Below are 56,937 nucleotides of genomic sequence, written 5' to 3'. Positions count from 1 at the left end.
TCTTCACACGCAGCGAGAGATCAAGCCCCATCGCAACAACGTCGCCAAACGTGTAGTACGAAACGAAGGTGTTGTTGAAATACGTCGGGAAGAGGTCGCTTGCGCCGTCAACGAATGGAGCCATACGGCTCATATCCATTGCAGACCGATACTGCGTCGACGGTGAATTGATTACGTTGCTGATGTCGCGTGCAAAGCCCATCATGCCGCGTGGCATGGGAGTAAGGCCGGTGCGGATCATTGCGAGGTTGCCGTAGTACTGCGTGAAGCCTTCTGCGACGAACATCAGGCCGCTCATGTTCACGTCGCGGAAGTTGAACGGCTCAAGACCTTCAGGGCGAATGCGTTCCACGTTCCAGTTGTGGAAGTACTCGTGCGCCACGACGCTGAGTCCAAGCTGGCGCGACGTCATCACAGTGCTGTTGCGATGCTCCATGCCATCGCTGTTGTCCCATGGCAACGCATCGGCGAGGAAGGTGTAATAGCCCGGCTCGTAATCCGGCAGTTCGCCGTAGACGGCCTGCTCTTCCTTCACAATCTTTTCCACGCCTGCGAAGTACTCGGCCAACTCAGCATCCGTGGCCTGCGAGTGCGCGACGACGCGGATGGTCTGTGCCTTGCCGCCGGGCTTCAGCGCTGGAACCTGGAAGGTGTGCAGAGCATAGTTGGCAAGCTCTGTGGGGCTGTCCATCAGGTATTGCAGGTTGGGCGAGGTGAACGTGTTCGCATCGGCCGTGGGATAAAGCTGCGTTGCGATCTTCCAGTTCAAGCCTTCGGGCAGAACAAAGGTCAGCTTCGATGGGCGATCATCAAAGCCGTGCGCCCACATGACCGTTGCAGGCCAGTTGAGGTGCGCGTGGGTTGTGTCGATCGCCATGAAGGTGCCGTCGACGCGGTTGCCGAACAATTTGTAAGTGACATGAACGGTGCCGTGATGTCCGCTGACTGTCCACGAGCGCGGATCGGGCTTGGTCACCGCCAGCGGCTTGCCGCTTTCGTCGGTGAACTTCTCTTCGAAGACGTTCGATGCGTATTCAAACGCGGCGTAGCGGCCCGGTGAAGAACGGCTCATCTGCACGGTGAGGGGCTGCTGCGGAACGTTGTGGAAGGTGGCCTCCACCTGCACGACGTGGTGCACGACGTCCGGAAAGGTAAAGCGGTATTCCGTAGCGTTGTTCTGTGCGAGGGCAGGCAGGGTGGCAGCGGCAATAGCAGCGGCACCCACAAGACGCAGGAAGCGAGCAGAAAAATTCTTCACAGTGAGGCGATGATAACGCCGCAAACCCCGCTGGTGAAGTGATCCTTTGGTCCGGCTGGTAGGAAGCGATTCCGATCAGGAGGAGTGCCGATAGAGAGACGAAAGATGAAACGGTGAAAAATGGCGCGGATTCGCGTGACGGCGAGGGAATTTGTGGACTAGATTGGTAGGCGCTTCGGCGAAGGTCTTATGGCGGTGGTCCAACCTCTGCAGGTCTTCGTCGGCAAAACTTCTAGCTCACTAAAGGGAACCCGCTCATGATCACTCGCAGAACCTTCCTTGGAACCATGGGAGCCGCGACCGCGCTGGCAGCCATGCCCACCGCGCGCGCGCTTGGCGCTAATGACCGCATTCGAATCGCGCTGGTGGGATGCGGCGATCGTGGCATGCAGGATCTGCGTGACGCTCTCAAGGAATCGAACATTGAAATCGTTGCCGCCGCTGACGCCTACACGCGTCGGCTGGAGATGATGAAGGAGAAGTATCCCAACATCAAGACCTATGACGATCCCCTGAAGTTGCTGGAAAACAAGGACGTAGATGCGGTGATCAATGCGACGCCGCTGCATCTGCATGCCAAATATTTTCTTGCCACGCTGCAGGCTGGGAAAGACCTGTACAGCGAAAAGACGATGGCCTACAACATTGCCGATGCCACAGCTTGCCGCGATGCCGCCAAGGCTTCAAAGCAGGTGGTGCAGATTGGTATGCAGCACGAGAGCGAAGGCGAGCTGCGTGACGTGCAGGACTGGGTCAAGAGCGGCAAGCTGGGCAAGTTGACCATGGTGGAAGCGTGGATGAGCCGCAACACGCCGCGTGGCAAAGGCCAGTGGGTACGGCCTATTCCTGAAGATTGCAACCCGGACCATGTGCGCTGGGATCTGTTCCTGGCCAACCGCCCCAAGAGCGCGTTTGATGCGAACAAGTTCATCAACTGGCGTCTGTTCTGGGAGTTCTCCGGCGGCAACATTACCGAAAACATGGTGCACCAGATCGCGTGGATTGCAACCGCACTGGATCTTGACGTTCCTGCCGCTGCGTATTGCGCGGGCGGCGTGTTCAGCGAGAAGGATGGACGGCAGGTGCCGGACACCATTGCCGTTACGCTGGAGTATCCGAACGATCTGACCGTGTTGTGGCAGTCCACTTTCTCCAATGCACGTTATGGATTGGGCGAGCACTACCTGGGATCGAACGGAACGATTGAGCATGTGTCCGGTTCGACAGGCATGGTGACGGGCAGCCAGAACTCGCGTGGAGGCACGAAGTTCATGCCGGAGAAGGCGAACGATCCCAGCGGTGTGGTCATTGAATCGACCACCAAGGGCGTGACGCACATGGGCAACTGGTTCGATGCGATTCGTTCGCGCAGCAAGGACAAGGTGAATGCCACGGTGGAGGTAGGCTATCGGTCTTCGGTGGCGTCGTTTATGTCGAACCTGGCGTACCGGCGCAAGGCACGCGTGACCTTTGAGGACGCGAAGGCGGCAGCTCCAGATGCGTTGTACAACGAAGCGGACCTGCACACGTCGCACCACAAGGCGTGAGATAGCGGTTGAAACGAGAAAACTCACGGTGGCAGAAGTGGTTTCGAGAGATACACTGCTGCCACCGTGAAGCGTTTTCACATCTTCGTGATCGCGTTGGTGATGCCGTTCGTTGCGCTGGCGCAGGACCACGTTCTGGGCTCTGCCTCCAAGTCGGTGATTCCCGAGTTACGAGGCGACCGGCACAACCTCGATCGCGATCTACAGATTGCTTTGAGGACATTCAGCGGGCAGAACTCTCTGGATATGCGCAACCGCTCCGTTGGCGTGGTGGATCGGCCGATTGCCGGCACCCTGCACACCAATGCATCCACTGACGTGATTGCTGAGGGTGTGGTGCTGCGTACCGATGCATACCTGGCACCGGACAAGAACAGCATGGTGACCATACTTACCGTGCTGCCCACAGTGATTCTGAAAGCGCCTGCTGGATTTCCAAATTCGCCCACGGGGTCCAATCGATCTTCAGTCCGCCACCGTGACGTGCTTCCTGCGGCTCCGCCCCCTCCGTCACAAGGTTCGACACTGCGCTTTGCCTTGGCGGGCGGTACGGTCTATTTCGATGACAACAACGGGGCCACTGTGCGGCAAACTGGCGTGCGATATCCCGGCCCCGGTGAGAATCTGGTTTTCTTTGGCCAGACCATTGTCGGCGGTCCGAGCGATCCGCCGTCGGCAGTGTTGCTGTTAAGAAGCGCTTGTTCACCGCAGGACCATACGTGCGCTTCGATTGACGGGAATGTGGCCAACTCCGATGCGCTGATGGCACGTTTGCCTTACGGCATAGCAACGGTTCAGGCATATAACGCAACGGGCGCTGCCATTGCGGATGCCTCGCGTGAGGGCATCCGAGGGTGGGCTGCATCACTAGAAGTTCACTACAACGTGGGGCAGGGGGACATTCGGAAGCTGTCTGGTCCAGAGATTGATATACCGCCATTTACTCCTTCCGCAATGGATGAGAGTTTTGTGCGGGCACACATTCTGCGAAGCGATGCCCATCTGACGACGGGTGGCCTTGGTGTTGTGACGAACTCAGTGGCTGCAGTGGACAAGGTGTATCAAGGCTTGCAGCCGCGCGAACGGACCATTGATGTTACGCAGCGCGGAGGATTGCTGTGGAAGGACAGCTCCGTTGTGATGGCTGCTCTGACGCCAACACAACAGCCACTTGTGGAAGGCGGCGATTACTTCCTGACGGTGGGACGCACCCTGGACAATCGATGGGAATTGCGGGCGGCATGGCGCGTTGTGGATGACCAGGTGTTTGCGCTGGATAGGCCGCGCAGCGTGGCGGTATCGCATGATGGTGGTTCGTACTGGAAGAGTACGGCGCTGTTTCTGAAGTCGCATGGGCTGCAATAGCCGTATAGCTTTCGCGCTGCAGGACAAACACCTCCTATTTTTATAGTTGACAACTTGATCGGAAGACCGTCACACTCCTATGTAAATAGGAGACGACCTATGATCGGCAGACGAAAAGGATCTTCTTCGCTTACCCAGATGGAACTGCAGTTCATGGATGTTCTCTGGAGACAAAAGAAAAAAAGCAGCAGCGTGCAACAGGTGCAGGACGCGCTTTTGGAAGATGGCGTAGAGCTTGCGTACACCACAGTGCAAACCGTGCTGAATACGCTTGAAAAGAAAGGCAAGGTGTCGCGCAAGCTGGATGGCCGCGCGTTTGTCTATCTGCCCGCGATTACGAAGGAATCGATTCTGAAACAGGCTGTGCGAGAGCTTGCGGATCGCATGTTTGGAGGCTCGTCAGAAGACCTGGTTATGAGTCTCATTACAGCCCGCGAGGTGGACGCAAAGCGCATCGCGAAACTTGCGCGAGCAGTCGCAGACAAGGACGGGGATAAATGATGAACCTGACCGCATCGCTTGCTTCGTACGTTGTATCCGCACTTTGGCAGGTACCGCTGCTCTATCTTGCAGGCTGCCTGATGGCGCGCATCATACGGCGCAACGGCCCCGCAGCAGAACATCGCGTCTGGGTGGCGGTGTTGCTTCTGTGTGTTGTTGTACCTGCGCTTCCCGCCCCCGGTATGCATGGGCAATCCGTGGCAGTCGCCATTACGGATGTTCATGTTCATAGCAGCACCTTGCAGACGAGCGGGCCAGCGCGTGGCTGGAACATCCCGCTGTGGATGCCTTTGCCCGTGATGCAGGGCATCGTTATCTTCTGGCTGCTTACCGTGATCTACGGCATGACGCGTTTGCTGGTGGGAGTACAGCGCACGCGCCGCATGGTGAATGCAGCCACGCCGTATTCGCTGCAGGCTGCAGAACAGCAGCTATGGCATCGGTGCGTTACATCGTACAGCCTCACACGAACTCGCGTGCTTGAAACAGATGCTATCCAAAGCCCCGTAACCGTTTCGCGTTCAGGGTGCCACATTCTTCTTCTGCCCACGCAGTTTTTCACTGCTGTTCCTGATCAGGAGCAACAGGCCGCGCTGGCCCATGAATGTGCACACATGCAGCGTGGTGATTACCGCCGCAACATCCTGTTGCAGTTGGCTGCGGTCGCTATCTTTTTCCATCCCTTCACGTTGCTGGTCCGCCGCCAGCTCTCATCGTCGCGAGAGATGGCATGTGATGCTGCGGCTTCTGCGCAACTGGGCAGCGCTGTTGCCTATCGCAGTGCGCTGGTGCATCTGGCCATGTGGATTGCGCATGGGAACCCGGCTCCGCGTACGGCAGCCATCGGCATCTTTGATTCGCACTCACTGGAAGACCGCCTCAATCGACTGGAGAAGGAAATGCTAAACACACGCAAGCCCGTTCGTTACGCACTCGCAACCGTCGCGTTTCTGGGTGTCACCGTCACGGCCAGCGCGCTGGCGCTGAATGGCATGAGGCTGCTGCCCACAGCATCAAAGAGCGCTGACCCTGTGGCGATCCCAGCGCCGTCGCCCGCTCCGGTGGAAACGCCCTTGCCTTCATCGACAGCACAGCCCAAGAGCAAACTCACCAAACCCGTTCTCATTCATCAGGTCGATCCCGAGTATCCGCAATCTGCACGCAGCCGTGGCGATCTCGGCGATCATGTCTGCCTGGTCAAACTTACCGTGGACATGCAGGGCATGCCCCAGAACGTTCACATTGCTCGCTCTGGTGGCGCGGACTTTGATGAGAACGCGCTCGTAAGCGTACGCCAGTATCGTTTCAAACCGGCCATGCAGGCTGGCGAGGCAGTCGCAGCCGACATCAGCATCGTTGTCGACTTCAGAATTTTTTGACCGCCCTACCAGCAATTCAAAAGAGCCCTTGCAGAAACAAGCGAGGGCTTCTTTGCATTGCAACAAACATTGCCCGAATGCGAGAGGTTCGGTTCTACGCAAATTTCGCCGAGGCGGTAGGCTGTTTCTGATGGCGATTGAGTTTCTTGCAACAGACGATGATGAGCTGATCCGTGGACGCGCTCGCGTGGGCGATGCCGAGATTGTGGTGTGTACCGATGGCACCTGCCTTTTCGATGGCGGAGCCATGTTTGGCGTGGTGCCGAAGACGCTGTGGTCGCGCAAGGTTCAAGCAGATGAGAAGAACCGCGTGATGCTTGGGCTGAACTGCGTGGTGGTGAAAATCGGCTTCAAGAATGTGCTGATCGAAACCGGCTTTGGTAACAAGATCGCGCCCAAGTTGAAAGAGATTTACGCGATACAGGAGCGGCTTCCCTCTTCACTGAATGCCGCGGGACTTTCACCGGACGACATCGACATTGTGATCAATTCGCATCTGCATTGGGACCACTGCGGATGGAACAGTGTGCTGGATGCAAATGGCAATGTGTTGCCTTATTTTTCGAACGCACAATACATTGCACATCGTGGCGAAGTGGAACACGGGCGGCGGCAATGGGAACGCGATCGGATCAGCTATGTGTCTGACAATTACGAACCGATGGTTGCCAGCGGTCAGATGCGGCTGGTGGACGGCACATATGCTGAGGTGATGCCCGGGATAACACTTGAGTGTTATCCCGGACACACGCAACAGTGCATGGCTGTTCATATTGAGAGCGGCGGCGAACACGCGTGTTTTGTGAGCGATCTGATCCCCACCAGTGCGCACCTTGATGTGGGATGGGTGATGGGGTTTGACCTGGATCCTCTGCGGACAATTGAAGAGCGCAAGCGGTTCTATTCGCGTGCCCTTCCCGAAGACTGGCTCATCCTTTTTCCACATGATCACCGCCGATGTATGACACGACTTCAAAAGGACTCGACGGGACGCGGGGTGGTCGTGAAAGATTATTGATATTGTGTGCGATGGAGAGGGCTTTCGTCTCCCATCGTTTCCGGAGGTAGACCCGAGTTGCCGATCCCCCAAACCGACATGACTCCGCTGCAAGCGGCCCGCAAGCGCGGCGAAATTCTCCGTCAGCTTGGGCTGATGGAGGAGGTAGACGAACAGGAGTTCGACGAACTGGTTGAACTTGCTGCGGCGCTGTGTGGCAAATCGCTGAGTGCGATGACGCTGCTGGATGAGGAGACACAACTCATCAAGGCGCGCATGGGATTTCAAGGAGCCCGCACAATGCATGTGCGCGAATCCATCTGCCAGTACACGGTGCAGAGTAATCAGCTTCTTGTGGTGGAAGACACCGTGGAAGATGAACGCTTCCGCGGGCCTGTGGGTGGCGGGATTCGGTTCTATGCCGGTACACCTCTCACCACGCTTGACGGCACTGCTGTTGGCGCGCTGTGCGTGATGGATACTGCACCTTCCGTGTTGTCAGAACAACAGCTTCGTGCGTTGCAGATTTTGGGGCGGCAACTTAGCAATCGTATTCAGTTGCGCGAACGTGCGCGGTCCATGGCCGACATGATGTCAGAACGTGAACGCGCGCGCGAAATGTTTGTGACCATCCTGAATAACGTTCCTGCTGAAATCTATTTGAAAGACGAGGACGGCAGGCTTCGTTTTTATAACCGCAAACTGGCCAATCGCTTTGCCATTAACGAAGCTGCATGGCTGGGCAAGACCAGCCGTGACTTGTGGGACGAAGAGACAGCTGCGCGCATTCTTCAAGAAGACCGGGAGGTATTCCTATCGGGAGAGCCGCAGGAAACGTTCCTGGATTTGAAAGAAGCAGACGGCAGGCACAGTTACTGGAGAACGACGAAGGCTCCCTGCCAGGACTCCAATGGCAATCCTGTGCTCGCCTGCTGCTCTGTCGATCTGACGGAACAACGGGAGCGCGAGCGCCATTTGCACCAGGTACAGGAAGAGCTGGAAGAGGCCAATCGTAAACTGAGTTCGCTGGCGCTTACCGATGCGCTGACAGGATTATGGAATCGCCGGGCTTTCGATTCGCGCCTGGAGACGGCTGTGATCGCAGCGCAACGCAGCAAAAAGCCGCTCGCACTGATGATGCTGGACGTGGATCACTTCAAGCGCATCAATGATCAATTTGGTCATCCCTGCGGCGATGACGTGCTGCGCCACGTGGCGACGATTCTGAATCGCACCAAGCGCGCGGATGAAGTGGCATGCCGGTTTGGCGGAGAAGAATTCACCATTCTGATGCCAGACACGGACGCCCGGGGAGCCATGGTTTTGGGAGAACGCATTCGCAAAGCGATGCACGCCTTCGAATGGGAGAAAGACCCCGTCACGATCAGTATGGGCATCGCTGTATGGACCGACGGTTGGTCGTCCGACGACCTGGTGGATAACGCCGATGCGGCACTCTATCGCGCAAAAGAAGGTGGACGCGACCGCTTCATTTGTTACAACTGCGAGCCGCAAACGACCTAAGATTAGCTCTTCGTCGAAGCCCAGGGATCGTAGTCGCCCACGCTCCAGATCTGACCTTCGGGATCGCGCACGCTGAAGCCGCTGCCGCCGTAGTCCTTTGTTTCAAGAGGCATCAGCACTGCGGTGCCGGCGGCATTCGCCCTTTCCCATGCGGCGGCGCAATCCTTCACGATGAGGTAGACCGACGAGGTCACGCGATTTCCTGTTTCGTCGGGCTGCACATACCAGCCTGCCGTCGCGGGATTTGCACCGACCGTTCCCAACATGATCATGCCGTTGCCGAGAGTGAGTTCGGCATGTTGCACCACGCCATCGTCACCGCGATAGACGGCGTGTTCCGTGAAATCGAATGCCTGCTTTAGCCACTCGATCATGCGGTTGCAATCGCGATAGCGGATGGCGGAAATGACGTTCACGGTGCTCATGGGGAAGACCTCCAATGCGCTGGTCATCTTACTGCAACAGCATGACGAGTATGCGGCCGTCAGAATGAAAACTTGCTCCCGTTGCGGTCGTTGCCTCGCGTATCGGGTGGGATGGTGTGACATAAGCAGCGGCGGCGACTGCCCCTGTAGAGGTAATGCTGTCTCGTAGAAAATCGCGTTCGGTGTCGATAGCAGGCGCGATGCTGTGGGTCACCTGGCCATTGCGACTGTCGCGGGCGAAGCCGTTGTCGTAGGTTGCGGAACCGATCCAGAGCGGTTGTCCGTTGACCGTTTGCGTGGTTTTCCAGATGCGCAGGTGGTGACGCTCCGCGGCTACGCGCAACGTGTCGCCGCGCGCGAAGCTCATGTCCTGCGGACGGCCGAAGAGATACAGCGTGCTCATGGGGACTTCGCGATAGGGCTCTTTGGACAGCGTGGCGAGCAGGCCGTGAAGGATGGCGGTGTTGCGGTCTGCGTCCACGGCGAACCAACCGCTGTGGAGGAAGGCATCCTGCACCTGCTGCTCTGAGCCGATGAGCGCGAAGTTCACGGCGTCGCCTGCGTTGCCCTGACCATCGTCATCGCGACGCGGGAAGGTGTCAAAGATGGCAGGCTGCAGGAGTTGCGACAGACTTAAAGCAGCCGACGTTGCAGTGCCCGGCGTCGCTGGAACGAGAGTGATGGAGACTTTGTAACTGCCGGTGGCGGTGAGATCGCCGCTGAGATTTGCCGCCAGGAACAGGTTGCCGTTGGAGCGGACCGGGATGGTTTCACCTGCGCCAATACTGAAGGGCCATGCGGCTTCGTTATCGCCGATGCGGCCGATCAATGCGCCGGTCTGCGCGGTGGGCAGAGGATACTGTCGCAGAAGATCGCGCCAGAAGTGCTCCTTGCCGTCGGGCGTGATGGTTTGCCCGTTCGCAAGTGTGAGTGTGCCGTCTGCCTTCAGGGTCAGCGTGTCGCCCGCCAGCAACGGGATACCCGTATCGATCCAGCCCTTTGTCGCGTTGACTGTTACCGTTGCGTGATTCTTGCGATTTGCGACGGCGGCTGGAGCGGTGGGCGCAATCGCCTCGATGCGTGCCGTCTGCGCCGAAAGCACAGGCGTGACTGCAAGCAAGACGAGGAAGACGAAGCGGCGCATGTATTTCAGACGTATTCCGTGGGATAAATGTCGCGTCGCCGCTCTGCGACCGTCTGATTTCCTTGAAAATCGCGCGCAATGCGACAATGAAGAGTCGGGCTTTTGTGCGTCTTTGCTGCATGCAAGCGCATCTGGAATAGGAACGGTATGGCAGAACAGACACGCGTCGTCGGCATCGATCTTGGCACCACCAACTCACTTGTCGCCTTTCTTGAGAATGGCGTTCCGGTTGTCATTCCCGGCGAAGACGGGTCAAAACTGGTGCCTTCGGTGGTGGCCATCGAAAACGGCTCTGTGACCGTTGGCAACGGCGCGCGCGGCACGCTGCTTTCGTCGCCTGGCAATGCCGTCTACAGCGCGAAGCGACTGATGGGCCGCGGCATTGATGATGTGCGCGATGAGTTGTCGCTGTTCCCCTTCCGCCTTGCCGATGACCAGAAGGCAGATGAGGTGCTTAAGCTGCACGTGGGCGACCGCGTGCTGACACCGCCGCAGATTTCCGCGCTGGTGCTGGAGCAGTTGAAAAAGAACGCAGAGCGATACTTCGGCACGGCAATCACCAAGGCTGTGATCACAGTTCCCGCCTACTTCAACGATGCGCAGCGCCAGGCAACGAAGGATGCTGGCCGCATTGCGGGACTGGATGTTCTGCGCCTCGTCAACGAGCCGACCGCGGCCGCGCTGGCATACGGTCTGGATCGCGCGAAGGAAGGCACCGTGGCCGTGTATGACTTTGGCGGCGGCACGTTTGATGTGTCGATTCTGAAGCTGCATGACGGCATCTTTGAGGTCATCTCCACGAACGGCGATACGCATCTGGGCGGCGACGACATTGACAATCTGCTGTTGCGCATTGCGCTGGATGAGATTCAACACGAGCTTGGCATTGCGCCCACACCGGAAGTGGTACAGAACGTTCGCAAGGCCGTGATTGATGTGAAGATTGCGCTGTCGGCGGTTGATTCCGCGAAGTTCGACATTGCGCTGAGTGGCGGCAAGAAGTATCAGCGCGAGATTACGCGCGAACAGTTTGAAGGCCTGATCCAGCCGGTGATTGCGCGTACCGCGGCGCCGTCACGGCAGGCGCTGAAGGATGCGGGCATGGAGCCTGCGCAGATTGACGAAGTTGTCCTTGTTGGTGGATCGACGCGCATTCCTGCGGTGCGTGCGCTGGTGGATGAGGTCTTCCAGCTTTCGGCTCGGGGCAAGACAGCCCACACTGAATTGAATCCGGATGAAGTTGTTGCGATGGGTGCGGCGGTGCAGGCGGATATTCTGGCTGGCGGCTCTGCGGCCACCAGTGAGCTTCTGCTGCTGGATGTGACGCCGCTTTCGCTGGGTATTGAAGCCTTGGGCGGCGTTGTGGCGAAGATCATTCAACGCAACAGCACCATCCCTGCGAGCGCCACGGAGCACTTCACCACGGGCGTGGATGGGCAGACGAATGTTGCTATCCACGTGGTGCAGGGCGAACGCGAACTGGCTAAGGATTGCCGCTCGCTGGCGCGGTTTGATCTGAAGGGGATTCCTCCGATGACCGCGGGGCTGCCGCGCATTGAGGTGAAGTTCCTAATCGACGCGAACGGCATTTTGCAGGTGAGCGCGAAGGAACAGCGCAGCGGCAAGGCTGCCGAAATTGAAGTGAAGCCGACCTACGGCCTGTCAGACGATCAGGTGGAAGAGATGATTCTGGCGTCGTTCGATCACGCCGAAGAGGACCTGGAGCAGCGGCAGTTGATTGAGGCCACGAACGAGGCGAATACGATTCGCGAGGCTGTGGCTAAGGGTCGTAAACATGCCGCGTGGCAGCAGCTCACACACGAAGAGATCGTTGAAGTGGACGCAGCGCAGGCAAACCTGGACGAGACCATCCAGAAGAAGGATTACAAGGACATCCGTGCTGCCATTGATCGGCTGGACAGAGCGACGCGTCGCTTTGCAGAACTGATGATGGACACCACGCTGCAGCAGGCCATGACCGGCAAGACGATGGAAGCCGCAGGCGAGAACATTGGCGATGGGCCGGCTGCTCCGCACCCGTTTGCGCCGGCGCAGATCGACGATTCGAAGAAGGAAAAAGAAGACTAAGTACGCGGTGGCTTTGGGGCGTGCTTGGCGCGCAGCTCGCGAATGCTGGGCTTTACCGAGCCTGGATCGCCGGATGCCATGGGAACGTCCTTGGGTGGACGTGACCGCAGTGCTGCCGCAACATTGCGAATGCGCGATGGACGTTCTTCCGCGCCGTTGGCCTCAGGCCGGGTGAATGCAGCGGCAGCAGCCTCGCGGATGCGCGACGGACGTTCGCCACGTGCGGCAGCCTGTTCCGCTGCGAGCTTCGCTTCTTTGCGCGCATTCATCGCAGCGGCAGCTTCACGAATACGGGAGGGGCTGTGACCGCGAGCGCGGGTGGGCTCCTTCGGGATTTCGTGCTCGCCTGTGTTGCCGGAGCGGCCTTCCTTGGAGGAGCTGAAGACGGCCACAAGGCATGGGATGAGGATAAGCAGGATGAAGCCGATGGCAACCATCAGGTTATGCACGATCAAAACCTCCGCAACGGGGCATTTGCGTCTTCGCAGGATACATCGCAGACGCGGCCACGGCTCCGGACAGGCACGTCACGGCGGTGCAACTTCCGGGGCATCGTGGATTCTATGAACATGTTTTTAAGTAGTCCAGCCCTCTGCTACGGAACCTCCTGAAGCAACTCTGCGTTAGTTAGCCAGGGTTTCCATGCTACGGGTGACACTCCATTCCGATCCAAACAGACTGACGCTGACACCGGTATCCACCGGTCTTCGGGTTGGATTCTGGTTATGCATCGTGGTGGCGATTGCTGCCGTGATGCGACGTCTGCTGGCCCTTTGGCAGGCTCCGTCTGCCGCGGAGCCCCCTGATCTGCAACGGCTAGATGCGTTTTTCCGTTCTCATGCGACGCTAACCTATGCGCACATCGGCGTGGCGCTGGTGTTTGTCTGCATTCTGCCGCTGGTCTATTGGAACCGGACGCGACTGTGGCAGCCGGTGCGAGCGCTGTATTACCTGCTGGGGTTGATGGTGGGGCTTACCGCTTTCGGCATGTCCGCGAATCCCGCGGGTGGGATCATTGAAGGTGCAGCGGTCGTCGTTTTCAACCTGCTGTTTCTGTTTTCACTGGCACAGAGTTTCCGGGCGTGGCGCATAGGGGATGCGATCGCGGATCGGCGGTGGACGCTACGGGCCACAGCCATTGTGCTGGGCATCGCGACGACGCGCCCCGTGATGGGCGTTTTCTTCGCCACGGCACGGCTTACCGGGTGGACGCCGCACCAATTCTTTGGCCCCGCCTTCTGGATTGGCTTCAGTATCAACACTGTCGTGATGGAGATTGCGCTGCGCAGACATGCACGTTCGATAGAATGAACATCAGAGCGAACATCATGTCAGAACATCACGTAGAACTGCCCGAAGTTGACCTTTCCAAGCCGCCCGCCGAGGGCATTGTCCGCGTGACGTTCCTTCCAGAGAACAAGACGGTGGAATTTCCCTTCGGCACGCTGCCTTACGACGGCCACGGCCAGCCGATGAGCTTTCTGGATGTTGCAGAAAACTATGGTATTTTCCTGGATCACGCGTGCGGCGGCGTATGCGCCTGCACCACCTGCCACCTGTATGTGAAGCAGGGCGACGCGGGGCTGAGCGATCCGGAAGATGACGAGCTGGATCGCGTGGACCTGGCAGCAGGACCGCAGACAAATTCGCGTCTGGGATGCCAGGCCGTCATTACCCAGCCCGGAACTTACGTGGTGGAGATTCCCGCGTGGAATCGCAACTACGTGCAGGAAGGCAAGCCCGCCGCCATTACGGCGCAGAAGGACTAATCGCAATGCCCTTTGAGTTTGGTTGGGAAGATGCCGAGGAGATCGGCATCCAGTTGCAGGAGAAGCATCCGGAGATCGAACCGCTTTCGGTCCGCTTCACGGACATGCACAAGTTGATCACCGAACTGCCTGGCTTCAACGGCGACCCGGCGAAGTCGAACGAAGGCATTCTGGAAGCTATCCAGATGGCCTGGCTGGAAGAGTACAACGACGCAAAGTAAGCGTTCGATGGAACCTTTTCCTGCGCATGGCGTATGTGATGCAAGGGGGATGAACCCATGTTGAAGCTGCTGCTGTTCTGTCTTCTTTTCGTTATGTGCTGGCCGCTGGCTCTGCTCGCGATCGTGCTGTATCCCATTGTCTGGCTGTTCCTGCTGCCGTTCCGGCTGGTGGGTATTGCCGTGGAGGGTGCGCTGGAGCTGGTCTCCGCCATCATCTTCCTGCCGGCGCGTGTGCTGCGCGCCATCTAGCTTTCCTGCGCTGATTCTGCCGGTGCATCGCGGTCGTCGCGCTATCATCAAATAAGTGATGCTGCGCGCCCAGTTCAATCCGGTACATGCTTCCCGACATGCCGCGGCACGCCTTGGCTTTGCCTAGCTGCGTTCGCCGCGGCTTTTCGCGTTTTCTCGCGACCCTTTCCCAATTCCCATCATGATGTGCCCTGCGTGCGCGCAGGAGGAGAAGATTGCCATGTTTGACCGGCTGGAACAGCTCGAAGAACGCTTTAAGGAGCTTGAAAAAGAGCTCGCAGACCCCTCGTTGGTGACCGATCAGCAGCGTTTTCAGAAGACCGCCAAGCAGCACCGCGATATGGAGCCGGTCATTGATCGCTTTCGCGACTACAAGCGTGTGCGTGACGGTATTGCCGAAGCGAAGCTGATGCTGACGGAAGACGACGCCGACATGAAAGCGATGGCCCAGGAAGAGCTCACCGGCCTGCAAGCGCGCCTGCCCGAAATTGAAGAAGAACTCAAGATCATGTTGCTGCCCAAGGACCCGAACGACGAAAAGAACGTCGTACTGGAAATTCGCGCAGCCACGGGCGGCGATGAAGCGTCGCTGTTCGCCTCAGAGGTCTTCCGGATGTATTTGCGCTATGCGGAACTGCATCGCTGGAAGGTGCAGGTACTGTCTGAAACGGAATCGACCGTAGGTGGTTTGAAAGACGTTACAGCACTGATTGAAGGCGACCGCGTGTACTCGTCGCTGAAGTATGAGAGCGGTGTGCACCGTGTGCAGCGTGTGCCTGCAACCGAAACACAGGGTCGCGTCCATACTTCTGCCATTACCGTTGCGGTTCTTCCTGAAGCGGAAGAAGTGGACGTGAAGGTTGAGCAAAAGGATCTTCGCATTGATACGTTCTGCTCCTCCGGCCCTGGCGGACAGAGCGTAAACACTACGTATTCCGCTATCCGCATTACGCATCTGCCCACGAACACGGTTGTGAGCTGCCAGGACGAAAAGTCGCAGATCAAGAACCGCGAAAAGGCGATGCGTGTTTTGCGTGCGCGCCTGTACGAAGTGGAGATGGAAAAGCAGCACCAGGCGCAGGCCAGCGCGCGTAAATCGCAGGTGGGCAGCGGCGATCGCAGCGAGAAGATTCGTACCTACAACTTCCCGCAGAACCGCCTGACGGATCACCGCATTGGACTGACGCTGCACCAGCTTGAGTACGTGATGGAAGGCAAGCTACAACCCATTGTTGATGCGTTGATTGCGCATGACACCAGCGAACGCCTGAAGGCGGAAGCCGAGGTTGCTGCTTAATGGCGCAGGAGTTGCAGCCGCACGAACCGTTGAAGATTAAAGGCTGCACAGTGGCTGACGCGTTGCGCTTCGGCACCATGCGCCTGTCCATGCGCGATGACCTACGCGAGAACGCCGCGCGCGATGCGCAGCAGATCCTCGAGATCGCGACAGGGCTGACGAGGGTGCAGATGATGGCGCAGCCGGATCGTCCGCTGAAGGAAGAGGAAGCCGGATCGTTTCAGGGCATGCTGGCACAACGTCGCCATGCCATGCCGATTCAGCATCTGCGCGGTTCGCAGGAGTTCTTTGGGCGTGAGTTTGCCGTGTCTCCTGATGTGCTGATTCCTCGGCCTGAGACCGAACACATTGTTGAAGAAGTTCTGCGTCTATTCCCGGATCGTAAGGCTCCGCTGAAGATTGCGGATGTGGGCACGGGCAGCGGCATTCTGGCTGTGACGCTAGCGCTGGAATTTCCGCAGAGCCTGGTGGCTGCTCTGGATATCTCGCCGGATGCGCTGGCAGTGGCGCAGGATAATGCAGCTCGACTGGACACACTGAGCCGCACGCGGATTCTGCAGTCGGACTTGCTGGCAGCGGTTACAGGCGAGACGTTCGACCTGATCGTGTCGAACCCGCCGTATGTTCCTCTTGCTGAGAAAGACACGCTGCATGCGCAGGTGCGCGAGTATGAACCGCATCTGGCGTTGTTCGGTGGTGAGGATGGTCATGATGTTCTGCGCCGGTTGATTCAGCAGGCGAAGGATGCACTGTCGCCCGGCGGATGGCTGCTGCTGGAGACGGCAGGCCGTAGCGAGATCTCAGATGAACTGCTGAGCGGCTGGCAGCAGGTGCACTGGGTGAGCGATCTACAAGGGATTGAACGCATCGCTGTAGCCCAGCGCTAAGGCTTCTTTTAGTCGTGAACGCCGAATAGCTTGCGGAAGAAGTGTCCGATGGCTCGGAAGGGGTTCGGACCTTGCTCTGGCGGCTTCGTGGATGCCACATGCACATTCGTCGCGGGCGCTGACGGTGGCACTGGCGCAGTTGTCGCAGCATTCGGAGCTGTGGTGGCAGGAACAACAGGCATAGCAGCTTCGGTTGCCGTTGTGCTCTCACCCGGAGGCCCGGTCACGGTGTTCGTGACGCCGTTGTAAGCGAGCGTGCTGTTGACGCGCGTGTGTGTTTCACCAACGGGCGCGGGTTGCGGAGGTTCGGGCTGCTGCAGGCCCTGGCTTACGGCTTCAGGGAATGGGTGCGCCTTCGCCTCGTCGGTGACTTTGCCATCGCCCATCTTGCCCTTGCCTGCCAGCACAAGATCGTCAGGACGCGGGCAGCCGCAGGACGAGCTTTCGTGGTCCACGACTTCGCGCAGACTGCCGTGCTCAAACAACACGCGCTGACCGGGGCGGACGAAGTATGTGCCGTCGCCGAATGTCTCTGTCACATGCAGGATTGGGGCGTTCTTGCCCGCGTTGTCCACGCACGTGTCGCCGTTGGGCACGATGCGGATTCGCAAGTCGAGTGGCGCAGCGTCGGAAAGTTCGAATCGCAGATCTGGCGTGAGGATGCTGTCGGTCTTTTCCGCTGAAGTTCTAATTTCGACCGCGCCACGATCGACTGCCATGATCATCGGCGGTTTCGCCACGGCGATCGTTGTCTGCGCCAGATGCGCCGCTGATCCTGAGCAGATCCTCACCGATCCGCCGCGGCTCAGAGTGACTTCAGCAGGCTGCACACCAGCAGCTACAGCAGCGCTGTTGCCAATGACGGCGTTGCCGTTGCTTACGCGAACCAGGCCGCTGACTTCGTTGCCCTGCGTTTTCACGGAGCCCAGCGGTTGCTGCGCATTTCCATGAATCGCACACACGAGAGCTGCAGAGAAAACGAAGGAACGGCGCATACGGTTACATCTTCAAGAAGTTTTCAATCAGGCGTTTGCCGTTTTGCGTGAGGACGCTCTCCGGGTGGAACTGCACGCCCTCAATGGGCAGTTCGCGATGGCGCAGCGCCATGATGACTTCACCCTCGGGGTCCTGCGTGCGCGCAGAGACTTCCAGCTCTTTCGGCAGACCTTCCGGGCTAACCACCAACGAGTGGTAGCGTGTGCAGGTCATGTCCTGATCGATGCCTTCAAAGAGCGTACGTCCATCGTGATGTACCTGGCTGGTCTTGCCGTGCATCAGGCGCGCTGCGCGGACCACGTTGCCACCAAAGGCTGCACCCAGTGCCTGATGACCAAGGCAGACGCCCAGAATCGGCGTGCGCTTACCCTTGCTTGCGTAGTGCTTGATCAGGTCGATGGAGACGCCTGCTTCCTGCGGCGTGCAGGGGCCGGGCGAGATGAGAATGTGGTCCGGATTCAGCGCTTCAATCTCTTCGGGCGTCAGCTCGTCGTTCCGGCGGATGACCATCTCCGCACCCAGCTCGCCCATGTACTGCACCAGGTTGTAGGTGAACGAATCGTAGTTGTCCAGAACGAAGACCATCAGCGAAACCCCTTATGAAAAGTGTACGCGTATTCGTGATGTCACCGCTGTTTCCAAGGCTTTAGCGCGGGTGGAATCCGTAACCGCGCGGTGATATGGTGGCTCCGTTGCGCTGCTGAGGCTTTCGTGGCGCGTTGTGAGGCGGTTTATGGCAATGTATGTTCTGGCGCTGGACCAGGGGACGACGAGTTCGCGCGCAATTCTGGTGGACCATACCGGTGCGATTGCGGGCACGGCGCAGCATGAGTTCACACAGATTTTCCCTGAAGGCAAAGCGGGTTGGGTGGAGCATGATCCGTTTGAGATTCTCACCAGCCAGTTAACCGCCGCCGTGGAAGTGCTGGGACGTGCCGGTGTGCGCCCGCGCGATGTGGCGTCGCTGGGCATTACGAATCAACGTGAGACCACGATTGTGTGGGATCGCGCGACGGGCAAGCCTGTTTATAACACCATCGTGTGGCAGGATCGGCGCACCGCAGCGATGTGCGAGCAGCTTCGCAATGAAGGCGTGGAAGAAGACGTTCGTCGTCGTACAGGATTGCGGCTGGACCCTTACTTCAGCGGCACGAAAGTCTCGTGGATTCTGGACAACGTTGCCGGTGCGCGAGAGAAGGCAGAGCGCGGTGAGCTGGCGTTTGGCACCGTGGATAGCTGGCTGGTTTGGAACCTGACCAGTGGCAAGAAGCACATCACCGATCGCACGAATGCGTCGCGCACGCTGCTCTACAACATTGTTGAAGACAAGTGGGATGACGAAATGCTGCGGATGTTGCGTGTGCCGCGCAGCATGATGCCAGATGTGGTCTGGTCCAGCGAAAAGCTTGGCCCTGTGAGCACTACTCTGGGCCTTGAGGGCACAGAGATAGCGGGTATTGCTGGTGATCAGCAATCGGCATTGTTTGGACAGATGTGCACGAAGCCTGGTGACGCGAAGAACACCTATGGCACCGGATGCTTTCTGCTGCAGCACATTGGCACCGAATTTCGTGAGAGCCAGAACCGTCTGCTGACGACGCTTGCCTGCTCCACGAATCGCAGGCCGGAGTATGCGCTGGAAGGCTCAGTGTTTATTGGCGGCGCGGTAGTGCAGTGGCTGCGCGACGGGCTTGGCATCATTGCATCGAGCAGCGAAGTGGAACAGCTTGCGCAGAGCGTGCCGGATAGCGGTGGCGTGTTGTTTGTGCCCGCGTTTACAGGGCTTGGCGCACCGCACTGGGATCCGTATGCCAGCGGGACCATCATTGGCATTGGGCGCGGAACAACAAAGGGGCACATTGCTCGCGCGGCGCTGGAGAGCATTGCGTTGCAGACGACGGACCTGATGCGCGCGATGAATGCAGACACAGGCGTTCCGTTGCGCGAATTGCGCGTGGATGGCGGCGCCACTGCAAACGACACGTTGATGCAGTTTCAGGCGGATTTGCTGGGTGTGCCGGTGCATCGTCCGGCATGTTTGGAAACGACGGCGCTTGGCGCGGCGTTTCTTGCGGGACTTGCCGTTGGCTTCTGGAACAGCACCGACGAGATTCAACGCGTGCAGGGCGAAGGCACTCTCTTCACACCGCAGCGGGATTACGATGCGTTATACGCGCGCTGGAAAGAAGCCGTGGAACGCGCGAAGGGATGGAACGGATGAATCGTACAGCAATGCTTGACGCCGTGAAGGCACACGGCGATGCCGAGTGGGATGTTGTCATCATCGGTGGCGGCGCTACGGGTGTGGGTGTGGCGGTGGATGCTGCCGTTCGTGGATACAAGACGCTGCTCGTTGAGCGTGAAGATTTTGGTAAAGGCACGTCAAGCCGTTCGACCAAGCTGGTTCATGGTGGCGTGCGTTATCTGGAGCAGGGCAATATCTCGCTGGTGATGGAAGCGTTGAAAGAGCGCGGATTACTGCGGCAAAATGCTCCCCACCTTGTTCATGATCTGCCATTCGTTGTGCCGAATTATGAGTGGTGGGAAGCCCCGTTTTACGGCATTGGCATGAAGATCTATGATCTGCTGGCGACGAAGTATTCGTTTGGCAAGTCGAAGATTCTTTCACGTGAAGAGACGTTGGAGCGTCTGCCAACGATCTCGCAGGAGGGTCTGCGAGGTGGCGTGGTGTATCACGATGGACAGTTCGATGACACGCGATTACTGACGCACTTGGTGATGACCGCGGCCGATCATGGCGCGACCGTTTTGAACTACTGCGGCGCGGTGGGTCTGTTGCGCGGTGAAGATGGATTTCTACAGGGTGTAACGCTGGAAGACAGCGTCAGTGGTGAACGTTTTAACGTTCAAGCAAAGGTTGTAGTGAATGCAACCGGCATCTTCACGGACGAAGTGCGGCGCATGGCCGAGCCCGATGTGCAGACGATGGTGTCGCCTTCACAGGGCATTCACCTGGTGTTTGAGAAGAGCTTTCTGCGTGCGGATACGGCAATCATGGTGCCGCGTACCAGCGATGGTCGCGTGCTGTTCGCAATTCCTTGGCATGAGCACACAGTTGTCGGCACAACCGATACCCCGATTGAGGCTCCCAGCTATGAGCCGAAGCCGCTGGAAGAAGAGATTGAGTTTGTGCTGGAGACGGCAGGGGAATATCTGTCGCGCAAGCCCACACGCGATGACATTCTGGCTATCTACGTTGGCATTCGTCCTCTGGTAAAAGCGGCTGGAAGTGATGGATCAAAGACGAGTGCGTTGTCGCGCGATCATACGATTCACATTGATGGCAGTGGATTGCTCACCATCGTTGGCGGCAAGTGGACGACGTATCGTCACATGGCCGAGGACACCGTGAACCATGCGGCAACACTTGGGCATCTGCCAGACGTGGCATGCACAACAGCCGATCTGCATGTGCATGGGTGGAGCGATGCGACCGACTTGGGCCATCTGCTGGTGTACGGCAGTGATGCAGCGAAGATTCGCGCGCTGGCTGCTTCGTCACCCGAACTCGCACAGCAACTAAATCCAGCGCTTCCCTATCTTGCCGCAGAAGTCGTCTGGGCGGCACGCGAGGAGATGGCCGTTACGGTGGAAGATGTGCTGTCGCGCAGAACGCGTGCGTTGCTGCTGAACGCGAAGGCTGCCATTGCAATGGCGCCGCGCGTTGCACAGTTGATGGCTGCGGAACTGGGCCACGACGAAGCATGGCAGCAATCGCAGGTGAGTGCGTTTACGGCATTGGCACAGCAGTACCTGCCGCAGTAGAGTGGTTGCGTTCCGAAGGAGATGTTTGTGATTGCACGCAGCCCGGTGCTGGGCGAGTTTATGGGTACGTTTGTGTTGCTGCTGCTGGGTAACGGTGTGTGCGCAGCAGTGACGCTGAAGAGCAGCAAGGCAAAGGACGCGGGCTGGATGGTCGTCGCCGCGGGATGGGCCTTCGCGGTGCTGTGCGGCATTTTCGTGTCGCAGCTATTTGGCTCGGCGGATGCGCATATGAACCCTGCATTCACGCTGGCTTTTGCGATCAAGGGTCATGCGTACGGCAATCTGATTCCCTATGTGCTGGCGCAGGTGGCGGGCGCGTTTTGCGGCGCTGCTGCGACATGGTTGTTCTATCTGCCACTGTGGGGCTTAACCGAAGCACAGGATGCGAAGCTGGGCGTATTCGCAACCAGCCCCGCTGTGCGGAACTACGGCTGGGCTCTGTTCTGCGAGGCGCTGGCTTCATTTGTGCTGGTGATTGTTGCGGGCGGCATGAGCAGCAAGCTGGTGCTTACTACCGGCGCAGCGGCCGGGCTCAGCCCTTTTTTAGTTAGCCTTCTCATTTGGTCGATCGGTCTGTCGTTGGGCGCAACCACCGGCTACGCCATTAATCCCGCGCGCGACTTCGGTCCTCGCCTGGCACACTTTGTATTGCCCATTGCGGGTAAGGGTACGAGCGACTGGGCCTATGCGTGGGTGCCGGTTGCTGGGCCGCTGTTGGGTGGCGCGCTGGCTGGTTGGGTTTTGTTGATGATCGGTGCCTGATGCAATCCCACGTCTCAGAAGAGAGACGTGGGGCACCCGTTCTTACTACTCGAGTGCTGCGTTCACATCACGCACAAGATTGCGCAGGTAGCTGCGGCGATTGAGCAGCGCTACCATCGCATCCTTCGACGAAGATTTTGCGGTGGCGTCGTCCGCGTCCACAGCGGCGTCCCACTTGGTCCAGAGCGCCTCTAACTGCTTCTGTGAGTCGTCGAGCATGGCGGTGAAGTTTGACTTTGCGGCTTCGAGATCTTTGCGAAGCTGAGGGTCGTCGTCGCCCATCTGCTTTGCCATCTTCATCTCTTCCAACTGCATGTTCAGTTCGAATGCTTCTTCCAGAAGATCAGGCGGGACGATCTGCTTCTTCTCTGTGCCTGAAGCGCGCGCGGATTCCGTGGCCTTTACCGACTGCTCCTCAAGCTCGATGCCTTCGAGTTCGAGCAGATATTCCGTGCGACGAATGGGATCGCGCAACGTGCGGTAGGCGTCGTTCAGCAACGAGGATTTCTCAGTGGCTTCCGCCTGCTCCTCTGCGGATTTGGAGGCGAAGCGATCCGGGTGAAACTCACGCGAAAGCTTGTAAAAGCTCTTCTCAAGCGATGCGGTGTCGAGCGCGAGTTTTGTGGGCAGGCTGAAGACTTCGAAGTAGGTCATGGCTTCTCTTCTGATGGTATCTGTGTCGCATCCGTTTCAGGCGAAGTGGCAAGCTGATAACGGCATTTGCGCGGATGGCCTGCGAGAAAAATGGCGTGGTTGTAGAGCACGTTCGCAGTCTCAACGTATTCCGCACCGGCCAGTTCAAGGGTTCGACGGGATGCGGTGTTTTCCGGATCGCAGGTGATCCAGAGCACGTCGATGTTGTGTTCTCGCGCAACGGGGATCAGCATGCGCACAGCTTGTGCAGCGTAGCGATGGCCGCGATGCTCCTGCAGTACTTCGTAACCGATGTGACCTGCGTAGCGCGTGATGGCTTCCGTGGTGTCCAGGCGGAGATTGATATCGCCGACGTGTTCGCCTGCCATGTTCACTATGCGGTAGTAGCGCGCAGGGACGCGGCAGACGGGATGCTCGGCGGTATGGAGGTAGTCGAGATGAATTTCCCTCAGAACAGCGGAAGCCTTTCTAAGCGTCATGTTTAGAATGCCACCATGTCTTATGTGCGAGAGGCTCTTGCAAAAGATCTTGCCGTCGCTATCGGAATAGGCATTTTTGCTGCGCCAGTCGGGTGCATATCATCCTGCTACGCCTCAGTATGGTATTTCGACCGGCTCTATCCAAATGATGGACAGAATGCGTTAGGCGCAGCTTTCGTTGGTATCGTCGCCGCAGTCTTTTTTGGGCTATTGACCGCGATTCTCACGTTTGTACGGCGATATCTCCGATTTCGGAAACGACAACAGACTTTGCTCATCCAGGACGAAGTTCTTTAAAACTTCAGAAGCGCCTCATCTACTAAATCTACGCGGTGAACGACGATCCGCAGCCGCAGCTCTTGGTGCTGTGCGGGTTGATGAAGTTGAAGCCCTGACGCATGAGCGTCTCTTCAAAGTCGAGCGTCATACCGCTCAGGTAGAGGAAGCTCTTGGGGTCGACGAAGATCTGCACCTTGTCGCCTTCTTGCTCGTAGACGTACACGCGATCACGCTCGCGGGCCTGCGAATCGAAACGGATGTTGTACGAGAGACCGCTGCAGCCACCACCCGTGATGCCCACACGCAGACCGCCTTGTTCGGCGGAGACGCCTTCCTTCTGCATGGCAGAGCGGATGCGCTTCAACGCCTTCTCCGTGACCTGAATATTCTGCGCCTTTGCATTCTCCGGAGGGGCGGAGACAGGCGGAACAATGGGGCTGGAGTACACAGGTGCTGCACCCGCAGTTGGGGCAGGTGCGCTCATTTCGTTGCTGGTCGTGCTGCTGATTCCTACTACGGACATATTGGCAATCCTTTCCTAGCGCAGGCTCTGTTGGCGCGCGTCGTAAATCTTCATCTGATGGCTGATGAGGTCATCGGCCTTCTTCAGCGCGGCCTGCGTGTTGGTGTCGAGCTGGTCCCAGGTGCGAAACACGTGGTCTTCCTGCAAGGTGGAGGGCTGAATGTTGCCGTTTTGATCGACCATGGCCGCCACCTCTAACGTAATGGACTTGGACACTGGATCAATCAACGCACGGCGCACCCGGTAGGCAATGTCGATGCAGGCATTCAGGTGTGCTGCATCGCCCAGGCCCCATGCAATCTGGTTTGCACGGCAAGCTGCCGGCGTGCGATAGAACGTGAACAGCGACAGGATGTACGTACCCTTGTTGAGATATCTGTCGTAGTTGCGCTGCAGCCACTGCGGTGTAGACGTGTCCGGCATATAGATGACGACGTCGTGATCTTCCGCGAGAGCAAGCGGCGTGGTCCACTGCTCCGTCTCGTCGAACACGGCACCGGGATGACCGAAGGTGCCCCGCTGAACCACTTGCTGCGCACCCATGGTGGACGCCAGAAACACGAGAACCAGGGCGATGACTCCGCTACGGCAGGTGTTGCGGTTCACGGGTTTTGGCGATGGAAGCTGCATTTTTGTTGCGACACCAATCAACGAGCGCTGCTATGTTGGCAGCGAGTGCTGAATGGAGTTTCGCATGCCGAAGTTTCTGATTGAAAGAACGTTGTCGGGCGCGGGCGACCTGACGGCGGAGCAGCTAAAAGCTATCTCACAGACATCCTGCTCGGTGCTGCGCAGTCTGGGGCCGGAGATTCAGTGGGTCGAGTCTTTCGTGACGCCGAACAAAATCTACTGCGTCTACGTTGCACCGAATGCTGAACTGATCCGCGAACACGCTCGATTGGGCGGCTTCCCTGCCGACTCCGTGGAGCCGATCAAGGACACCATCAGTCCCGTCACCGCAGAGTGACGCGGCGGAACAGGCATCTGCCTGTCCCGCCGAATCCAATGCTTAGTTCGCTGCTGCGGTCAGTTCCGGCTCGACTGCGACGTTCTTCTTCTTCCAGTCGCCGATGGCTGCGCGGATGGCGTCTTCTGCCAGTACCGAGCAGTGAATCTTAACCGGCGGCAGCGCCAGTTCCTTCACGATCTCCGTGTTGGAGATGGCGAGGGCTTCGGCAATGGTCTTGCCCTTGACCCACTCCGTCGCCAACGACGACGAAGCGATGGCCGAACCGCAACCGAAGGTCTTGAACTTTGCGTCTTCAATAACCTGCGTGTCCGGATTGACCTTGATCTGCAGACGCATCACGTCGCCGCACTCCGGTGCGCCAACCAGGCCGGTGCCCACTTCGGTGGAATTCTTGTCGAGCGTTCCAACGTTCCGCGGATTCTCGTAGTGATCGACTACCTTATCGCTGTATGCCATGTTCGTCTCCTGTCGAGCGAATACGTTAATTAGATGCCTTCCGGTCAGTTTTCAGTGCAAAACCCTGCCGGACGCTAACCCTTGATGATTCCCCTGTGCCAACGGGCCAGGGCGATGAGCCAGACTACGGTCGCAAATGCGACGGCGTAGTCGAATGTTTTAAACGCCTCACGCCAGGTAAGTGGCGTGTGGAAGAAGTAGCCGGCGGCGATGCTGGAAACCCATGTAAACAACATGGTGGTCAGCCAGGTCTTGCCGGTCGGCTCCTTCATCGGGACTCCTTAGTGGGCAGTCCACTCGACCTTATCGAGGTCGATGCCTTCCTTGACCATCTCGTACAGCGGGCTCAGTTCGCGGAGCTTCAGCACCGTGTCGATGAGCTTGTCGCTGACGTAGTCCACTTCTTCCCTGGTGTTGAAGCGGCCGAGGCCGAAGCGGATGGAGCTGTGTGCAACGTCGTCGCCGAGGCCGAGGGCCTTGAGCACGTAGCTGGGCTCCAGCGTGGCCGAGGTGCAGGCCGAACCGGAGGAGACTGCGATGTCGTTGATGCCCATCAGCAGGCTCTCGCCTTCCACGTAGACGAAGCTCATGTTCAGGTTGCCGGGCAGATGGTGTTCCATGTTGCCGTTGACGTGAACGTAGTCCAGAGCGGCTTCAAACTTCGCCTTCATGTAGTCGCGGAGCTCGGTCAGGCGCTTGGTCTCTGCTTCCATCTCTTCACCAGCGATTTCGCAGGCCTTACCAAGGCCGACGATGCCGGGAACGTTGAGCGTGCCGGAACGCATGCCGCGTTCGTGGCCGCCACCATCAATCTGCGAGACGAGCTGAACACGCGGATTGCGACGGCGAACGTACAGCGCGCCTACGCCCTTCGGTCCGTAGATCTTGTGGCCCGACATGGAGAGCAGATCGATGTTGTCGTTCTGCACGTCAACCGGGATCTTGCCCACAGCCTGAACGCCGTCCACATGGAAGAGGATCTTCTTCTCGTGGCAGAGAGCGCCGATCTCGGCGATGGGATTGATCACGCCGATTTCGTTGTTAGCGTACATGATGGAGACGAGGATGGTCTCCGGCGTGATGGCTTCCGCGATCTTCTTCACGTCGACCAGGCCGTCTGCCTCAACGGGCAGATAGGTGACCTTGTAGCCGCGCTTTTCCAGGTGCTTGCAAGTGTCGAGAACAGCTTTGTGCTCTGTCACCTGGGTGATGATGTGGTTGCCCTTTTCGCGGTACATCTCCGCAACGCCCTTGATGGCAAGATTGTTGCCTTCAGTAGCACCGGACGTGAAGATGATTTCCTTCGGGGTAGCGTTGATCAGCTTGGCGATCTGTTCGCGCGCCTTGTCCACACCCTGCTCGGCTTCCCAGCCGAACTGGTGGTTGCGGCTGGCAGCGTTGCCGTAGATCTTGGTCATGTACGGCAGCATGGCTTCCAGCACGCGCGGATCGAGCGCGGTGGTGGCGTGGTTGTCCATGTAGATGGGCAGCTGAACGCCCTTATGGGCCGGTGTGGATTCCAGCAGTTCGATTTCCGTGGCGAGGCTCATGCTTGTTTCTTCTCCTGATCCGTTTCCGAGCAAGTGGTGCAAGTTTGCTGCGCGTGCCTAATGTTTATGGGTTCTAAAGAGCGATGGAGACAAGGCCTCCGCCCAGCGTATTGGCTGGAACGGCGGTGTCCTGCGGTTCCGCCAGATCGGCAATCGTGATGCCGCTGAGCAGTTCCTTGATGCTGTCATTCACCTTGCGTAGCGGTTCTTTGATGGTGCAATGACCGGCCAGGTCGCAGGTGCCATGAATGGTGATGCAAGAGGTGATGAACAGCGGGCCATCAATGGCACGGATCACCTCAAACGCACTGATTTCAGCAGCCGAACGCGCCAGCGCATAGCCACCGTTGGTTCCAGCGTGCGAAACGAGAATGCCCTGCCGGGTTAACGTCTGCAGAATCTTGGCCAGAAGCTGAGGAGGGATGTGATACGCCTCCGCAATGTCCTTGGCGGACTGGGCACTGGCCGACCCCGTCTTGCCCGTCAGGACAGCCTGCTCGGCAAGATACTTCAGGGCCATCAGGCCGTAATCCGCTTTTTTGGTCAACCGCAGCATAAAGGTCAAAAGCCAGCGGGTAGATACACCACGGGCATGTTTCCAGTGTAGGCCTGTGGAAACAGAGTGGCAATGGCAAAACCGCGTTCTTTAAGAATAATTATTAAAGATTGCCCGAAACTGAAGCTCGGGCGAGGATATTCACTGCTTCCATCGAATGCGCAGCGGAGCCGTCATATTTGAGGATCATGCCTTTCCTGGAGTGACACCGCATTACGATTTCGTTTCCCAAAGTGCTCACACACACTAGCCCTGACTTCGGTTTCGTAATCTTAACGGTACCGCCCTCTTGTTCCAGAGCGTGTCTGTAGTGCTGGCCCCAGGCTTCGTCTGTAACGTACGCATCAGGATGCAGCGATAATCCCACAGTTGCCGTCGAATATTTGTGTCCCCATAACGGGGACATGGAGTTAAACCTAACAAATACCGCGTCATTTGCCGCAACACGCATCCACGGGAATGGTTCTTTCACTCGTATGGAAGAGCTTGAGTCGGGATGAGCGATCTGCCAAGGAATGACAACCCAGAACTTCCAAGTGGCTGGGAATGTGAGCAATGCCAGGAGCGTCACCCAAAAGGACCAGGTGGCCTTCCGACGACCATTTTCCAGGCGATGGAAAATCACGTTATGCGAGGCTCTCCAGCGGGTCCGTTCCAATGCGATGGAAGACCGTCCAGGCGTATTGCGCGGCGGAAAGCGGTGCCAGCCAGGCGATGCCCACCAGCAGCCAGTGGCGCAATTCGGTCAGGGTCATAGTGGTTTTTACGGCCGTGAGCAAGACCAGCAGCATGGTGAAGACCTGGACCAGAGTGTTCAGTTTGCCGATCGCGGAAGGACGGAAATCCCGCATGGTGCCCGTGAAAAAGAGCAGGATGCTGATACAGAGAATGCCGATATCGCGTGCAAATACCAACACTGTCACATATTTAGGAACCAACCCTACCCAGGTGACTGTCAGGAAGAGCGTGGAGAGCATCAACTTGTCGGCGATGGGGTCCAGATACTGGCCCAGACGCGTGGTCTGGTTTAGTCTGCGAGCCAGGCGGCCGTCTACCGCGTCTGTGGCGCCCGCCACCACGAAGATCAGCAGGGCAATCTCCTCGTGCTGGGCCAGAATCGCCTCTACCAGAAACGGCACCGCCAGCAGACGTAGAAGTGTCAGCAGATTTGGCGCGGCGCGAAGCTGTCGAAGGAGCGAGTTCATACTGTCCCGGGAAAGGAATCACCTCAATCATATCTACGGCGAACGCCGCGAGGCAGAGATTGTCTTTGGAGACAGGGTCTTGTGACTTCTGTGGAACTCTCTGTTCTCTTTTTCCAGCGGAGAGCCGATATAGTCCGGTGGAAGGACTCTGGCACGATGCGTGTTGTTTACCAATGGACACAGGCGGAATGGGACGAGGCCATGCGGCTGGCGACGGAGCGTCAACGGCATCGTGGTGGCATCGCAGGCACCACGTATGCCGTCATCCTTGTTCCGCTGGTCGGCGCGTCTCTCAGCGGCTTGCTGAGTATGCGGCATCAGGGCGCATTGACCGGCGCAGGCGTCGAGCTGCCACTTTTGCTGGGGATGGGTGGCCTTTGCGTCATTCTTTGGATCGTTGGAATGGTTTTGAAGCGCCGACGGCGCAAAGCTGCAGCGGCTCCGGTTCCAACAGGAAAGTGCGAAGCCATTCTGCAGGAGAGCGGATGGTGCGTGCGCGCTGCGGATCAAGAGGATGCCGCGGACAATACCCACTCCCGGATTCACCTCAAAGCACAGACAGAATATTCGTTGTTGCCGTGGACGAGCGTTACAGGAACGCGGCGAGGCAATCGCGTGGTGGTGTTTCTGCATGAGGAAGGCTTTTCCGGCCTGCCGATCCGGTGCCTGACAGAAGATCAGGCGGGGCATATGCAACGCCTGATCGCGCGTAAGCTACGGCCGCAAACAGGACGTTCATCGAGCTCATCGAGTGAGGGCCAGTAAGCCTGCCCATGCCGACGACCGTTTGCCACGGGGGATGGCGAGAGTTACACTGGATAAGTCGGCAGCCCGCCCGGGCAGCCCTGGGGTGCAATCCCCTTTCAAACGCAGGCGCGTAGCTCAGTTGGTTAGAGCGCTACCTTGACACGGTAGAGGTCGATGGTTCGAATCCATTCGTGCCTACCATTTCTTCAACATCCTCCATCGCAAACCCAATCGGTTGGCTGCCAGATTATGGCTGATGCGAAGGTCAGATACCGTCGTCTTCCCTGAACAATCGTATTCAAATCGCTATGTCGTGGTGCTTCGCTTCTACCAGGATGCGTTTCAGAGCTGCAACGCATTCGGCGTCCAGTTGATGGGGCGTCAACTTCTCCATGATTTGCAGAACCAGCTCCGGTTCCAACTGGTCGCGATAAGCACGCGGTGATCGGACGGCGTCATACACGTCCGCGACGCTGAGGATACGGGCGCACAGATCAATGTTCTCTGCTGTGAGTCCCTGCGGATAACCGGAACCATCCAGACGCTCGTGATGATCGCGTGTGATGCGCGCGATGCTCTCAAAACCACGCACCTTTCGCAGAAGGTCATAGCTGTGTTTGGGATGCTCGCGCACTGCGGCCCACTGCTGCTCTGTGAGCGGGCCTTCTTTATCCAGAATGGAATTCGAAATGCCGAGCATGCCGATATCGTGCAGCAGGGCAGCGCGACGCAGAGACGTGATCTTCTCTTCATCGAGTTGCAGCTGCCGTGCAATCGCCTCCGTCAACAGGGCGACGTTCTGCGAATGCATAAACGTGTAGTGCGATTTGGCGTCAATCATGTCTGCAAATGCGGAGCAGACGTTCTCAAATGCGTCGTCGGAGGCAATCCTTTCCGGCGCTGGATCGCGCGAAAGGACCTCTCGCATGAGGTCGGGCGTATCGGCTCCGTCCCAAAGGGTGCCTTCCTCATGCATGATGACGACAAGTGCAACAAGTCCTGGGTCAAACCAGGTACTTGAGCGGTCTTCAATGATACGGACTGCTTCTTCGCGTCCCAGCACGGTTTCCAGCGATTCAAGGGTCTGCGCAATGGAGCATACCTGCGCCATCAGTGGGATTTCGTCCTTGCTCAGTCCCGCCGGCCCTCCCGATCCATCCCACCGCTCGTCGACACAGCGTATGGCGTCGATCGTTGCTTCGGAACGGTCGAACTTACGTGCGATCAGTTCGCTGGTAACACCGCGCTGGCGGGCAGACTGCCACACGAGACGTCGATTCCGTAGAAGGCGCAACACGTGCTTGCATCTTGAAAAGAGGGGCTTGCTGCGAAAGGCATACCGTAAAACAAAACGGATCTGCGGCCACGTGGGTTTTGACCAATCGAAGACCCGCAGCGCAAGCCGGCAGAGTGGCTCGTCCATTCCCATTCGCTCGCAGATGTCGACGGTGCTGCTCGTTGTTCCTACATCCTTCAGCAACAGTGCGTAGTAGAGTTCGCTCATCCATTCCAGCGAAGGGCAGATATTCCGCCCTAAATTCATACCCAGAACGCAGGTGCGCAGGGTGTGTCCAGAATGTTCGCTCGAGCCAAGGTCGAAGGCATACGTGAGCGACGCGACAAGCTCACTGAATATTAGGGGGCTGGGTGGAAACTTCAACAAGGAAGTCTTCCTCCGCATTTGATTCAACGTGTAATCGGGAGCGTCGAGGTACATATTCGAAGAAGACGAGAGTTGCTGAGCTCCTCGGCCTTCATCCTTTCCTGGGTGGAGAGCCGCTTTTACACGGCCCTCCACCTTTCATTGGCACAGATCAAATGGTTCAAAGCACCAGCGATTTATCGCGAGTGGTTCTCCAGTGAGGCGCGACGGTTCTTTTGAAAACACGCGGCAGTCTCATCGCTGCATGATGGCTTTTCCTTGCCATAACTGACAACGTCCAGCTTGGCTGGTGATACACCGTCGGCGATGAGCTGATCACGCACAGATTGTGCACGTTTCTGTCCCAGCGCAAGGTTGTACTCCGCAGTTCCACGTTCATCGGCATATCCCGCAACAACAACCTCAAGATCAGGATGTGATTTAAGGAACGTCGCATCCTTCAGCACAGCAGCCAGAGCATCGGGCCGGAGTTCGTAGCTGTCGTAATCGAAGTAGGCGCTCTCTACGCTGCGGTCGAAATCGACATCTGCCGACGCAGGGGCCTTGATGGTCGTGGAAGTCGCAGGAGGTGGAGGCGGTGGTGGTGGTGTTGCTGCTGCGACCTGCGGTTCTGCCTTCGCGTCATGCGCCTGTTTCTCCATGTCGCGCTGCACCTTGTACGCATCGTTGCGTGCGGAATCATCGCGATATGCGCTGCCAAACCGGAACAGAAGGCCCGCGCTAAACACCGTGTGATTCTGCCGGTTGTTTCCTTGGTTTGGAAAGCTTGTTCGCAGATATTCAACCTGCGCCGCACGGACACCAATGTGGCGTGTAAGACCAATGTCGAGTCCACCGCCGGTACTGATCGCAAAGCTGGTGGCAGAGCTGCTGACCGTATTACCCGATGGGAAATAAGAGTCACTGCCATGCGCGGCGCCGAAGAGTCCATGACCGAAGAACTCAAAGCGACCTGCGGGCACAACCACCTGTGGCCCGGCGGTATAGGTGAGCAACGTCAGATTCTGACCAAGCGTTCCAATGTGATTTGCATGGCTGCCCGTGACTTCACCAGCAATGCGGAACCACGGAAGAAGAGAGTATGCAGCGGAGACATATCCGCCATCGGCGCCGAAGCAGTTGCACTGGCCCGGAGGTGCGTTGGAGCGAACTTTTGCGTAACCGACGGAAAGTGTGGTGCGGGGAGCGGACCAGTCAGCACCGCTGGGGCGCGCCTGCGCAAAGGCCAGGGGAGATGCAACGGATGCAACAAGAAGTGCAGCCATGATGCGAGTCATTCGAAAATCCTTTCTGAACGAGGACCTTGGAAACCTTCGGATGAGGGAGTGAGGTTGGTCATGCCAACCTCACTCCTCATCGCGGTGGTTAGTACAGGATTGCCGTGTACGGAGCGGTGCTAAGCGAGCCACCCTTCAGTACCACGAACCGGCCTGGCGACAGAGCGTAAACCACACTTCCGTCGTTCAGCAGATAGCGTCCTCCAGCTGCATCCGTAAGGCTGTAGGTTGCGCTACCGCTGATACCCAGTTGCAGGATGTTCAGGTTGCCCACACCGATATTGGTGTCCGTCGTATAGGTGAGGTTTCCTGCACCGTCCGCACTGAACGCACCGTCACCGTCGATGGTGGCCAGGCTGGAGGCCGGGACCGTGCCATAGATATAGGTGCCATTCAGATTTGCCAGAGTGAACGGACCGGCTGCCTGCGCTTCCATGTGGCCGAGACCTGCATAGCCCGTCTCCAGGAAGTAGCCGGAGTTGTTGCCCGTGAGGTAAACCACACGAGGCGGGGGAGGGTTACCCGTCAGACCCAACAACTGAAGAATAGGTGTCAGGAGGGATGGATCGGGTGCGGGATAGTTGAAGACAACGCGTCCGTTAGAGGAGACAGCGCAGGCGCTGTTGCCCGTGGACTGATAGGTACCGAGAACGTAGTTCAGCAGGTTGTTGTTGCCACCGAGACCAGTCAGTGTGTTGACCAGGCCCGTAAGACCGGCTGAATCCGCGTTGGTGGTGGTGCAGGTACCGTTGTTGTTGCCCGTGCCACGGATAACGTTGGCCGAGGACAGATTGAGTACGCTATCGAGCGCGGTGCCAATGATGCCCGGGTTGATTGCCGCGTTCTCATAGCCAACGAACGGACCATTGAGCGACGCGTTGCTGAACGTGGTCTGAGACTGCGATTGAATAGTGCCAGCCTGCAGCACATAGGACGAGTGCTTGTCCGTGGACATGAGGAACGCGTGGGTCTGATCCACGAGGTACACGGCGTAGTGAGTTGGGTAAGCCAGTCCCGAGAGCTTCGAGCTGGTCAGTGTCAGACCGACGCGGCCATTGGTGTCCGCGGCAGAGCTGGCGCCTGCCAGTGTGGAGCTGGCGTAGTTGGTGCTGGCAATGTTTGTATCGCTGACACCGGTGATGGTTCCGCCGTTGGCAGTGAACTGTCCGACCGAGGCAACCGGTCCAGCGATCAGGCCGATGGTGCAGGTTGGAATGCACGGTGTATCGCCGGAGACACCGTAGGCATAGCCGCCGGTGAGACCGTTGCCGTACACATTGGCGTTCTGCGCCAGCAGCGTTCCGGATCCCTTGCTTGCGACCAGGATGCTGCCATCGGACTCAATCATGCTGCCGCTCGATGCAGCCGTGGCCGGAGCCGTGGGCAGCTTCAGAGCGATTGAGTAGAGTGTGGTGTTACCTGCAGTACCGTCTGCGTTCAGAGTGGTTACGGCAAGTGTTCCGCGACCATCTGTACCCAGGGTGTACGTGCCAAGCAGGTTGCTGGTGGAGATGGTGTTGCCCGTCGGGTTGGAGGACTGGTGGTTGCTATCCAGTTCGCCAGCCGTGAGCAGCCCGTTGCCATCTGCGGTAATGCTGCCGACGGTTGCGGTCTGGTATGCGAGGACGCCCACCAACACATCGTCATAGCCCTGGAAGAGGAACGCGTAGGGGCCCTTGAGAAGAGCGTCAGAAGGTGTGGAGGGATAGAGCACCTGCATGGTCAGCGGGAGGCTGGCTTGCTGCGGTGTGGACTGGCTGTCGGTTGCTGTGATGGTTAAGCTGCTTGCGCCCACCGCGGTTGGTGTTCCGCTAACCACACCCGTGGTGCCGTTCAGCGAGAGACCCGCTGGCAGCGATCCGGAGGTGACGGTGTAGGTGTACGGCGGGAGTCCGCCCGTTGCTTGCAGCGTCTGCGTGTAGGCCACACCGAGCGTTGCGTTAGGCAGACCGCCGGTCAGCGACAGCGGGCTGATCGGATTGACGGTCATGACAATATTCGCGGTGCCCGTTTGGGCCGGGCTGGCCGAGTCGGTTGCCGTGACATTGAAGGTGGACGTACCAGCCGTGGTGGGCGTGCCAGTGATGGCGCAGTTTGCGGCCATCGTCAGGCCTGCTGGCAGGCTGCCGCTGTTCTTTACGCAGGTATACGGTGCGGTTCCGCCCGTAACACTGATAGCTCCGCTATACGGTGTGCTAACTGTAGCGTTTGCCGGTCCGGTAAGGATGAGTGACGACGTTGCGCCAAGGATGGTGATTGGCACAGCGGCAGTCGTGGAGTTGACGGGGCTGGCAGAGTCGTGGACAGAGACATTGACCGAGAACGTACCTGCCGAGGTCGGCGTGCCCACGAAGGTGCAGTCACTGTGCAGCGTGAGGCCAGGAGGCAACGTGCCCGAAGACACGGAGCAGGTGTACGGCGGCGTTCCACCCAGTACGAGGATGACGCCGACGTACGGCACGTTCACCACACCCACTGGAGGTGCCGTGAGTGTGAGGGTAATCAACGCGCCCTGCACCGTGATGGTGACCGGGGACGTCTTGGTGTTTGCAGGGTTGGCGGAATCCGTGGCTGTGATGTTGACCGTGGATGCGCCAGGTGTGGTGGGTGTACCGGTGATCACGCAGTTGGCGTTCAGCGTGAGACCGGCAGGCAGTGTGCCCGATGCCACCGTGCACGTGTAGGGAGCGATGCCGCCAACAACGGTGACCAGGCCAACATAAGGCACGTTCACCACTGCGACCGGAGGTGCGGTGATGGTTAGCGTGAGCAGACTTCCGATCACAGTGATGTTGACGGTGGTTGTCTTGGTATTGGGCGGGTTCGCAGAGTCAGTAACCGTAATGCCTACCGTGGATGTACCCGGTGTTTGCGGCGTTCCGGTGATGACGCAGTTGGAGCCCAGGGTGAGTCCATTGGGCAACGTACCCGAGACCAGCGTGCACTGATACGGCGCGGTGCCGCCTGCGACCAGGATGGTTCCGACATACGGCACGCCAACAACCGCAACGGGCGGAGCTGTAATGGTGAGCGTGATGAGCGGAGCCTGCACCGTGACGGTAACAGTGGCCGTGGTGATGTTTGCCGGGTTCGTGGAATCGGTTGCTGTGACGCCGATGGACGTGGTACCCGCAACCAGCGGTGTTCCGTTGATGACACAATCCGAACCGAGCGTGAGACCTGCAGGCATAGCACCCGAGGCAAGCACGCAGTGATACGGTGCAGTGCCACCCGTTACCGAGACAGCGCCGCTATAAGGCAGGCCGACGGTTGCTGGAGGAGGCGACGCGAGAACAAGCACTGCCGACGCAGGATTGATGACGATGGTGATCAAACCCGATCCGGAGTTGGACGGGCTGGCGGCGTCAGTGACATGCACCGTGAATGTGCTGGTGCCTGCTGTTGTGGGAATGCCGGTGACTGCGCAGTTGCTACCCAGTATGAGACCCGCAGGAAGCGAACCAGAATCAACCGAGCAAGTGTAGGGCGCCGTACCACCAGTGATGGTGATGCTGGCAGCGTAAGCAATCTGCACCGTGCCGCTGGGCAACGTGGAAGTGGCGATGGTAAGCGTTCCACCCGACGATGCAGCGTTGATCTTCAGCGTGAGGTTGAGCGTTGCGATTGCACCTGCGGCATCCTTTACCTGCGCGGTGAAGGTGGATGTTCCTGCCGCCGTCGGTGTGCCGGAGATGATGCCGGTAGCAGAGAGATTCAGGCCTGCTGGAAGCGTTCCGCTTGCAATGCTCCAGTTGTACGGACTCGTGCCGCCACTAGCCTGCAACACAGCAACGTAGGACACATTCACTGTGCCATCGGGCGTGGCACCTACCGCCTGCAGCGAGGAATTGCTGGAACTCGTGTTCACCTTCAGGGTGATCGTCGACGTCACCGTGAAAGGCACATCGCTGGAGTCAACGGCCTGAAGCGTAAACGTGCTTGTTCCGGCAGCCGTCGGGGTGCCGGACAGAATTCCAGTGGTGGTGCTAAAGCTGAGACCCGCAGGCAGAGTGCCCTTCACGGGAAGCCACTTGAGTGTGGGCGTTCCACCCGTCAGAGCGAATGTTGTGCTGTATGCCGTTCCTACCGTCGCATCCGCCGCCGTACCGGTTATCTGTGGATCCGGATTCACAACGATGGTGGTGGTGCTGGAACTCTGAGTTCCGGTGACCGTGCTTGTAAGCGTCACCGTGATCTGCTGCGTCACATTGGGAGCGACATAGGTTGCGCCTAATGCAGAGCCGTCGCTCAACGTGCCGCACGTCTGTCCGGAGCATCCTGTACCCGACAGTGACCAGGTGAGAGGAAGATTCGCAGGATTGGTGGCCACTTCCATGAACGTTTGGCCGCCATCGATGATGACTTTTGAAGATGCCAGGCTTGGGACAACACCGCCGGCGTAACCACCACCGCAGCCTGCCATGGCAAAGCACACAAGGAATACGGCGAGCTGAACTAACAACAGCCTTCCGCGTAATAACGGTATTGGTCTTTTTTCGAGGACACTGGGCAGATCAAGCATGGTACCTCCAACGGCGTTCCTGGGAGAGTTTGCGAAGGAAAAAGCACAGCTCTTGGCGGCGCTCAGGATCCTGTCGTCGAATGCAACCATAACTTGCAAAAAACCCCGAAAAATGCGTTGGAAATCATATTCCGAGGTTTTGATATCACTGGGAATATCAGGGGGTCTCGCGACCTATAGGGGATGGTGCATAGTTCTAACCAAGCACTCACTGTGCGTGGAAGTAACCGCAGAACTAGTCCGATAAGTTAGCGAGTAGTTCCATTTTGGAACTACTCGCATGCATCTCAACTGTCCTTTTTTTCGCCACTGCGTTGCTGTAAATGCGCAGACGGACGGAACATAGCAGGGTTATTCACTGAAGGGAGCGCTCGAAGATCAACTCTAATGTTCCCGCCGATATCACTACTGACGGAACACAACAGAACACATCGCAAATAATGTCGGGTACTGGGCGATAAACGAAAGACTCCCCATGCGATGATTGATCGCTGGTCATACCAATATCCCCCGTACTTATAGATAGATTGGTTCAGAACGCACCAGCATCGCTCTTGTCTTCACGAGGGATGAAGCGATGAAAACGCACACCAAATCGGTCTTAGTTTGCCGCGAGTGTGCAATGTGAAAAGGGTCTATGGAACAGAAGAAAGTATTAAGTTTTCCCCTGCGTCTGAGTCCGTCAGTACGCCTGCAAGCCACCGATCTTGCACGTCTGGAAGGTATCTCGCTCAACCACTTCATTAGTCTGGCTGTGGCAGAAAAGATAAGTCGCATGGAGCATGAAAGCTGGCTGCGGCAGCAAGGTAAGACTTCGCCCTCTGGCTTGTCGATGCAGACACCAATGGTGCGTCGATTCTGACTTGCTTACGTCTCTCCGAACATACTGTCGCACAGCTCTTCAGAAATAACTTACTGGCGCACGTTACCGCTTACTAACTTATGTGTATTTGGTACTCGATTCGAAGCTGAGTGGCTTATTGAGAAATAATTGTGGAACGGCTTGCAAGCAAGGTAATGCCTTTATGCAACGGAATGGGAAGCATGAAGGTAAATGGATAACTAACGGTTACAGTTACCAGGCATCCTGGACTATTGCTTCCCTGTGCGGTATCGCATGCACTACTCGTTCCTGCTGTTCCCGGCCATGATGCTGTGACAGATAGATTGGACACCTTAATCCCTGGTGCCGCGTTTGCTTTGATGTAGTTCAGTATGTCGCTCGTGCCTGCCTGACAATAGTACGAAGTAGCCGCGCCACATGAGATTCCACTGTATGTGCCGCCGCGTACCATGGCGTAGCGTGCTCCGCTGGCAGCGGCTGATTCCACATAGTGCTCTGTATAGACAGCCAACGAACATTCCATAATTCCGAGGATGACCAGGAGCACAACGCTGAGACAAAGAGCGGTCTCGAGCAGCGTGTTGCCCGTTTCCTCGCGGAAGAGTTCACTCGTACGAAAGTGTCTATCGCGAAGCACGTAGTCTCACCTTTGCCGTGAGGGGAATGGTCCTGGAGATACCCGGCCACGGGAGCATAGGCGTATATGTCGCAGTGGTGTCCAATTCCACGTAATACACACTGTTCATTCCTGAAGGGCACGATGGCTCGGACGCACAGGAAGCAATCGCGCTGGTCCCTCCGCCTGGACATTCGCATCCGTACGTTGCGGTGGGCGTCACAGTAACAAGGGTGGATGTATCTGTCTTTGCCGCAAGCATCATGCCTGCGGTGTCTGTGGGGTAATGAATACCGTATGCAGCACCCGTGCGTGCCGCTGCGTTCACTATCATGGCAGCACGGAAGGCACGGCCTATGTCCACTGCTCCCGCAAGCAGAAGAAGCAATACGGGAAGGACGAGCGCCGTTTCAATAAGGCTGTTGCCATCCTGCCGCAGTGCGAACGTGGCAGATCGCGAAACAAGATGAAGACGCAAATTGCGCAGGTTCATTGCACAAGCTCCGAGCGATCTCCATTGAATGGTGCTCCACTCAGGAGAGTGGAATAATCATTGCTTATAACGCTCAGGACGTTCGCTGTGAACTGCACACGATCCGCAACGATGCCGTTGTATTTAGACGCGCCTCCGGCAACACTCACGCCATAGGTAACAAGCGCACTCGGCATATAGATCACACCATCCACGCGAGACCCTTGGAGCAGCGTTGCCAGAAACGTTCCTGTATTTTGGACTCCGCTCGCTTGCCAAAAAAGGATGCCACCATAATTCCCGCTTGTTGGCGCAGTGAGTTGAAAATTGGAGAGCTGTAACGGCAAAGAGCTGGCTGTGAGCGAGAAGCTTCCTGCATCGCCCTCGTTATAAAACGTGACCCCGTTGCCAACAATGCTGCTCAGGACACTAACGGTCATCGTGAATCCGCTTGCGGTGCCGGTGCGAATGCCAAGAAGAGAGTACACAGGGCCATTGCGCAAGATATATGTACCGGGATTGAAGGTGATATTGGACAATAAGGCGGCTGTAATGGAGATACCACCGCAGTAGACACCAGGATTAAAAGTGACATTACCTGTAAGACCTGCAAGCAATCCCAGTTGCACCGCACTCTGCGAACCGTTGTAGACATTGCCACTACTCGTCCCACAGGGATCGTTCGCATTCGGGGGAGCAGGAAGATATGCGAGCGGATCTGCAGGAACCGGTACGGGAGCTTGCGTGACATGAGTACTCCCAAGACACAGAAGGCTGGCACCGCCCCCGGTTGGAGAGACCTGGACATAAGGCGCGGTGACACCGAGGCCTACGAGACAGTTAACAGAACTGCGGCTGCTGGATTCAACAACAACACCACAGTTGGATCGAAAGCCAACACCAACACCAACATTCAACGCGCCCGACGCGCTGGGGTTGAGTGCATAAATACACGGCCCACCAACGCCTCGTGCTGCTTCTGCGCGTGCACTAAGGTTGAAGCCGGTGAAGCCGAAGATACGCGAGAAGTAGAGCGGAGCTTTTTCTGAGACCTGAGTTTCCACGTAGTTGTATCGAGACTTGTTCGGGTCAGAACTGCCAGGGCACAGGGGATTGTGCAACGTGATGGTGAGGCCGGAGCCTGGGCTGCTGGCACAGTCAGTGATGAGAGCGCTGCTGCCTGTGTACCCGTTTTCTACCAGGGCATTCTGTGCAGCTGTCTGCATGGCCGCGCAGTTGGGCGTGCTACCGCATACGCGAACTTCAAGCGCTGCTGCAAGCGCAGACGCATCCGCAGCATTCTGCAGACGACGCTGCTCATGGCGGACGGACCCGATATCAACAGCCAAACCCAGAAATCCGATGAGCACCACCATACAAAGGGCGGTGATCACCAACACCTGTCCGCTATCGTCACGAAGTTGGAATAGACGCCTCATCAAAAAGGGCGGACTCCTGAATGCGAAGTTGGTCCCCAAGCCGCAGGCCGGATTCAACGATCCTGCCTGAGGCTAGTTCGAGGACAGTCCGTATCGACGGCACAATCGCTGTGACGCGATACGGTTTGAGTGAAGGCCAAAGGCGTACGATGCGAAGCTGTTTGTCCAGGCCAATCACGTCAATGGGAAATCGCATACCGATGGTATGCACGCCCGAAGACGGTTTGATCCAAATGCCCTCGTCCTGTTGAAGATGTGTGCGCCCCAACAGACCCACCGCGCGGCTGATGGAAGTATCTGCCACCACAACGCTTGAGGCAACGACAGCATCTTCAGCAAAAGTGTGGACAGAGATTATGCGCCTGTGCCGCATCGTTATGCCGATCTGCGGCGACGATAGACGATCACGCCGAGAATCAAAACTGCCAGAACACCCGCTGCGATGCGAATCATTGTTGTCATGTCCATTGGGCTATCTCCTTATGTGGATACTTCGTTTAGGTCGAACGGTTGAGTTATTGAAGGTCTTTGAAAATTCCAAACAGGCTGATGATCGCCGGTGCCAGTAACACGAGGAACAGGCAGGGAAAGATAAAGAAGACCAGGGGAAAAACGATCTTGACGCGGGTTTTGGCGGCGGCTTCTTCGGCCCCCTGTCTACGTTGCGTGCGCAAGTCATCTGCAAAGCGACTCAGTGAACGTGCAATGGGAGTTCCAAATCGCTCGGACTGTACGAGCATTCCAACGAACGATCTGATTTCTTCTATGTCGGATCGTTCTGCGAACCGTTTCCAGGCGTCCATCCTTACGCCACCCACGCGCTGCTCCAACTGCACGCGTTGGAACTCTGTATGTAACTCCGGATGACTTAGTGCCAGCTCATCCGACACGCGCAGCATCGCGAGATCCAGACCGAGTCCAGCTTCCACGCAGATGTTCAGCAGATCCAACGCATCTGGAAGAGAGCGGAGAAGCTTCGCCTTGTACAAACGAATACGTCGTCGCAACCAGATATCTGGCCCGAGATAGCCGATGGCACCCAGCACGACACAGGCCAGCATCATATTTCCGCGAACAAAGGTACCAAGAAAAAGGCCGGCCAAAGGTGCGATCCCTTGCACCGATGCGTAGGTGTCCCTCTGCATGGATGTCCGCAGGCCTGCTGCTTCCAGCTTTTCTCTTGCCTGTTCACTTCGGCGAGTGCCGGCGCGCGGACGCAAAACCGCGGTCCAACGCGCTACAAGTTCTTTGAGGTGTGGTGAGGATGTTTTTGTGATGACTTGGTTTGGGTGGATCAGGTGCCGCAGACGATCTGCATCGGCTGACTTCTTCAGCAATACAGGTGTGGCAAGAAGCAGAATGATGAAAAAGACGGCGAAGCCCGCGGAACATATAAAGAGAAGGTTCATGGGATCACACTTCAATCCCGCGGATGATCTGGCGAATGGTAATGATACCGAGGCATAAGAGCACGGCGCCGGTGTAGAGGAGTTTGCGCCCCATCGGATCGTGAAAGAGGACGCGCGAATATCCCGGGCTCATAACGTTGATGACCAACAACAGCGCTATGGGTAGCAGGCAAAGAATCCAACCCGTGAGCCGACCTTGCGCAGTGTGCGTACGCACCTCTCCCTGTATGCGCACACGATCGCGAATGACGGCCACAATGCGATCCATTACATCTGGAAGATTTCCACCCGTATCTTTCTGGATGAGAAGCCCCGTAATAAAAATTCGCAGATCGCGCGATGGAACACGTTCCAGCATGGCAGTGAATGCATCGCGAATGGGCAACCCATAGTTCTGATCGCGGTGCGCCTCTGCGAAGTCCTGACGGACAGCAAGCGGCGCTTCTTCTGCAAGCACGCCAATCGCAACCGGGATGGCGTGGCCTGCACGCAGCGAACGCGCAAACATCTCCAGCGCTTGCGGAAGTGCGGTTTCAAAGTCCTTGATGCGGCGCTGCCGCTTCGTGCGGAGCCAAAGCACCGGCGCAAAGGAACAAACAAATGCAGCGACCATGAGGATGGGGTTTCCGGTTGCGAGGCCCGTTAGCAACGGCAACATAACAAGCAGGCCGAGGACAGAGAGAATCACTCCGCCAGGACTCCAGTCGCTTCTGGACTGTAATAGCAGCACTCGAATGTATCGCAGCACACGAGTACCTTCGAGACGCTTCTCTAACCAGAAGTACGAACTCGGGATCTTTTTCTCGAGGCTGGCCTGTGGCGTCTTCGCTTGCGACGGCTTTGTGAGGACGACCAGGGTCTGTAGACGCACCTCTGCTTCCGTGGCTACCCTCGACGGCTTGGTGCCATATACTACGGCACCGAAGATGATCGATGTGAGCAGAATGAAGCAAAGAGAAAGCCACATGTCGCTAGACCTCCACACTCACGTTCAGAAGCTCAGCAATGACGTGAGGCGGGGTGTCATGAAGCCTGCCCGCAAAGCGGGGAAGGACGCCCGGCGAGTAAAAGCGGCCGGCCACTTTACCGGCGGATCCAGTGCTCATACGTTCAAAGAGATAAAGATCATTCAGCGCTACGATGTCTGCCTGTGTCCCCGCGACTTCTGCAATGTGTGTAATGCGGCGTGAGCCATCGCTCATGCGGGCCACCTGCACGATGAGGTGGACAGCCGATGCAATCTGATTACGAATCGCTTTTTCCGGAAGACCGACATTGGCCATCATTGCCATGGTTTCAAGGCGGGCCACCGCATCGCGCGGAGAATTTGCGTGGATGGTGGTGAGAGAACCATCGTGGCCTGTATTCATGGCCTGCAACATATCGAGTGTCTCTTCGCCGCGAACCTCGCCCACTACGATGCGATCGGGACGCATACGCAACGCGTTCATGATCAGTTCGCGTTGACGAATAGCACCATGTCCTTCCAGGTTCGGCGGGCGCGTTTCAAGACGCACGACGTGCTCCTGACGAAGCAGAAGTTCTGCGGAGTCTTCTACGGTAACGATGCGCTCCCGTTCAGAGATGAATCCAGACAACACGTTCAGCAGCGTCGTCTTGCCTGCGCCGGTACCACCGGAAACCACGATGTTCAACCGTGATTCAACAGCAATGCGAAGAACCTCAAGCATTGCAGGAGCAAGCATCTTCGAACGGATCAGATCTTCCGCAGTGAGAGGTGTATTGCCGAACCGGCGGATTGAAAGGATAGGCCCGTCAATGGCGAGCGGCGGAATGATGGCGTTTACGCGGGAGCCGTCCGGAAGACGAGCGTCCACCATGGGCGACATCTCATCAACGCGCCTGCCTACCGCGGACACAATCTTCTCAATGATGTGCATCAGGTGGCGATTGTCCTTGAAGACAATGTTGGTCTTCTCCAGAAGACCGCGACGCTCTACATACACTGAGTCCCAGGTGTTGACCAGGATGTCGCTGACCGTGGGATCGTGGAGCAGGGGTTCGATAGGTCCGAGACCGAAAACCTCGTTCAGAACCTCCTGCGTCAGGCGATCGCGCTCCGCCGCGCTCAACGGAATGTTTTGTTCCGTAACGATGCGGTGAATGATGGCAAAGAGTTGCTGCTGGCTGGAGCGCGTCTCATTGAACTCGGCGAGGCGTTCAAGATCAAGCCTCTTCAGCAACTCACGATGCACCGCCGACTTCACCTCCTGCTGGGTGGCCTCCGAGATGCTATGACGAATGGGCATTGCGACTTCCCCCTCATCGATCGTGATCATGCTGTTCACTGCCATTGGCTTCTTGATTTCCTTGTTGGATCGGTGATGCACGTTTACCAGGCGGGCATAAGCTGCCGCCATCGCGAAACAGACTTATCCTGCTTGCGCGCTGATGCAGGTTTTGCATTGATGTCTGCAAGTTTGCTGCTCCATCCATGCAGAGCGGTCGCAAGCTGGCTTGGGCCTGGGTATTTAAGCGTCTTTCCTGAGTTGGAGGCAAAGACCATTTCGCCCGGGCTGTCTTGAAGTTTGAGCGCGATGGGAAGCTTAAGAACGTTTTCGATCTGATCGGCTGCCAGTGCGTGCGGGGCGTTGTAGCGATTGAGAATAACCTTCAGCTTTGAGGACGTACCTTCTGTCACAACGAGACCATCGGCAATGCGGGAAAGATCACGCACCGCGGCCACTTCTGGTGTGGCAACCATCAGAATCTCGGACGAAGCAGTCGCCAGGCTGGGCCAGAGGTCCGGCTGCCTGCGATCGCAATCCAGGATGACGTAGTCATATTCGCCTCGCAGAAATTCAAGGGTGCGTACGAATTCCTGCGGAGGAACGAGGTCCTGATCGCTGGATGCATCCGGCGACGACAGCACATCGAGACCGCTGAAATGATGCGCAACGAAGCCGCGAAGTAATTCACTGTCCATGCGTTTGAGATTGCGAACGACCTCCCCAAGCGTATGGTGTTCTCCGTCGATACCGAGATAGACGCAAGCGTGACCTAGCATCTGCTGCTGGTCAATGAGCAGCGTTTTCCGCTGGTGATATTGCGCAAGGTACGTGGCAAGATGCACTGCGATGCTGGTGGCTCCAACGCCGCCCTTGGCTCCAAGAACGGAAAGCACTGCGCCGTTTGTGGCGTGGCTTTCTACCTCGGTGAAGCACTGTTGCTGGAAGCGATCGAGCAATACATCCAGTTCCTGCGGAGGAGAGTGTTTGGTGAAGTATTCGCTGCAGCCTGCGCGCATCGCAACCAGAATGGCGGTCGACGAGGGCCGCTTGCCCACAGCAACAATAAGAACTTTGCCCGGATAGACCTTCGAAAGATACTGTGCTGTCTCCGCGGCCTCATCAGGATTGCGATCATAGTCGACAAAGGCCAGACAACCGTTTGAGGACGAGATGTACTGCCCAATGGATGGGTGGCGGAGCGAAGTAAGATAGCGCTCAAAGTGGAATGCACTGCTTGACCAATTGCGCATGTTCACGACGTCCAGAAGTTCCCGTGTGACGCGCTCTTCCGTTCCGATTGTGAGCACAACGACATCGAGAGTTCCGTTCAATTGATACATTGCCTGCATCCTTCTTCACACCCAACATCCGGTGTGTCTTTTAGTGTTTTGGGTTCTTCTGCATCTTGTCGTCAAAGTTGGTAGGGTCCAGCATCTTCACTGCCAGAGCCGGTTCTTTTACCTGCTCTTTCGATGGATCAACAATCTCTGGTGTGACAAGAACCAAAAGCTCTGAAGTAGAGTGATTAATGTTTTTGCTCTTAAACAAATTGCCAAGTATCGGAATGTTCGCGATTCCAGGCGTACGTCCAAGCTGGTCTGTCGTACGTTGATCCAACAGCCCGGAAATTGCGAACGTCTGTCCGTCATGTAATACGACTTGAGTGTCTGCTCGGCGGCTTGAGATAGCGGGGATGGTGTAGCCGCTGATTTGCACGGCATTCGTGTAATCCAACGCACTTACTTCTGGCGCAACCTTCAGGGCAATGGAACCATCGGCGTTCACCTGCGGAAGAAACTCAAGCTTCACACCGTAAGGACGAAATTGAACTGTGATGGATGTGAGGCCACTTATGCCTCCCTGCACCACGGGAAATGGAAATTCACCGCCTGCCAGAAAGTTGGCTTTCTCTCCACTGAGTGTGGTGATATTCGGCTCTGCAAGAATCTGGAGAACATTCCGCTGTTCCAGGTCCTGAATCATGGCACCAAGATTCAGATCTGCGTTGTAGAGGAGAAAATTCAACGGGTTGGTGATAGAGACAGTCTTATTACCTACCGTGGAGGTGCTACCGCTACTACCACCACTGCTGCTATTGCTACCTGTCGTAGTGGTGAGGCTGGAGGGAAACTGCGAAGTAGTACTTTGCGCTAACGTATTCCCACCCGAACTAAACAGGTTGAAACCTAGCTGCTCCAGTTTCGTCCGATCCACCTCAATCATGCGGACGTGCAGACGAACCTGGCGTGCTGTTGCGGGATTCACAACGATAGCGTTGGACACATCTTTTGAGTATTGAGCGGCAAGCTTCTCCGCAGTTTGATAAGACGTCGCATTGCTGACGGTTCCCGACAGAAGAACGCGCGAGCCGTCGGCGCGCACCGTAATGTTTTCGTTCGGCAGAGCCGACTTCAACACACTCTCCAACAAAGTTGTTTCCACATCAGACGAATAGAAGTAGGTGTGCGCCTCCCCGCTCTCATCCCAGATCATGAGGGAACTTACGCCTGGCTCTTTTGCGGTGACCAATACTTCATTAGGTGTGGCCGTATACGCGGACAGCACGTTCGGGTTGGTGATGTACACCCGCGAGAGCCGTTTCTGTGAAGTGACGTATGCTGACCGACCAATGAGAAGATGCGTTGGCGCATCGGAGAGCACTGCGCTCTCCATTCCCGATACCGCCGATTGTCTTGTCGAAGGCGCGCTGTGACCGGACGTGGATGCCGGTTGAGCGGAAGCGACACTGCTCTTCTCCGCATCGGTGCCGGCTGCAAGGGCGTGTGGCTGCGGACGCTCTGCATGAACGAATGCTGACAACATAATTGCCGGGAGAGCGAAACATAGGGCGGAGCGATGAAGCGGATTGAGACGGTACATTAAAAGGTCTCCACGGAATCTTTATCGCCGCGGCGAACCTGGATACTGTATGTGGCGGGCGTCGGTTTGGTATGCATCGGCTGAGATTGTCCGCGTGGAGATACGTGAGCGACGGCGGCGGGTGCAGCCGTGGAAGTCGCCTGAACACCCAATGCGGAAAGATTCATCGGAGCATTCGTTGCCACGGCATGGTCTCCGCCGTTTCTGAGAACAAAGTGAACAGTTCCCTGTGTGCTGGCGAGCACGATTTTCTCTGCGTCGTCGGGCGACACCAGGATCGTGACTACATCAACCTTGCTGGCGTGACCATCCGGGTCGGGCTGCATCTTCTCGCCTGCAGTAAGTACCTGCGCGTCTTGCAATACGACGGATGTGATGGGGTCAGCGGACGAAGCGGCGTGCACCGTCACCAGTACATCTACGTGAGTGCCGGGAAGAAGATATCCGGCGACACCCACCACTTCATTCGACTTGAGTGAGATGGCTCGCATACCGGCAGGGATACGGGCGGAAAGACCGGCGCTGGTTGCAAGCTGACGCGCTGTCAGGGGCTCGCCTTCCTGCAAGGGATATAGCACCGACTTACCGACAACCTCATCCTTGCGCACAAAGGCACCGGGCAAAGGCACACCCGCAGGCCATGAAATCTGCTTGAGATCATCTGCGCCAATGACTTGTCCAGGATCAAGGTTCTTGGCGAGCGCAACATACTTTAAGCTTTCGAAATTTCTGGCCTGATGCGACAGCCTGGTGCCGAGCCAAAGCGTAAATAGTCCCGAGACAATGATTGCAACGGTAAGTGCAATGAGGAGCCGCCGTGGTTGCATGTTATTGTCCGACCTTCTGGAGAGAAATCGTCAGCAGCGTACCGGCTGTGATGGCCAATGCATACGGCAGACGAAGATTGCGGTTATTGCGAACGTTCAGTTCCGGATGAGGCTCCAGACCGTTCTCGCAATGATGCGCCATGATGTGGCCAACATTTTGCACGGACTGCCAAACGCGCCCACGCCACACGATGACAACGATGGCCATGATCCCACCACAGAGTGCGGTGAGTGCGAGAAGTGCTCCCGTGTTCGAGAGACCAACGCCCGCTGCAATTGCAGCGATAAGCTTCACATCTCCTCCGCCCATTCCTCCTGCCAGAAACAGCACAAGGAAGAGAGAGCCTGCAAGCACGGACGCTACAAACGATAGCGCGAGTGCATGCAGGCCTCCAGTGGTTACCTGCAGTACGAGTGCCCCAATAAGAGTGGGGAGCGTGAACCAATTCGGAATGCGGCGCGATCGCACATCCATAACTGCGGCACAAAGTGCCACCGCAGCGGTGTACGACTGCAACACGATTGCATGCGATATCATCGCCGCGTTACCTCCGGGCAGAAATATGGAACAAGGGCATATAGCCGAAAAGAAGCTGCTTCGTCTGTGGACTAGGTGATAGCGGTGAAATGCGCAGAGATTGTCGTGAACACACCTTGAAGGGCAGTGGCGAACGTTTGCAGTGTTCCGACACAGACTGCGCCAATAAGTCCGGCGATCAATGCGTATTCAATTAGGTCCTGTCCTGATTCGTCCTGTACGAGATCTTTCCAAATGCGAAGCGTCATGTTGTTCTCCTTGAAGCGTGGGGGTTATTGTTATGCCTCTGATTCTTCTGTCCGGCTGAATCACCAGCGCAGAAGCCAAATTCAGAGGAACTGTTCCACTATCTTGCAACGAGAATGGACATCGGTCACCACAGGGAGTTACCGATATCCAAATAAATCCGGGTTTTGATATCAGGGGTGATATCGCCACTAAAGAGCAACGGTAACGTGGCGATTTCCAAGCTACAAAAGGACAGTGGGCGTGAACTTAAGTGACTTGATCGGCAAGGCACACAATCACTCGATCCCGTCATGCGCCGATAAGTGGGATAGACAGAAAGGAAGCTGTAACTTGTACCCAGCGTTCGAAACCCAGGGATTGCAACTCATATTCAGCCACCAACCGCATGGTGTTGGCGCTGGCTTCCTGTTGATGTTGCTCACCATGTTCAGTGCGTTCCGGTTTGCTGAGGCACTTATCTCTGTGGCGGAAAAGCAGAGAGAGATTTGGACAATTGGGGCAGGTGTTACGGCAGGCTATTGCCGCTTCTGTGTTCAGCTTTGCTTCCTGTCTTTGTTCCAGGTCCCGCAGGGAACGTCCTTTGATTTCCTGCTGTTCACGCTGGCTTTGCTGATAACCATAGGTGGCCGGACTGTCGCCTTCCGCAGTGTCACCCGCGAAAACGTACGACTGCGTTTGCTCTTGCCATCGAGCCTTCTGGAAGCGGCGACTATCCTCTGTTCGCAACTGTTGTTGTTGGTCGCGTCGGGCGTCCGGTATCCCCTGCGTCCTTTAAATTTGACGGCTACATTTCTGCTTGCAGCGGCAGTGTGCTTTCTTTGCCAGGTGGTCGTCGCGATGTTGTTGAGGAGGTCTGCGACACCATGGCGCGGCCCGCGCTTTGCGTATCCGATCGCGAGCCTGGCGCCTGCCGCACTGGCGACCTACTTGATATGGATGTGGGTTCGTCGGGCACCCTCGCCGCAACACATCCTGCCTCTTGCAGGATCCACCCAATTTCAGACGCCGCCATTCATCGCGCCGATTGCAATTGCGATCGCGGTGTTGCTACTGTGCGTCGCTCATGCGGGATTATTTCTGTACTGGCGCAGTATCCGATGGAGTCGCGGGCTGGCGGAGGCTGAACAGGAAAAAGAGATTGCGAATGCTTTGGCGGAGCAGAGAGCAATACGGATGCAGAATGAGGCGCTTCTGGAGGAGATCCGAGAGAGAAAGCGCGTGGAAGCGAAGTTAGCCGCATTTGCATTTAGCGATCCTGTAACAGGCCTGAACAACCGTACTTACTTGAATGACCGGTTGCGCACACTACTCCATAAGAAGGGCGCTCGCGCTTACGCTTACCACGCACTGTTGTATATCGATCTGGATAACTTTAAATCCGCGAATGACATGCTGGGGCATGGACAGGGCGACTCGCTACTAAAGGAAGTAGCAAAGCGTTTGCGGACACTTGCGACCCAAGAAGATGTGCCGGTGCGACTTGGCGGTGATGAATTCGCCGTCCTTCTCAACTGCGCTTCAGACGCTGGCTGCGCGCTGCGGTTTGCGCATCAGGTTCTGACGGTTGTGGAACGGCCTTTTGAGATTGCAGGAAACTCACTTCATCTTTCCGCCTCTATTGGCTTATGCACGATTGACAGCGGCTATACCGATCCGGACTCGGTACTTCGCGACGCCGACTTGGCCATGTATTGCGCCAAGCGTGAAGGCGGGGCTCGGGTCGCGGTCTTCGTTCAAGAGATGTACGCCAACATGCTGCGTGCCATTGAAGATCGCAAAGAGCTGAAACGGGCCATCGCAGAAGAAGAATTTGTATTGTGGTATCAGCCTCTCGTGGATATGCAGGATCGTTCGATCTATGGCTCAGAAGCGTTGATCCGTTGGCAACATCCAGTAAGGGGGCTGCTCGGGCCCTATACTTTCATTCGCCTCGCCGAAGAGACAGGACACATCGTCGAGATCGGAAACTGGGTGCTTCGCAAGGCATGTGGTGACTTTCATAAGTTCCAGGAAAGGTCATCAAAGCCTCTTTTGCTCTCTCTCAACGTTTCGTCGAAGCAATTGGAGCTGCCCGGATATTTTGACCTCCTGGTGCAGACGCTGGAAGAGACCAACATGCCGCCGAACCAATTGCAACTGGAGATTACAGAGAGCATCCTGATGAGCGAGCCCGCATTGATGGGCCCGCTTCTGCAGAGAATCCGGAACCTCGGCGTGAAGATTGCGTTCGACGACTTCGGCACTGGTTACTCCTCCCTGAGTTACATTCAGAAGTTCCCTGTTGATACGTTGAAAATTGATCAGAGCTTTGTTCGGTCTCTCATCGATTCGCCCGTGAACGGCAAGATCATTCAATTCATCTTAGGAATGAGCGAGGCATTGGGTATGAGCGTCTCAGTGGAAGGTGTGGAAACGGAATTCGAAGCGGAAACTTTATTGCGCTTCGGATGCCGCATTGCGCAAGGCTATCTCTACAGCAGACCGGTGGAGGTAGAGACTTTCTTTGGTCTTCTAAAACAGAAAAGCTTGATGCCATCCGAGGTAGTTCGGTTACCTGCAGCATAAGTTGGATACCCGACACTTATTCCCAGAACTTTGGAATAACTTACTTAATGTGTACCTATTAGTTTGACTTTTTCACAGCCGCGCCTAATATAGGAAAACTTTGGTTGCGGCGATTTCTGCGTTGAGTTCTCTTTAAGGCACTTATGGATCCCCTACGGCACGAAAACATACCGGTTAAAATCGCACTCTCCTTGAGGCAGCAAGCTGAAGACCTTGCCCGTCAACAGGGGATATCTCTCAATCACTTTGTCACCCAAGCGCTGGAGGAGAAAATGTACCGCATGCAACAACCCGCGCTCTCAAGCTTGGTAAGTCGTCTTCGATCAGCGAGCTGACCCCCGCCATCCGGTGGTCACCGCAGCACAATTTGGTTTTGGCAAGAGGGCAGCCTAAACACTGCCCCTTTTTTTCGTTCACAGAAAAACATTCGGGCATGGCGCATAATCTTGCATAGCATTGCGGGAGAAGACACCATGCAGATCAAAGACAACACAATTCTGATCACCGGCGGCGGCAGCGGTATTGGTCGCGGACTGGCCGAGGCATTTCACAAAGAAGGCAACCACGTCATCATCGCAGGACGCCGCAAGTCTGTTCTCGATGAAGTGGTCGCAGCAAACCCTGGCATGAGCGCCGAGGTGCTGGACATTGACAGCGCAGAGGCTACCAAGACGTTCGCAAACGATCTGATCGCGAAGTATCCGAAGCTGAATGCCGTGCTGCATAACGCCGGCATCATGCGGAACGAAAAGTTGGCCGACGGCAACGCGGAAGATGCCGAAGCCACGATTGCAACGAATCTGCTGGGGCCCATCCGTTTGAACTCCGCCCTGCTGCCGCATCTGTTGAAGCAACCATCTGCAACCGTAATGACCGTCACGAGCGGATTGGCCTATGTGCCGCTCGCCATGACGCCGACCTACTGCGCAACGAAGGCGGCGATTCACAGCTATACGCAGTCGCTGCGTTTCCAGTTGAGAGACACGGGCGTTCAGGTAATCGAAATCGTTCCGCCGTATGTGCAGACAGAACTAATGGGTGACCGCCAGAAGAACGATCCTGCTGCGATGCCTTTGGCGGACTATCTGCATGACACGTTCGCCATCCTGCGCGATCAGCCGAATGTGGAGGAAGTCATCATTGATCGCGTAAAGCCACTTCGTTTTGCTGCAGAAAACGGTGATTACGCAAACTTCTTCCGCACCTTTAACGAACGCATGGTTGCTGCTCGGCCGAACGGATAGGCAGCTAACGAATGTAACGAAGGGCATGGCTTTCGCTATGCCCTTTTCCTTTTAGATCAGTGCTGATTCTGCTTCTGCAATCTCTGGTTGATGGCCACTGGTGTCTGCACCTGCATCGTGCGGAAGAGCGAGGCTATCAAACACCGGCCCCAACGCAACGATCGACATGAGAAGGATGGCCCAGCGGAAATCTGCAAGATGCGGCGTGGCTGCTGAATGTCCGCGTGCGTGCGCCACAGAACGCAGCGTCACCGCGCCCACCGCCACTCCCATACCAACACTCAACTGCATGATGGCACTCAGGAAGCCGTTGGCGCGGCTCATGCGTTCTGGCGGAATCTCTGAATAGGCCAGCGTAGTAAGGCATGTGAATTCCATGGAGCGGCATGCGCCATGCACAAATAACACCAGCAGAAGCAGTACCACCGGCGTGGACGGTGACAGAAACGCACACACCACCATTGAGAGCGCCGTGAGGATTCCGTTCACAATGAGGATGCGGCGGAAGCCGAACCGCCGAAGCAATGGCAGGACGATCGATTTCATACTGAGATCGCCGCCGAATAGCGCCAGCAGATACAGGCCGCTGCGAAATGCGTTCAGGCCAAAAGCAATCTGAAACATAAGCGGCAAAAGAAACGGTAAGACCGATACCGCAACTCGAAACGCGCTGGCGCCGTAGATCGAGAGCGAATAGGTCTTATTCCGCATGGATTCAAAATCAATCAGCGAAGTCTCTTGCCTGCGTCGCGCATAGACAATCGCCAACACACCGCACAACAAACTGAGCACGAGCATGGTCACCGGTACAGGCCAGCGCGTCTCGCCTCCGCCCAGCAGTTCCATTGCGTACACACTGCCTGCGGATGCAATGCCACCGAGCGCGAATGTGCCCCAATCAAAGGGATGCCGCTCCTCGGTGCGAACATTTTCAATCCACAACATGGCAAGGATGAGAGCGGCAATACCGAGTGGCACATTCATCAAAAAGATCCAGTGCCAGCTCGCATAGGTGGTAATGAATCCACCCAGCGGTGGCCCCAACACAAGGGCCGTTAAGCCGGGCCACGAGATGTATGCAATCGCCTGCGCCAGCTTGTCTTTGGGCGTTTCGCGCAACACAATCAAGCGGCCCACCGGCACCATCATCGCGCCGCCCATTCCCTGCAGAATGCGCATCAGCGTGAACTCTGTAAGATTTCGCGACACTGCGCACAGCAGCGACGCCACAGTGAAGATGCCCACTGCCGCAGCAAACACCGACCGCGATCCGAAACGATCCGTTACCCATCCACTGATGGGAATCAGCACGGCCAGCGTGAGCATGTACGCCGTCATGCCAATGTTCAGGCTGACAGCGCTGGCATGGAAACTCTTCGCCATCTGCGGCAGCGCCGTGGCAATCACGGTGCCGTCCAGGTTCTCCATGAAGAACGCACCCGCAATCAGCGAGGTGACATAGAGCGGAGATCGAGGCTTCATACCTCTATGTTAGTTTCTTCAGCGTTTCTGCGCATTTAACGCGGCTGGTAAGGCGGCAATGTGTGGGTTGCGGTGAAGCGATCCAGATCGACGAAGAAGTCCTTCCACAGCGTTGCCGTATCCACGTGCGTAATGGTTTCCCACGTCGCGCCGTTCTGCCCTGCAGCAAAACGCGTGTCATCGGTCAGCGAAGGTCGAGGTACCACCCGCGTTGTCACCAGTCCTCGCACATACGCCGCTGTGATGATGTCCCAGATCACGTGATTGTGGGTGAAGTCCGTGGAGCGTACAGGTTTGACATGCGAGAAGTACCAGACGCGATATTCATCCCACAGCCACGCGCCCAGGGGGCCGTGGTTTGCGAGCATCTGCTGCGCCTGAGCGTAGCCCATGGACAGATCGCGGCGGCAGACTTCGCCCGTACCAATCACCACAGGCACATGCGATTTCAGAATCGCCTGCCACGCATGCGGATCGTTCAGCACGTTAAACTCCGCCGCACCTTCTGGCTTGAGGTTGGTAAATCCCATCGCCACGATGCGGATGCGGTCTGCGAGGGTCGGGTCGACCAGCAACGCAGAAGCCGTGTCCGTGGCTGCTCCAATGGTGAGTACCGTGAGCCGGTTCGATGAAGAAAATCCCTTCGACTGCTCCACCAGGAAGCGCGCGGCCGCGCTGGGCTGAGGCGTGGAAGCATCCTGCATGGGTGTGCTGGCGCCTTCCAGCAGCGGCGGATGCACCGTCAGCCCCATGTGGTCCTCGACCTCGTCACGGAGAACACCGAGTGTCCAATGCGCGGAAGGATCAGGTAGGGTGGGCGCCTGCGCGGACAGGATGCCACGCACATCGAATGCCGGATCGGTCAGAAGGTAGAGGATCACCCACTGGTCGTCTACCTCGTTGCCTGTGTCCGTGGACAGAATCACCGGCACAGGCGCTTTTGGAGCCTGTTGCGCTTCCAGAGACAGATTGGCCGCACTTGCGGCAAAGATGAGTGCAAGTGCGGCCAATCGCATATCGTGTTTTCCTTTGGTCTTACTTTGCGTTCTTTTCCGCGTAAGCCTTGATGGATTTCTCAATGACTTCGTACGCGTAATCGACCGGCTTCCAGCCTTCGATCTTCACCGTCTTGCCTTCGAGGTCCTTGTAGGTGGAGAAGAAGTGGACGATCTCCTTCAGCTTGTGCGGGTGAATCTGTTCGTAGCTGGTGATGTCAAAGAAGCGCGGGTTCGCGCAACCCACGGCAAGGATCTTTTCGTCGCCTTCGCCGCCATCAATCATCTCCATCAAACCGATGGGACGCACTTCCTGCAGGCAGCCGGGGAAGCTGGGTTCATCGACCAGAACCAACACATCCAACGGATCGCCGTCGTCGCCCAGCGTGGAAGGCAGGAAGCCGTAATCGCCGGGGTAATGCACCGGGCTGTACAGATTGCGGTCCAGCCGGAAGACTTCCAGTTGCTTGTCGTATTCGAATTTCATGCGGCCCTGGTAGGGGATTTCAATGACCGCGTTTACGACTTTTGGCGCTTTGGCGCCAACTGGCAACTTCAAATAGTTCGGCATAAAGATCTTTGGGGCCTCTTTGTCGAGAAGGTGTGGTCGCCGGGAACAATACGCCCCGGGGTAGGGCTTCGGCAACACCCGATCAGTTTACCTTCCGCGCCAGCTATCTCCAAACCACCCTTTCGGGTGAGAACCAAAAGGCGTCAGATGGCCGAAATCGCTATAATCCGGGCATGCGCGCCCATGTTTACGTCACGTTGAAGACCACGGTTCTCGATGCCCAGGGGCAGACGATTGCCAACGCCCTCCGCCGCCTGCACCACCCGCAGGTCGAGTCCGTCCGTCAGGGCAAATACTTTGTGCTGACCCTCGCCGACAGCCTAACCGGCGACGCCGCCAAGGCCGAGGTTGAGCGCATTGCCAATGAGGTTCTGACCAACCCCGTGATTGAGGAATACACCTACCGGCTCGAAGAATAGTCGCGGAAAACGATTGAAAAAGGCCGTTACCTCCTAGAGGTAACGGCCTTTCTGCTGTTTGAAACTGGCGGCGGATCAAACCGTCATCAGTTCCTTTTCCTTGACCTTGAACATATCGTCCAACTGCTTGATCTGCGCGTCGGTCATCTGCTGAATCTCTTCCGTGGCGCGCTTTTCATCGTCAGCGCTGATGAGCTTGTCCTTGGAGGACTTCTTCACGCTCTCGTTGCCGTCGCGGCGAATGTTACGGATTGCGGTCTTGTGATCTTCCAGGATGCCGGAAAGTTGCTTCACGGCATCGCGGCGACGCTCCTCCGTCATGGGAGGAATGGGAACGCGGATGATCTTGCCATCGTGCATGGGGTTGAACCCCTGACCGCTGGTGCGAATGGCTTTTTCAATCAGGCCCACAGTGCCCACATCGAAAGGCTGCACCACAATCTGCTGCGGTTCCGGCGCAGACAACTGCGCAAGCTGGTTGATGGGCATTTCGCTGCCGTAGTAGTCCACGCGGATGTTGTCCAGCATGTGCACGCTGGCGCGACCGGTGCGGACAGCCAGCAGGTTGGTGCGGAAATCTTCCACAGCCTTGGTCATGCGGGCGCTGAGCTGTCCGTGCAGCTCTTTCAGCGCGGGGATATTTGCCATCTGGGATGCCATCGTTATGTTCCTCTACGGCGCGATGTGCGCAACGGGGTTGATTTTATCGGAATCCCCGACAGACTGCCTGCTGCGAGATATCACAGCGTAATTTTGCACAGGTGCATTCGTTGCGATGCGAAAGGAACATTCCGAGCCGCCCGATCCGTATTGTCAGAAAACATGCGGTGCAGTAATCGCAGGTTTCGCATCCCCTCGGTTCGAGGAAAGGAACACACCATAATGCAGACACGCATCGCAGCCGCACTCCTGTTCACGTTTTCAACCGCAGCCCTGGCCCAGGCACCGTCCGTGAGCGGACAGTGGAACGTCCACATTAGCGTGATGGGCAACGAACGCGATTTCTCCTGCAAATGGACGCAGGAAGACAAGAAACTGACCGGCGCCTGCGGCGATATG

Annotated in this window: 58 protein-coding genes and 1 tRNA gene (2 of these 59 only partly in view); 24 read left to right on the top strand and 35 right to left on the bottom strand. The window is 57.1% G+C overall.

Annotated features, from left to right (window positions below; translation table 11 throughout):
• Positions 1-1,258, bottom strand: partial view of a M61 family metallopeptidase gene (locus tag M504_RS12605; protein ID WP_156993733.1) — the 5' portion only. 641 nt of this gene lie to the left of the window's left edge; the window shows 1,258 of its 1,899 coding nt (coding positions 1-1,258); the start codon lies at positions 1,256-1,258; its stop codon lies off the left edge, out of view.
• A 257-nt stretch (positions 1,259-1,515) separates the two neighbouring features.
• On the opposite strand from M504_RS12605, the gene M504_RS12600 reads away from it, so the two are divergent.
• The 6 genes from M504_RS12600 to M504_RS21350 all read left to right on the top strand — a co-directional run bounded on the left by M504_RS12600 (position 1,516) and on the right by M504_RS21350 (position 8,571).
• Positions 1,516-2,805: a Gfo/Idh/MocA family protein gene (locus tag M504_RS12600; RefSeq protein WP_052200687.1), complete on the top strand. Its 1,290-nt coding sequence runs from the start codon at positions 1,516-1,518 to the stop codon at positions 2,803-2,805.
• A 66-nt stretch (positions 2,806-2,871) separates the two neighbouring features.
• Positions 2,872-4,170, top strand: coding sequence for a hypothetical protein (locus M504_RS12595; protein ID WP_047491876.1), 1,299 nt, complete (start codon positions 2,872-2,874; stop codon positions 4,168-4,170).
• A gap of 99 nt (positions 4,171-4,269) precedes the next feature.
• Positions 4,270-4,671 carry a BlaI/MecI/CopY family transcriptional regulator gene (locus M504_RS12590; RefSeq protein ID WP_047491873.1) on the top strand — a complete coding sequence of 134 codons (402 nt, stop codon included), beginning with the start codon at positions 4,270-4,272 and terminating at the stop codon, positions 4,669-4,671.
• Complete coding sequence (locus M504_RS12585; RefSeq protein WP_047491870.1) at positions 4,668-6,050, top strand: M56 family metallopeptidase; 1,383 nt, start codon at positions 4,668-4,670, stop codon at positions 6,048-6,050. Before M504_RS12590 ends, M504_RS12585 begins: the two co-directional genes overlap by 4 nt.
• 130 nt (positions 6,051-6,180) lie before the next feature.
• Positions 6,181-7,068: an MBL fold metallo-hydrolase gene (locus M504_RS12580; RefSeq protein WP_047491867.1), complete on the top strand. Its 888-nt coding sequence runs from the start codon at positions 6,181-6,183 to the stop codon at positions 7,066-7,068.
• Between the two features lie 57 nt (positions 7,069-7,125).
• Positions 7,126-8,571 carry a diguanylate cyclase gene (locus M504_RS21350; protein ID WP_156993732.1) on the top strand — a complete coding sequence of 482 codons (1,446 nt, stop codon included), beginning with the start codon at positions 7,126-7,128 and terminating at the stop codon, positions 8,569-8,571.
• A gap of 2 nt (positions 8,572-8,573) precedes the next feature.
• Here M504_RS21350 and M504_RS12570 read toward each other — a convergent pair whose 3' ends face one another.
• Both M504_RS12570 and M504_RS21345 read right to left on the bottom strand, forming a co-directional pair.
• Entirely contained in the window at positions 8,574-8,996 is a 423-nt protein-coding gene (locus M504_RS12570; protein WP_047494781.1) for a VOC family protein, read from the bottom strand.
• 28 nt (positions 8,997-9,024) lie between these two features.
• Entirely contained in the window at positions 9,025-10,140 is a 1,116-nt protein-coding gene (locus M504_RS21345) for an LssY C-terminal domain-containing protein (RefSeq protein WP_052200685.1), read from the bottom strand.
• Between the two features lie 147 nt (positions 10,141-10,287).
• On the opposite strand from M504_RS21345, the gene hscA reads away from it, so the two are divergent.
• The gene (hscA, locus tag M504_RS12560) at positions 10,288-12,228 is read left to right on the top strand and encodes a Fe-S protein assembly chaperone HscA (RefSeq protein ID WP_047491864.1); all 1,941 of its coding nucleotides are present in this window, start codon (positions 10,288-10,290) and stop codon (positions 12,226-12,228) included.
• Here hscA and M504_RS12555 read toward each other — a convergent pair.
• Positions 12,225-12,677 (bottom strand): hypothetical protein, encoded by a 453-nt coding sequence (locus tag M504_RS12555; protein WP_156993730.1) that lies wholly within the window; start codon positions 12,675-12,677, stop codon positions 12,225-12,227. The genes hscA and M504_RS12555 overlap by 4 nt on opposite strands.
• Positions 12,678-12,870: 193 nt before the next feature.
• Here M504_RS12555 and M504_RS12550 point away from each other — a divergent pair, with 193 nt between their 5' ends.
• The 6 genes from M504_RS12550 to prmC all read left to right on the top strand — a co-directional run bounded on the left by M504_RS12550 (position 12,871) and on the right by prmC (position 16,651).
• Positions 12,871-13,539, top strand: coding sequence for a DUF2306 domain-containing protein (locus M504_RS12550; RefSeq protein ID WP_156993728.1), 669 nt, complete (start codon positions 12,871-12,873; stop codon positions 13,537-13,539).
• A gap of 17 nt (positions 13,540-13,556) precedes the next feature.
• The gene (locus tag M504_RS12545; RefSeq protein WP_047494770.1) at positions 13,557-13,997 is read left to right on the top strand and encodes a 2Fe-2S iron-sulfur cluster-binding protein; all 441 of its coding nucleotides are present in this window, start codon (positions 13,557-13,559) and stop codon (positions 13,995-13,997) included.
• 5 nt (positions 13,998-14,002) lie between these two features.
• Positions 14,003-14,218: a Fe-S cluster assembly protein IscX gene (gene iscX / locus M504_RS12540; protein WP_047491858.1), complete on the top strand. Its 216-nt coding sequence runs from the start codon at positions 14,003-14,005 to the stop codon at positions 14,216-14,218.
• 57 nt (positions 14,219-14,275) lie between these two features.
• Positions 14,276-14,467, top strand: coding sequence for a hypothetical protein (locus M504_RS12535; RefSeq protein WP_047491853.1), 192 nt, complete (start codon positions 14,276-14,278; stop codon positions 14,465-14,467).
• 220 nt (positions 14,468-14,687) lie between these two features.
• A complete protein-coding gene (gene prfA, locus M504_RS12530; RefSeq protein WP_047491849.1) occupies positions 14,688-15,764 on the top strand; it encodes a peptide chain release factor 1 in 1,077 nt (358 codons plus the stop codon).
• Positions 15,764-16,651: a peptide chain release factor N(5)-glutamine methyltransferase gene (prmC, locus tag M504_RS12525; protein WP_052200684.1), complete on the top strand. Its 888-nt coding sequence runs from the start codon at positions 15,764-15,766 to the stop codon at positions 16,649-16,651. Before prfA ends, prmC begins: the two co-directional genes overlap by 1 nt.
• A gap of 8 nt (positions 16,652-16,659) precedes the next feature.
• Here prmC and M504_RS12520 read toward each other — a convergent pair whose 3' ends face one another.
• Positions 16,660-17,646: a hypothetical protein gene (locus M504_RS12520; protein ID WP_052200683.1), complete on the bottom strand. Its 987-nt coding sequence runs from the start codon at positions 17,644-17,646 to the stop codon at positions 16,660-16,662.
• 4 nt (positions 17,647-17,650) lie between these two features.
• Positions 17,651-18,232 carry an aminodeoxychorismate/anthranilate synthase component II gene (locus M504_RS12515; RefSeq protein ID WP_047491846.1) on the bottom strand — a complete coding sequence of 194 codons (582 nt, stop codon included), beginning with the start codon at positions 18,230-18,232 and terminating at the stop codon, positions 17,651-17,653.
• A gap of 148 nt (positions 18,233-18,380) precedes the next feature.
• On the opposite strand from M504_RS12515, the gene glpK reads away from it, so the two are divergent.
• Genes glpK through M504_RS12500 form a run of 3 tightly spaced genes read left to right on the top strand, consistent with a single transcriptional unit; the run spans position 18,381 to position 22,195 of the window.
• Positions 18,381-19,868, top strand: coding sequence for a glycerol kinase GlpK (gene glpK, locus M504_RS12510; protein ID WP_047491843.1), 1,488 nt, complete (start codon positions 18,381-18,383; stop codon positions 19,866-19,868).
• On the top strand, positions 19,865-21,433 hold the full coding sequence (locus M504_RS12505) for a glycerol-3-phosphate dehydrogenase/oxidase (RefSeq protein WP_047494760.1): 1,569 nt from the start codon (positions 19,865-19,867) through the stop codon (positions 21,431-21,433). The genes glpK and M504_RS12505 overlap by 4 nt, the downstream gene beginning before the upstream one ends.
• Positions 21,434-21,460: 27 nt before the next feature.
• On the top strand, positions 21,461-22,195 hold the full coding sequence (locus M504_RS12500; RefSeq protein ID WP_232296270.1) for an MIP/aquaporin family protein: 735 nt from the start codon (positions 21,461-21,463) through the stop codon (positions 22,193-22,195).
• A gap of 45 nt (positions 22,196-22,240) precedes the next feature.
• On the opposite strand, the gene hscB is transcribed toward M504_RS12500, so the two are convergent.
• The 4 genes from hscB to M504_RS12475 all read right to left on the bottom strand — a co-directional run bounded on the left by hscB (position 22,241) and on the right by M504_RS12475 (position 24,760).
• Positions 22,241-22,849, bottom strand: coding sequence for a Fe-S protein assembly co-chaperone HscB (hscB, locus tag M504_RS12495; RefSeq protein WP_047491837.1), 609 nt, complete (start codon positions 22,847-22,849; stop codon positions 22,241-22,243).
• On the bottom strand, positions 22,846-23,328 hold the full coding sequence (locus tag M504_RS12490; RefSeq protein WP_052200682.1) for a GNAT family N-acetyltransferase: 483 nt from the start codon (positions 23,326-23,328) through the stop codon (positions 22,846-22,848). Before M504_RS12490 ends, hscB begins: the two co-directional genes overlap by 4 nt.
• A gap of 325 nt (positions 23,329-23,653) precedes the next feature.
• Positions 23,654-24,130, bottom strand: a complete 477-nt coding sequence (locus M504_RS12480; RefSeq protein WP_047491830.1) for an iron-sulfur cluster assembly accessory protein — start codon at positions 24,128-24,130, stop codon at positions 23,654-23,656.
• 15 nt (positions 24,131-24,145) lie between these two features.
• Positions 24,146-24,760 carry a hypothetical protein gene (locus tag M504_RS12475; RefSeq protein WP_052200681.1) on the bottom strand — a complete coding sequence of 205 codons (615 nt, stop codon included), beginning with the start codon at positions 24,758-24,760 and terminating at the stop codon, positions 24,146-24,148.
• A 64-nt stretch (positions 24,761-24,824) separates the two neighbouring features.
• On the opposite strand from M504_RS12475, the gene M504_RS12470 reads away from it, so the two are divergent.
• Entirely contained in the window at positions 24,825-25,097 is a 273-nt protein-coding gene (locus M504_RS12470; RefSeq protein WP_047494751.1) for a DUF4242 domain-containing protein, read from the top strand.
• A gap of 42 nt (positions 25,098-25,139) precedes the next feature.
• On the opposite strand, the gene iscU is transcribed toward M504_RS12470, so the two are convergent.
• From iscU to M504_RS12440, 5 genes are all read right to left on the bottom strand, one after another.
• On the bottom strand, positions 25,140-25,556 hold the full coding sequence (iscU, locus tag M504_RS12465; RefSeq protein ID WP_047491827.1) for a Fe-S cluster assembly scaffold IscU: 417 nt from the start codon (positions 25,554-25,556) through the stop codon (positions 25,140-25,142).
• A 74-nt stretch (positions 25,557-25,630) separates the two neighbouring features.
• A complete protein-coding gene (locus tag M504_RS12460; RefSeq protein ID WP_047491824.1) occupies positions 25,631-25,828 on the bottom strand; it encodes a hypothetical protein in 198 nt (65 codons plus the stop codon).
• A 9-nt stretch (positions 25,829-25,837) separates the two neighbouring features.
• Positions 25,838-27,106 (bottom strand): IscS subfamily cysteine desulfurase, encoded by a 1,269-nt coding sequence (locus M504_RS12455; protein WP_047491821.1) that lies wholly within the window; start codon positions 27,104-27,106, stop codon positions 25,838-25,840.
• 73 nt (positions 27,107-27,179) lie between these two features.
• On the bottom strand, positions 27,180-27,662 hold the full coding sequence (locus tag M504_RS12450; RefSeq protein ID WP_047494748.1) for an Rrf2 family transcriptional regulator: 483 nt from the start codon (positions 27,660-27,662) through the stop codon (positions 27,180-27,182).
• Between the two features lie 626 nt (positions 27,663-28,288).
• Positions 28,289-28,867, bottom strand: a complete 579-nt coding sequence (locus M504_RS12440; protein WP_047491815.1) for a CDP-alcohol phosphatidyltransferase family protein — start codon at positions 28,865-28,867, stop codon at positions 28,289-28,291.
• A gap of 156 nt (positions 28,868-29,023) precedes the next feature.
• Between M504_RS12440 and M504_RS12435 the strand changes: the two genes are divergently transcribed.
• Complete coding sequence (locus M504_RS12435; protein ID WP_047491812.1) at positions 29,024-29,632, top strand: hypothetical protein; 609 nt, start codon at positions 29,024-29,026, stop codon at positions 29,630-29,632.
• Between the two features lie 106 nt (positions 29,633-29,738).
• Positions 29,739-29,815, top strand: a tRNA-Val gene (locus tag M504_RS12430).
• A gap of 97 nt (positions 29,816-29,912) precedes the next feature.
• Here the strand turns inward: M504_RS12430 and M504_RS12425 are convergent.
• The 3 genes from M504_RS12425 to M504_RS12415 all read right to left on the bottom strand — a co-directional run bounded on the left by M504_RS12425 (position 29,913) and on the right by M504_RS12415 (position 37,076).
• Complete coding sequence (locus tag M504_RS12425; protein ID WP_198137592.1) at positions 29,913-31,277, bottom strand: HD-GYP domain-containing protein; 1,365 nt, start codon at positions 31,275-31,277, stop codon at positions 29,913-29,915.
• Positions 31,278-31,453: 176 nt separating this feature from the next.
• Positions 31,454-32,542 (bottom strand): OmpA family protein, encoded by a 1,089-nt coding sequence (locus tag M504_RS21340; protein WP_198137591.1) that lies wholly within the window; start codon positions 32,540-32,542, stop codon positions 31,454-31,456.
• 100 nt (positions 32,543-32,642) lie between these two features.
• The gene (locus tag M504_RS12415) at positions 32,643-37,076 is read right to left on the bottom strand and encodes an Ig domain-containing protein (protein WP_198137590.1); all 4,434 of its coding nucleotides are present in this window, start codon (positions 37,074-37,076) and stop codon (positions 32,643-32,645) included.
• Between the two features lie 637 nt (positions 37,077-37,713).
• Between M504_RS12415 and M504_RS12410 the strand changes: the two genes are divergently transcribed.
• Positions 37,714-37,938 carry a toxin-antitoxin system HicB family antitoxin gene (locus M504_RS12410; protein WP_047491807.1) on the top strand — a complete coding sequence of 75 codons (225 nt, stop codon included), beginning with the start codon at positions 37,714-37,716 and terminating at the stop codon, positions 37,936-37,938.
• Positions 37,939-38,053: 115 nt separating this feature from the next.
• Here M504_RS12410 and M504_RS12405 read toward each other — a convergent pair whose 3' ends face one another.
• The 13 genes from M504_RS12405 to M504_RS12350 all read right to left on the bottom strand — a co-directional run bounded on the left by M504_RS12405 (position 38,054) and on the right by M504_RS12350 (position 48,601).
• A complete protein-coding gene (locus M504_RS12405) occupies positions 38,054-38,557 on the bottom strand; it encodes a TadE/TadG family type IV pilus assembly protein (RefSeq protein ID WP_047491804.1) in 504 nt (167 codons plus the stop codon).
• Positions 38,544-39,029 (bottom strand): TadE/TadG family type IV pilus assembly protein, encoded by a 486-nt coding sequence (locus M504_RS12400; RefSeq protein WP_047491801.1) that lies wholly within the window; start codon positions 39,027-39,029, stop codon positions 38,544-38,546. The genes M504_RS12405 and M504_RS12400 overlap by 14 nt, the downstream gene beginning before the upstream one ends.
• Complete coding sequence (locus M504_RS12395) at positions 39,026-40,447, bottom strand: pilus assembly protein TadG-related protein (RefSeq protein WP_084214305.1); 1,422 nt, start codon at positions 40,445-40,447, stop codon at positions 39,026-39,028. The genes M504_RS12400 and M504_RS12395 overlap by 4 nt, the downstream gene beginning before the upstream one ends.
• Positions 40,422-40,751, bottom strand: coding sequence for a DUF192 domain-containing protein (locus tag M504_RS12390; RefSeq protein ID WP_198137589.1), 330 nt, complete (start codon positions 40,749-40,751; stop codon positions 40,422-40,424). The genes M504_RS12395 and M504_RS12390 overlap by 26 nt, the downstream gene beginning before the upstream one ends.
• Before the next feature lie 71 nt (positions 40,752-40,822).
• Positions 40,823-40,915 carry an LPXTG cell wall anchor domain-containing protein gene (locus tag M504_RS22085; protein WP_156993724.1) on the bottom strand — a complete coding sequence of 31 codons (93 nt, stop codon included), beginning with the start codon at positions 40,913-40,915 and terminating at the stop codon, positions 40,823-40,825.
• 47 nt (positions 40,916-40,962) lie between these two features.
• Positions 40,963-41,856 (bottom strand): type II secretion system F family protein, encoded by an 894-nt coding sequence (locus M504_RS12385; protein WP_047491796.1) that lies wholly within the window; start codon positions 41,854-41,856, stop codon positions 40,963-40,965.
• Between the two features lie 4 nt (positions 41,857-41,860).
• Positions 41,861-42,823 (bottom strand): type II secretion system F family protein, encoded by a 963-nt coding sequence (locus M504_RS12380; protein WP_047491793.1) that lies wholly within the window; start codon positions 42,821-42,823, stop codon positions 41,861-41,863.
• A 4-nt stretch (positions 42,824-42,827) separates the two neighbouring features.
• The gene (locus M504_RS12375; protein WP_232296269.1) at positions 42,828-44,237 is read right to left on the bottom strand and encodes a CpaF family protein; all 1,410 of its coding nucleotides are present in this window, start codon (positions 44,235-44,237) and stop codon (positions 42,828-42,830) included.
• Positions 44,210-45,448 (bottom strand): AAA family ATPase, encoded by a 1,239-nt coding sequence (locus M504_RS12370; RefSeq protein WP_198137588.1) that lies wholly within the window; start codon positions 45,446-45,448, stop codon positions 44,210-44,212. Before M504_RS12370 ends, M504_RS12375 begins: the two co-directional genes overlap by 28 nt.
• A gap of 40 nt (positions 45,449-45,488) precedes the next feature.
• Positions 45,489-46,988 (bottom strand): type II and III secretion system protein family protein, encoded by a 1,500-nt coding sequence (locus M504_RS12365; protein WP_052200677.1) that lies wholly within the window; start codon positions 46,986-46,988, stop codon positions 45,489-45,491.
• Positions 46,988-47,815 (bottom strand): Flp pilus assembly protein CpaB, encoded by an 828-nt coding sequence (gene cpaB, locus M504_RS12360; RefSeq protein WP_052200676.1) that lies wholly within the window; start codon positions 47,813-47,815, stop codon positions 46,988-46,990. Before cpaB ends, M504_RS12365 begins: the two co-directional genes overlap by 1 nt.
• A gap of 1 nt (position 47,816) precedes the next feature.
• Positions 47,817-48,353 (bottom strand): prepilin peptidase, encoded by a 537-nt coding sequence (locus tag M504_RS12355; protein WP_052200675.1) that lies wholly within the window; start codon positions 48,351-48,353, stop codon positions 47,817-47,819.
• Positions 48,354-48,424: 71 nt separating this feature from the next.
• Complete coding sequence (locus M504_RS12350) at positions 48,425-48,601, bottom strand: Flp family type IVb pilin (RefSeq protein ID WP_047491787.1); 177 nt, start codon at positions 48,599-48,601, stop codon at positions 48,425-48,427.
• A gap of 331 nt (positions 48,602-48,932) precedes the next feature.
• On the opposite strand from M504_RS12350, the gene M504_RS21335 reads away from it, so the two are divergent.
• Both M504_RS21335 and M504_RS12340 read left to right on the top strand, forming a co-directional pair.
• Entirely contained in the window at positions 48,933-51,167 is a 2,235-nt protein-coding gene (locus M504_RS21335) for a bifunctional diguanylate cyclase/phosphodiesterase (RefSeq protein WP_052200674.1), read from the top strand.
• Positions 51,168-51,640: 473 nt separating this feature from the next.
• Positions 51,641-52,411 carry an SDR family oxidoreductase gene (locus tag M504_RS12340; RefSeq protein ID WP_047494721.1) on the top strand — a complete coding sequence of 257 codons (771 nt, stop codon included), beginning with the start codon at positions 51,641-51,643 and terminating at the stop codon, positions 52,409-52,411.
• 51 nt (positions 52,412-52,462) lie between these two features.
• Here M504_RS12340 and M504_RS12335 read toward each other — a convergent pair whose 3' ends face one another.
• The 3 genes from M504_RS12335 to M504_RS12325 are packed head-to-tail and all read right to left on the bottom strand — an operon-like array spanning position 52,463 to position 55,459.
• Complete coding sequence (locus tag M504_RS12335; RefSeq protein WP_047491784.1) at positions 52,463-53,893, bottom strand: MFS transporter; 1,431 nt, start codon at positions 53,891-53,893, stop codon at positions 52,463-52,465.
• A gap of 35 nt (positions 53,894-53,928) precedes the next feature.
• On the bottom strand, positions 53,929-54,909 hold the full coding sequence (locus M504_RS12330; protein ID WP_047491780.1) for a nucleoside hydrolase: 981 nt from the start codon (positions 54,907-54,909) through the stop codon (positions 53,929-53,931).
• Between the two features lie 19 nt (positions 54,910-54,928).
• Positions 54,929-55,459: an inorganic diphosphatase gene (locus M504_RS12325; RefSeq protein WP_047491774.1), complete on the bottom strand. Its 531-nt coding sequence runs from the start codon at positions 55,457-55,459 to the stop codon at positions 54,929-54,931.
• Between the two features lie 32 nt (positions 55,460-55,491).
• Between M504_RS12325 and purS the strand changes: the two genes are divergently transcribed.
• On the top strand, positions 55,492-55,878 hold the full coding sequence (purS, locus tag M504_RS22535; RefSeq protein ID WP_232296268.1) for a phosphoribosylformylglycinamidine synthase subunit PurS: 387 nt from the start codon (positions 55,492-55,494) through the stop codon (positions 55,876-55,878).
• A gap of 75 nt (positions 55,879-55,953) precedes the next feature.
• Here purS and frr read toward each other — a convergent pair whose 3' ends face one another.
• Positions 55,954-56,538 carry a ribosome recycling factor gene (gene frr, locus M504_RS12315; protein WP_047491770.1) on the bottom strand — a complete coding sequence of 195 codons (585 nt, stop codon included), beginning with the start codon at positions 56,536-56,538 and terminating at the stop codon, positions 55,954-55,956.
• Positions 56,539-56,760: 222 nt separating this feature from the next.
• Between frr and M504_RS12310 the strand changes: the two genes are divergently transcribed.
• Positions 56,761-56,937: the 5' portion of a hypothetical protein gene (locus M504_RS12310; RefSeq protein ID WP_047491767.1), read on the top strand. It continues 171 nt past the right edge of the window; only the first 177 of its 348 coding nucleotides appear in the window; the start codon lies at positions 56,761-56,763; its stop codon lies beyond the right edge, outside the window.

The sequence above is a fragment of the Terriglobus sp. TAA 43 genome, from assembly GCF_000800015.1.
Taxonomy (GTDB): Bacteria; Acidobacteriota; Terriglobia; order Terriglobales; family Acidobacteriaceae; genus Terriglobus.
Note: the sequence above shows the minus strand (reverse complement) of the source record. Positions and strands in the feature narration are given on the sequence as shown.

Coding starts and splice junctions, on each gene's coding strand:
- M504_RS12325 (WP_047491774.1), bottom strand. CDS start 55,459: ATGCCGAACTATTTGAAGTTGCCAGTTGGCGCCAAAGCGCCAAAAGTC.
- M504_RS12385 (WP_047491796.1), bottom strand. CDS start 41,856: ATGAACCTTCTCTTTATATGTTCCGCGGGCTTCGCCGTCTTTTTCATC.
- M504_RS12515 (WP_047491846.1), bottom strand. CDS start 18,232: ATGGTCTTCGTTCTGGACAACTACGATTCGTTCACCTACAACCTGGTG.
- M504_RS12440 (WP_047491815.1), bottom strand. CDS start 28,867: ATGAACTCGCTCCTTCGACAGCTTCGCGCCGCGCCAAATCTGCTGACA.
- M504_RS12450 (WP_047494748.1), bottom strand. CDS start 27,662: ATGCTGCGGTTGACCAAAAAAGCGGATTACGGCCTGATGGCCCTGAAG.
- M504_RS12335 (WP_047491784.1), bottom strand. CDS start 53,893: ATGAAGCCTCGATCTCCGCTCTATGTCACCTCGCTGATTGCGGGTGCG.
- M504_RS12410 (WP_047491807.1), top strand. CDS start 37,714: ATGGAACAGAAGAAAGTATTAAGTTTTCCCCTGCGTCTGAGTCCGTCA.
- M504_RS22085 (WP_156993724.1), bottom strand. CDS start 40,915: ATGGACATGACAACAATGATTCGCATCGCAGCGGGTGTTCTGGCAGTT.
- iscU (WP_047491827.1), bottom strand. CDS start 25,556: ATGGCATACAGCGATAAGGTAGTCGATCACTACGAGAATCCGCGGAAC.
- M504_RS12375 (WP_232296269.1), bottom strand. CDS start 44,237: ATGGCGGCAGCTTATGCCCGCCTGGTAAACGTGCATCACCGATCCAAC.
- M504_RS12395 (WP_084214305.1), bottom strand. CDS start 40,447: ATGAGGCGTCTATTCCAACTTCGTGACGATAGCGGACAGGTGTTGGTG.
- M504_RS12475 (WP_052200681.1), bottom strand. CDS start 24,760: ATGCAGCTTCCATCGCCAAAACCCGTGAACCGCAACACCTGCCGTAGC.
- M504_RS12580 (WP_047491867.1), top strand. CDS start 6,181: ATGGCGATTGAGTTTCTTGCAACAGACGATGATGAGCTGATCCGTGGA.
- glpK (WP_047491843.1), top strand. CDS start 18,381: ATGGCAATGTATGTTCTGGCGCTGGACCAGGGGACGACGAGTTCGCGC.
- M504_RS12600 (WP_052200687.1), top strand. CDS start 1,516: ATGATCACTCGCAGAACCTTCCTTGGAACCATGGGAGCCGCGACCGCG.
- hscB (WP_047491837.1), bottom strand. CDS start 22,849: ATGACCTACTTCGAAGTCTTCAGCCTGCCCACAAAACTCGCGCTCGAC.
- M504_RS12365 (WP_052200677.1), bottom strand. CDS start 46,988: ATGTACCGTCTCAATCCGCTTCATCGCTCCGCCCTATGTTTCGCTCTC.
- M504_RS12570 (WP_047494781.1), bottom strand. CDS start 8,996: ATGAGCACCGTGAACGTCATTTCCGCCATCCGCTATCGCGATTGCAAC.
- M504_RS12355 (WP_052200675.1), bottom strand. CDS start 48,353: ATGATATCGCATGCAATCGTGTTGCAGTCGTACACCGCTGCGGTGGCA.
- M504_RS12520 (WP_052200683.1), bottom strand. CDS start 17,646: ATGCGCCGTTCCTTCGTTTTCTCTGCAGCTCTCGTGTGTGCGATTCAT.
- M504_RS12435 (WP_047491812.1), top strand. CDS start 29,024: ATGCGTGTTGTTTACCAATGGACACAGGCGGAATGGGACGAGGCCATG.
- frr (WP_047491770.1), bottom strand. CDS start 56,538: ATGGCATCCCAGATGGCAAATATCCCCGCGCTGAAAGAGCTGCACGGA.
- M504_RS12400 (WP_047491801.1), bottom strand. CDS start 39,029: ATGAACCTGCGCAATTTGCGTCTTCATCTTGTTTCGCGATCTGCCACG.
- hscA (WP_047491864.1), top strand. CDS start 10,288: ATGGCAGAACAGACACGCGTCGTCGGCATCGATCTTGGCACCACCAAC.
- M504_RS12460 (WP_047491824.1), bottom strand. CDS start 25,828: ATGAAGGAGCCGACCGGCAAGACCTGGCTGACCACCATGTTGTTTACA.
- M504_RS12330 (WP_047491780.1), bottom strand. CDS start 54,909: ATGCGATTGGCCGCACTTGCACTCATCTTTGCCGCAAGTGCGGCCAAT.
- M504_RS12380 (WP_047491793.1), bottom strand. CDS start 42,823: ATGTGGCTTTCTCTTTGCTTCATTCTGCTCACATCGATCATCTTCGGT.
- iscX (WP_047491858.1), top strand. CDS start 14,003: ATGCCCTTTGAGTTTGGTTGGGAAGATGCCGAGGAGATCGGCATCCAG.
- M504_RS12535 (WP_047491853.1), top strand. CDS start 14,276: ATGTTGAAGCTGCTGCTGTTCTGTCTTCTTTTCGTTATGTGCTGGCCG.
- prmC (WP_052200684.1), top strand. CDS start 15,764: ATGGCGCAGGAGTTGCAGCCGCACGAACCGTTGAAGATTAAAGGCTGC.
- cpaB (WP_052200676.1), bottom strand. CDS start 47,815: ATGCAACCACGGCGGCTCCTCATTGCACTTACCGTTGCAATCATTGTC.
- M504_RS12350 (WP_047491787.1), bottom strand. CDS start 48,601: ATGACGCTTCGCATTTGGAAAGATCTCGTACAGGACGAATCAGGACAG.
- M504_RS12490 (WP_052200682.1), bottom strand. CDS start 23,328: ATGACGCTTAGAAAGGCTTCCGCTGTTCTGAGGGAAATTCATCTCGAC.
- M504_RS21345 (WP_052200685.1), bottom strand. CDS start 10,140: ATGCGCCGCTTCGTCTTCCTCGTCTTGCTTGCAGTCACGCCTGTGCTT.
- M504_RS12480 (WP_047491830.1), bottom strand. CDS start 24,130: ATGTCCGTAGTAGGAATCAGCAGCACGACCAGCAACGAAATGAGCGCA.
- M504_RS12585 (WP_047491870.1), top strand. CDS start 4,668: ATGATGAACCTGACCGCATCGCTTGCTTCGTACGTTGTATCCGCACTT.
- M504_RS12470 (WP_047494751.1), top strand. CDS start 24,825: ATGCCGAAGTTTCTGATTGAAAGAACGTTGTCGGGCGCGGGCGACCTG.
- prfA (WP_047491849.1), top strand. CDS start 14,688: ATGTTTGACCGGCTGGAACAGCTCGAAGAACGCTTTAAGGAGCTTGAA.
- M504_RS12340 (WP_047494721.1), top strand. CDS start 51,641: ATGCAGATCAAAGACAACACAATTCTGATCACCGGCGGCGGCAGCGGT.
- M504_RS21340 (WP_198137591.1), bottom strand. CDS start 32,542: ATGGCTGCACTTCTTGTTGCATCCGTTGCATCTCCCCTGGCCTTTGCG.
- M504_RS12590 (WP_047491873.1), top strand. CDS start 4,270: ATGATCGGCAGACGAAAAGGATCTTCTTCGCTTACCCAGATGGAACTG.
- M504_RS12415 (WP_198137590.1), bottom strand. CDS start 37,076: ATGCTTGATCTGCCCAGTGTCCTCGAAAAAAGACCAATACCGTTATTA.
- M504_RS12545 (WP_047494770.1), top strand. CDS start 13,557: ATGTCAGAACATCACGTAGAACTGCCCGAAGTTGACCTTTCCAAGCCG.
- M504_RS12550 (WP_156993728.1), top strand. CDS start 12,871: ATGCTACGGGTGACACTCCATTCCGATCCAAACAGACTGACGCTGACA.
- M504_RS12455 (WP_047491821.1), bottom strand. CDS start 27,106: ATGAGCCTCGCCACGGAAATCGAACTGCTGGAATCCACACCGGCCCAT.
- M504_RS12370 (WP_198137588.1), bottom strand. CDS start 45,448: ATGTATCAATTGAACGGAACTCTCGATGTCGTTGTGCTCACAATCGGA.
- M504_RS12505 (WP_047494760.1), top strand. CDS start 19,865: ATGAATCGTACAGCAATGCTTGACGCCGTGAAGGCACACGGCGATGCC.